The organism is Pseudomonas sp. B3G-3 (assembly GCF_028640915.1).
Taxonomy (GTDB): Bacteria; Pseudomonadota; Gammaproteobacteria; order Pseudomonadales; family Pseudomonadaceae; genus Aquipseudomonas; species Aquipseudomonas chlororaphis_I.
Genome location: NZ_JAQZAB010000065.1, coordinates 113461 through 168409, shown reverse-complemented (window position 1 = coordinate 168409; position 54949 = coordinate 113461). Strand labels below are relative to the sequence as shown.

The 54949-nt window shown below is 57.2% G+C and carries 57 protein-coding genes (2 of these 57 running past the window's edge); 40 read left to right on the top strand and 17 right to left on the bottom strand.

The features are described 5' to 3' along the window. The 7 genes from PVZ80_RS05745 to PVZ80_RS05715 form a co-directional block, all read left to right on the top strand. Window positions 1-638, top strand: the final stretch of a protein-coding gene (locus PVZ80_RS05745; RefSeq protein WP_273863517.1) for a phosphomannomutase. The gene continues 745 nt to the left of window position 1, outside the view; only the last 638 of its 1383 coding nucleotides appear in the window; its start codon lies beyond the left edge, outside the window; its stop codon occupies window positions 636-638. A gap of 145 nt (window positions 639-783) precedes the next feature. Beyond that, complete coding sequence (gene gmd / locus PVZ80_RS05740; protein ID WP_273863516.1) at window positions 784-1896, top strand: GDP-mannose 4,6-dehydratase; 1113 nt, start codon at window positions 784-786, stop codon at window positions 1894-1896. Beyond that, window positions 1847-2836: an NAD-dependent epimerase/dehydratase family protein gene (locus tag PVZ80_RS05735; RefSeq protein WP_273863515.1), complete on the top strand. Its 990-nt coding sequence runs from the start codon at window positions 1847-1849 to the stop codon at window positions 2834-2836. The genes gmd and PVZ80_RS05735 overlap by 50 nt, the downstream gene beginning before the upstream one ends. Next, a complete protein-coding gene (locus tag PVZ80_RS05730) occupies window positions 2833-4050 on the top strand; it encodes a hypothetical protein (protein ID WP_273863514.1) in 1218 nt (405 codons plus the stop codon). The genes PVZ80_RS05735 and PVZ80_RS05730 overlap by 4 nt, the downstream gene beginning before the upstream one ends. Then, a complete protein-coding gene (locus tag PVZ80_RS05725; protein ID WP_273863513.1) occupies window positions 4047-4871 on the top strand; it encodes an ABC transporter permease in 825 nt (274 codons plus the stop codon). The genes PVZ80_RS05730 and PVZ80_RS05725 overlap by 4 nt, the downstream gene beginning before the upstream one ends. Window positions 4872-4873: 2 nt before the next feature. Further along, entirely contained in the window at window positions 4874-5584 is a 711-nt protein-coding gene (locus tag PVZ80_RS05720) for an ABC transporter ATP-binding protein (protein WP_273863512.1), read from the top strand. Window positions 5585-5667: 83 nt separating this feature from the next. Beyond that, a complete protein-coding gene (locus PVZ80_RS05715; RefSeq protein ID WP_273863535.1) occupies window positions 5668-6804 on the top strand; it encodes a glycosyltransferase family 4 protein in 1137 nt (378 codons plus the stop codon). Between the two features lie 77 nt (window positions 6805-6881). Here the strand turns inward: PVZ80_RS05715 and PVZ80_RS05710 are convergent, their stop codons facing one another. After that, entirely contained in the window at window positions 6882-7409 is a 528-nt protein-coding gene (locus tag PVZ80_RS05710; RefSeq protein WP_273863511.1) for a hypothetical protein, read from the bottom strand. 314 nt (window positions 7410-7723) lie between these two features. On the opposite strand from PVZ80_RS05710, the gene PVZ80_RS05705 reads away from it, so the two are divergent. From PVZ80_RS05705 to PVZ80_RS05685, 5 genes are all read left to right on the top strand, one after another. Continuing rightward, window positions 7724-8698 carry a UDP-glucose 4-epimerase family protein gene (locus PVZ80_RS05705; protein ID WP_273863510.1) on the top strand — a complete coding sequence of 325 codons (975 nt, stop codon included), beginning with the start codon at window positions 7724-7726 and terminating at the stop codon, window positions 8696-8698. Further along, the gene (locus PVZ80_RS05700) at window positions 8695-9732 is read left to right on the top strand and encodes an MraY family glycosyltransferase (RefSeq protein ID WP_273863509.1); all 1038 of its coding nucleotides are present in this window, start codon (window positions 8695-8697) and stop codon (window positions 9730-9732) included. The genes PVZ80_RS05705 and PVZ80_RS05700 overlap by 4 nt, the downstream gene beginning before the upstream one ends. An 82-nt stretch (window positions 9733-9814) precedes the next feature. Further along, window positions 9815-11809 (top strand): polysaccharide biosynthesis protein, encoded by a 1995-nt coding sequence (locus PVZ80_RS05695; protein WP_273863508.1) that lies wholly within the window; start codon window positions 9815-9817, stop codon window positions 11807-11809. A gap of 112 nt (window positions 11810-11921) precedes the next feature. After that, on the top strand, window positions 11922-12254 hold the full coding sequence (locus PVZ80_RS05690) for a ComEA family DNA-binding protein (protein WP_028683082.1): 333 nt from the start codon (window positions 11922-11924) through the stop codon (window positions 12252-12254). A 225-nt stretch (window positions 12255-12479) separates the two neighbouring features. After that, window positions 12480-13274 (top strand): SDR family NAD(P)-dependent oxidoreductase, encoded by a 795-nt coding sequence (locus PVZ80_RS05685; RefSeq protein WP_273863534.1) that lies wholly within the window; start codon window positions 12480-12482, stop codon window positions 13272-13274. A 28-nt stretch (window positions 13275-13302) separates the two neighbouring features. On the opposite strand, the gene PVZ80_RS05680 is transcribed toward PVZ80_RS05685, so the two are convergent. Further along, complete coding sequence (locus tag PVZ80_RS05680; protein WP_016704356.1) at window positions 13303-13869, bottom strand: TetR/AcrR family transcriptional regulator; 567 nt, start codon at window positions 13867-13869, stop codon at window positions 13303-13305. Between the two features lie 196 nt (window positions 13870-14065). Here PVZ80_RS05680 and PVZ80_RS05675 point away from each other — a divergent pair, with 196 nt between their 5' ends. Together PVZ80_RS05675 and PVZ80_RS05670 are read left to right on the top strand one after the other, a co-directional pair. Beyond that, window positions 14066-14719 carry a GntR family transcriptional regulator gene (locus PVZ80_RS05675; protein WP_009050157.1) on the top strand — a complete coding sequence of 218 codons (654 nt, stop codon included), beginning with the start codon at window positions 14066-14068 and terminating at the stop codon, window positions 14717-14719. Between the two features lie 15 nt (window positions 14720-14734). Beyond that, window positions 14735-15586 carry an urea carboxylase-associated family protein gene (locus PVZ80_RS05670; protein WP_028683080.1) on the top strand — a complete coding sequence of 284 codons (852 nt, stop codon included), beginning with the start codon at window positions 14735-14737 and terminating at the stop codon, window positions 15584-15586. 67 nt (window positions 15587-15653) lie between these two features. Here PVZ80_RS05670 and PVZ80_RS05665 read toward each other — a convergent pair whose 3' ends face one another. Both PVZ80_RS05665 and eat read right to left on the bottom strand, forming a co-directional pair. After that, window positions 15654-15821 (bottom strand): DUF2897 family protein, encoded by a 168-nt coding sequence (locus PVZ80_RS05665; RefSeq protein ID WP_009050155.1) that lies wholly within the window; start codon window positions 15819-15821, stop codon window positions 15654-15656. A 178-nt stretch (window positions 15822-15999) separates the two neighbouring features. Further along, on the bottom strand, window positions 16000-17364 hold the full coding sequence (gene eat / locus PVZ80_RS05660; RefSeq protein WP_038583509.1) for an ethanolamine permease: 1365 nt from the start codon (window positions 17362-17364) through the stop codon (window positions 16000-16002). 397 nt (window positions 17365-17761) lie between these two features. Between eat and kdpF the strand changes: the two genes are divergently transcribed. The 6 genes from kdpF to PVZ80_RS05630 all read left to right on the top strand — a co-directional run bounded on the left by kdpF (window position 17762) and on the right by PVZ80_RS05630 (window position 25876). Continuing rightward, entirely contained in the window at window positions 17762-17851 is a 90-nt protein-coding gene (gene kdpF, locus PVZ80_RS05655; RefSeq protein ID WP_007899818.1) for a K(+)-transporting ATPase subunit F, read from the top strand. Between the two features lie 8 nt (window positions 17852-17859). After that, window positions 17860-19569: a potassium-transporting ATPase subunit KdpA gene (gene kdpA / locus PVZ80_RS05650; protein WP_009050153.1), complete on the top strand. Its 1710-nt coding sequence runs from the start codon at window positions 17860-17862 to the stop codon at window positions 19567-19569. 55 nt (window positions 19570-19624) lie between these two features. Continuing rightward, a complete protein-coding gene (gene kdpB, locus PVZ80_RS05645; RefSeq protein WP_435307289.1) occupies window positions 19625-21682 on the top strand; it encodes a potassium-transporting ATPase subunit KdpB in 2058 nt (685 codons plus the stop codon). A 129-nt stretch (window positions 21683-21811) separates the two neighbouring features. Next, window positions 21812-22363: a potassium-transporting ATPase subunit KdpC gene (gene kdpC, locus PVZ80_RS05640; protein ID WP_029527096.1), complete on the top strand. Its 552-nt coding sequence runs from the start codon at window positions 21812-21814 to the stop codon at window positions 22361-22363. Between the two features lie 52 nt (window positions 22364-22415). Then, the gene (locus tag PVZ80_RS05635) at window positions 22416-25067 is read left to right on the top strand and encodes a sensor histidine kinase (protein ID WP_016704351.1); all 2652 of its coding nucleotides are present in this window, start codon (window positions 22416-22418) and stop codon (window positions 25065-25067) included. 113 nt (window positions 25068-25180) lie between these two features. Then, a complete protein-coding gene (locus PVZ80_RS05630; RefSeq protein ID WP_009050149.1) occupies window positions 25181-25876 on the top strand; it encodes a response regulator in 696 nt (231 codons plus the stop codon). 19 nt (window positions 25877-25895) lie between these two features. On the opposite strand, the gene PVZ80_RS05625 is transcribed toward PVZ80_RS05630, so the two are convergent. Then, window positions 25896-26936 carry a patatin-like phospholipase family protein gene (locus tag PVZ80_RS05625; protein WP_007931359.1) on the bottom strand — a complete coding sequence of 347 codons (1041 nt, stop codon included), beginning with the start codon at window positions 26934-26936 and terminating at the stop codon, window positions 25896-25898. A 241-nt stretch (window positions 26937-27177) separates the two neighbouring features. Here PVZ80_RS05625 and PVZ80_RS05620 point away from each other — a divergent pair, with 241 nt between their 5' ends. The 3 genes from PVZ80_RS05620 to PVZ80_RS05610 all read left to right on the top strand — a co-directional run bounded on the left by PVZ80_RS05620 (window position 27178) and on the right by PVZ80_RS05610 (window position 29273). After that, on the top strand, window positions 27178-27456 hold the full coding sequence (locus PVZ80_RS05620) for a hypothetical protein (RefSeq protein ID WP_009050148.1): 279 nt from the start codon (window positions 27178-27180) through the stop codon (window positions 27454-27456). A gap of 144 nt (window positions 27457-27600) precedes the next feature. After that, window positions 27601-28368, top strand: coding sequence for a CHAD domain-containing protein (locus tag PVZ80_RS05615; protein WP_053269662.1), 768 nt, complete (start codon window positions 27601-27603; stop codon window positions 28366-28368). 107 nt (window positions 28369-28475) lie between these two features. After that, window positions 28476-29273, top strand: coding sequence for an acyl-CoA thioesterase (locus PVZ80_RS05610; protein ID WP_273863506.1), 798 nt, complete (start codon window positions 28476-28478; stop codon window positions 29271-29273). Window positions 29274-29280: 7 nt separating this feature from the next. Here PVZ80_RS05610 and PVZ80_RS05605 read toward each other — a convergent pair whose 3' ends face one another. The 3 genes from PVZ80_RS05605 to PVZ80_RS05595 form a co-directional block, all read right to left on the bottom strand. Further along, complete coding sequence (locus PVZ80_RS05605; RefSeq protein WP_009050145.1) at window positions 29281-29643, bottom strand: Mpo1-like protein; 363 nt, start codon at window positions 29641-29643, stop codon at window positions 29281-29283. A gap of 150 nt (window positions 29644-29793) precedes the next feature. Further along, window positions 29794-31275 (bottom strand): methyl-accepting chemotaxis protein, encoded by a 1482-nt coding sequence (locus PVZ80_RS05600; RefSeq protein ID WP_273863505.1) that lies wholly within the window; start codon window positions 31273-31275, stop codon window positions 29794-29796. 85 nt (window positions 31276-31360) lie between these two features. Continuing rightward, a complete protein-coding gene (locus PVZ80_RS05595; protein ID WP_273863504.1) occupies window positions 31361-32167 on the bottom strand; it encodes a TatD family hydrolase in 807 nt (268 codons plus the stop codon). 236 nt (window positions 32168-32403) lie between these two features. Between PVZ80_RS05595 and PVZ80_RS05590 the strand changes: the two genes are divergently transcribed. The 3 genes from PVZ80_RS05590 (at window position 32404) to PVZ80_RS05580 (ending at window position 34929) form a co-directional block, all read left to right on the top strand. Continuing rightward, window positions 32404-33825, top strand: coding sequence for a transglycosylase SLT domain-containing protein (locus tag PVZ80_RS05590; protein ID WP_053269659.1), 1422 nt, complete (start codon window positions 32404-32406; stop codon window positions 33823-33825). A gap of 102 nt (window positions 33826-33927) precedes the next feature. After that, the gene (locus tag PVZ80_RS05585; RefSeq protein WP_038577146.1) at window positions 33928-34362 is read left to right on the top strand and encodes a DoxX family protein; all 435 of its coding nucleotides are present in this window, start codon (window positions 33928-33930) and stop codon (window positions 34360-34362) included. Between the two features lie 258 nt (window positions 34363-34620). Then, entirely contained in the window at window positions 34621-34929 is a 309-nt protein-coding gene (locus tag PVZ80_RS05580) for a hypothetical protein (protein WP_009050140.1), read from the top strand. An 87-nt stretch (window positions 34930-35016) separates the two neighbouring features. Here PVZ80_RS05580 and PVZ80_RS05575 read toward each other — a convergent pair whose 3' ends face one another. Next, on the bottom strand, window positions 35017-35646 hold the full coding sequence (locus tag PVZ80_RS05575; RefSeq protein ID WP_007931372.1) for a response regulator transcription factor: 630 nt from the start codon (window positions 35644-35646) through the stop codon (window positions 35017-35019). A gap of 146 nt (window positions 35647-35792) precedes the next feature. On the opposite strand from PVZ80_RS05575, the gene PVZ80_RS05570 reads away from it, so the two are divergent. The 3 genes from PVZ80_RS05570 (at window position 35793) to greB (ending at window position 38888) form a co-directional block, all read left to right on the top strand. Further along, window positions 35793-36083 carry a hypothetical protein gene (locus tag PVZ80_RS05570; RefSeq protein ID WP_016704342.1) on the top strand — a complete coding sequence of 97 codons (291 nt, stop codon included), beginning with the start codon at window positions 35793-35795 and terminating at the stop codon, window positions 36081-36083. 206 nt (window positions 36084-36289) lie between these two features. Continuing rightward, window positions 36290-38035 (top strand): hypothetical protein, encoded by a 1746-nt coding sequence (locus PVZ80_RS05565; protein ID WP_273863533.1) that lies wholly within the window; start codon window positions 36290-36292, stop codon window positions 38033-38035. A gap of 379 nt (window positions 38036-38414) precedes the next feature. Next, window positions 38415-38888 (top strand): transcription elongation factor GreB, encoded by a 474-nt coding sequence (gene greB, locus PVZ80_RS05560; RefSeq protein WP_009044968.1) that lies wholly within the window; start codon window positions 38415-38417, stop codon window positions 38886-38888. Window positions 38889-38904: 16 nt separating this feature from the next. Here the strand turns inward: greB and PVZ80_RS05555 are convergent, their stop codons facing one another. Together PVZ80_RS05555 and PVZ80_RS05550 are read right to left on the bottom strand one after the other, a co-directional pair. Then, on the bottom strand, window positions 38905-41409 hold the full coding sequence (locus PVZ80_RS05555; protein WP_009050137.1) for an ABC transporter permease: 2505 nt from the start codon (window positions 41407-41409) through the stop codon (window positions 38905-38907). Then, on the bottom strand, window positions 41409-42092 hold the full coding sequence (locus PVZ80_RS05550; protein WP_009050136.1) for an ABC transporter ATP-binding protein: 684 nt from the start codon (window positions 42090-42092) through the stop codon (window positions 41409-41411). The genes PVZ80_RS05555 and PVZ80_RS05550 overlap by 1 nt, the downstream gene beginning before the upstream one ends. A 10-nt stretch (window positions 42093-42102) precedes the next feature. On the opposite strand from PVZ80_RS05550, the gene PVZ80_RS05545 reads away from it, so the two are divergent. From PVZ80_RS05545 to PVZ80_RS05535, 3 genes are all read left to right on the top strand, one after another. Further along, window positions 42103-42708, top strand: coding sequence for an arylesterase (locus PVZ80_RS05545; protein ID WP_016704338.1), 606 nt, complete (start codon window positions 42103-42105; stop codon window positions 42706-42708). Window positions 42709-42764: 56 nt separating this feature from the next. Further along, on the top strand, window positions 42765-43058 hold the full coding sequence (locus PVZ80_RS05540; RefSeq protein WP_007931378.1) for a hypothetical protein: 294 nt from the start codon (window positions 42765-42767) through the stop codon (window positions 43056-43058). 116 nt (window positions 43059-43174) lie between these two features. Next, on the top strand, window positions 43175-44143 hold the full coding sequence (locus tag PVZ80_RS05535) for a L,D-transpeptidase family protein (protein ID WP_009044964.1): 969 nt from the start codon (window positions 43175-43177) through the stop codon (window positions 44141-44143). Window positions 44144-44269: 126 nt separating this feature from the next. On the opposite strand, the gene oprI is transcribed toward PVZ80_RS05535, so the two are convergent. Beyond that, window positions 44270-44521 (bottom strand): outer membrane lipoprotei OprI, encoded by a 252-nt coding sequence (oprI, locus tag PVZ80_RS05530; protein ID WP_003448337.1) that lies wholly within the window; start codon window positions 44519-44521, stop codon window positions 44270-44272. A gap of 675 nt (window positions 44522-45196) precedes the next feature. Here oprI and PVZ80_RS05525 point away from each other — a divergent pair. Further along, window positions 45197-45478, top strand: a complete 282-nt coding sequence (locus PVZ80_RS05525) for a GNAT family N-acetyltransferase (protein ID WP_007931380.1) — start codon at window positions 45197-45199, stop codon at window positions 45476-45478. 60 nt (window positions 45479-45538) lie between these two features. On the opposite strand, the gene PVZ80_RS05520 is transcribed toward PVZ80_RS05525, so the two are convergent. Next, on the bottom strand, window positions 45539-46615 hold the full coding sequence (locus PVZ80_RS05520) for a 3-deoxy-7-phosphoheptulonate synthase (protein WP_009044963.1): 1077 nt from the start codon (window positions 46613-46615) through the stop codon (window positions 45539-45541). 131 nt (window positions 46616-46746) lie between these two features. Then, window positions 46747-47190, bottom strand: coding sequence for a PilZ domain-containing protein (locus PVZ80_RS05515; protein WP_009050134.1), 444 nt, complete (start codon window positions 47188-47190; stop codon window positions 46747-46749). On the opposite strand from PVZ80_RS05515, the gene PVZ80_RS05510 reads away from it, so the two are divergent. The 5 genes from PVZ80_RS05510 to cysB all read left to right on the top strand — a co-directional run bounded on the left by PVZ80_RS05510 (window position 47189) and on the right by cysB (window position 51141). After that, window positions 47189-47575, top strand: a complete 387-nt coding sequence (locus tag PVZ80_RS05510; RefSeq protein ID WP_009050133.1) for a thioredoxin family protein — start codon at window positions 47189-47191, stop codon at window positions 47573-47575. The genes PVZ80_RS05515 and PVZ80_RS05510 overlap by 2 nt on opposite strands. Then, the gene (locus PVZ80_RS05505; RefSeq protein WP_273863503.1) at window positions 47575-48531 is read left to right on the top strand and encodes a putative 2-dehydropantoate 2-reductase; all 957 of its coding nucleotides are present in this window, start codon (window positions 47575-47577) and stop codon (window positions 48529-48531) included. The genes PVZ80_RS05510 and PVZ80_RS05505 overlap by 1 nt, the downstream gene beginning before the upstream one ends. Before the next feature lie 23 nt (window positions 48532-48554). Further along, window positions 48555-49460, top strand: coding sequence for a 5'-nucleotidase (locus PVZ80_RS05500; RefSeq protein ID WP_016704334.1), 906 nt, complete (start codon window positions 48555-48557; stop codon window positions 49458-49460). 93 nt (window positions 49461-49553) lie between these two features. Next, window positions 49554-50054: a universal stress protein gene (locus PVZ80_RS05495; RefSeq protein ID WP_009050130.1), complete on the top strand. Its 501-nt coding sequence runs from the start codon at window positions 49554-49556 to the stop codon at window positions 50052-50054. Window positions 50055-50166: 112 nt separating this feature from the next. After that, window positions 50167-51141 (top strand): HTH-type transcriptional regulator CysB, encoded by a 975-nt coding sequence (gene cysB / locus PVZ80_RS05490; RefSeq protein ID WP_007931387.1) that lies wholly within the window; start codon window positions 50167-50169, stop codon window positions 51139-51141. Window positions 51142-51151: 10 nt separating this feature from the next. Here cysB and PVZ80_RS05485 read toward each other — a convergent pair whose 3' ends face one another. Continuing rightward, window positions 51152-51634 (bottom strand): GreA/GreB family elongation factor, encoded by a 483-nt coding sequence (locus tag PVZ80_RS05485; RefSeq protein ID WP_009050129.1) that lies wholly within the window; start codon window positions 51632-51634, stop codon window positions 51152-51154. A gap of 14 nt (window positions 51635-51648) precedes the next feature. After that, complete coding sequence (locus PVZ80_RS05480; protein WP_124301949.1) at window positions 51649-52044, bottom strand: hypothetical protein; 396 nt, start codon at window positions 52042-52044, stop codon at window positions 51649-51651. A 122-nt stretch (window positions 52045-52166) separates the two neighbouring features. Here PVZ80_RS05480 and earP point away from each other — a divergent pair, with 122 nt between their 5' ends. After that, the gene (earP, locus tag PVZ80_RS05475) at window positions 52167-53300 is read left to right on the top strand and encodes an elongation factor P maturation arginine rhamnosyltransferase EarP (RefSeq protein WP_016704331.1); all 1134 of its coding nucleotides are present in this window, start codon (window positions 52167-52169) and stop codon (window positions 53298-53300) included. Between the two features lie 48 nt (window positions 53301-53348). Continuing rightward, on the top strand, window positions 53349-53921 hold the full coding sequence (locus PVZ80_RS05470; RefSeq protein WP_007931398.1) for an elongation factor P: 573 nt from the start codon (window positions 53349-53351) through the stop codon (window positions 53919-53921). Window positions 53922-54000: 79 nt separating this feature from the next. Here the strand turns inward: PVZ80_RS05470 and PVZ80_RS05465 are convergent, their stop codons facing one another. Then, window positions 54001-54949, bottom strand: the 3' portion of a protein-coding gene (locus tag PVZ80_RS05465; protein WP_016704330.1) for an alpha/beta hydrolase. It continues 65 nt past the right edge of the window; 949 of the gene's 1014 nt are visible here — the last part of the coding sequence; the start codon falls outside the window, past its right edge; it ends in the stop codon at window positions 54001-54003.

The following is a 54949-nucleotide window of genomic DNA, read 5'->3' as shown; positions in this document are numbered from 1 at the left end:
TCTTCTTCGACGCCGATGGTCGCTTCATTGAGGGGTACTACCTAGTAGGCTTGCTGGCCGAAATGCTGCTCAAGCAGCACCCGGGTGGTAAAGTCATTCACGATCCGCGGCTGACGTGGAATACCATCGAGCAGGTGGAGTTGGCAGGTGGTGCAGCTGTTCAGAGCAAGACTGGGCATGCGTTCATCAAGGAGCGTATGCGTGAAGAGGATGCGCTATATGGTGGGGAAATGAGTGCTCACCACTATTTTCGAGATTTCTCATACTGTGACAGTGGGATGATCCCTTGGTTGTTGGTGGCAGCATTAATGTCTTCGACAAATAAAATGTTGGCTCATTTGGTCGATGAAAGAATCTCCAAATATCCTTGTAGTGGAGAAATTAACTACAAGGTCGAAAATGCTCAGGAAATCATTCAGCGTATAAAAGAATTCTATTCTGTGCTGGACCCCTCTCTGGATGAGACTGATGGCATTAGTCTTGAGTTTTCTGATTGGAGGTTTAATTTGAGATCATCCAATACAGAGCCTCTTTTGCGTCTCAATGTTGAAACGCGTTCTGATGCTGCTTTGTTGGCTGTACGGGTTGCTGAGCTGGAAGGTCTGATTAGTCCGAAACCGTCATCCTTGGCTTGCTGAGGGGGCGGATGGCTGGGCGTGTATACAGCATACGGTAGTGATCGATACCATTTTTTTGGTGAAGGTCGCTACAGCTGGTATTATTTTGCAGTTGGATGACTGCCTAGGTTCTGAGTTGCTGGTGAAGTAACTAGAAATTATTAGAATGCTGCTGAGGGATTGTATTTTGACTAAGAAAAAAGCGCTGATTACGGGTATTACAGGCCAAGATGGTGCCTATCTTGCGGAGTTTCTGCTGGCTAAAGGCTATGAGGTTCATGGTATCCGTCGTCGGGCCTCGATGTTCAACACTCATCGTATTGATCATCTCTACCATGACCCGCACAGCAAAGGTTATGATCTAACCCTTCATTACGGTGATTTGACCGACTCCTCGAGCCTCATTCGTATCGTTCAGCAAGTTCAACCAGATGAAGTTTATAACTTGGCTGCTCAAAGCCATGTAGCTGTTTCATTTGAGGAGCCTGAGTACACCGCAAACTCTGATGCCTTGGGCACTCTGCGTCTTTTGGAGGCCATCCGTATTGCTGGCCTTGAGAAGAAAACACGCTTTTATCAGGCTTCGACCTCTGAGCTGTACGGGCTGGTCCAAGAAATCCCTCAAAAAGAGACGACACCGTTCTATCCGCGTTCTCCCTACGCGGCGGCAAAGATGTATGCCTACTGGATTACTGTCAACTACCGTGAATCCTATGGTATCTATGCTTGTAACGGTATTTTGTTCAATCATGAATCCCCTATTCGTGGTGAAACATTTGTAACTCGTAAAATTACCCGCGCATTGGCGCGTATTAAGCTAGGTCTTCAAGAGTGCCTGTACTTGGGGAATATGGATGCGCTACGTGACTGGGGTCATGCGCGTGATTATGTAGAGATGCAGTGGCTTATGCTACAGCAGGAAAGTGCTGAAGATTTTGTTATCGCTACTGGTGAGCAGCATTCAGTAAGAGAGTTTGTTGAAATTGCCGCTAATGAAATTGGTATTAAAATTCGTTGGGAAGGCAAAGATGTTGAAGAGAAAGGCTTTGACGATGCGACTGGTAAGTGCATTGTTGCTGTAGATCCGGTTTACTTCCGTCCTGCTGAAGTTGAAACTCTGCTAGGGGACCCAAGCAAGGCCAAGAATAAGTTGGGTTGGTCTCCAACCACTAGTTTCTATGAGCTTGTTCAAGAAATGATTCGCGAAGATCTAAAAGAAGCTCAACGTGATGAGTTGGTTAAACAGCACGGATTTAAATACTTTAATCATCATGAATAAGATCAATCAGAATTCTAAAGTTCTGGTTACTGGTGCAGGGGGCGGCCTTGGAAAGGCCGTCCTTTCCGCTTTGCGGAGTCAAGGGTATCAGCATGTGCTGTCACCAACACGCCAGGAACTTGATTTGTTAGATAGCCGTGCCGTTGAGGATTATTTTTCGCTTCATCGGCCTAGTGCTGTTATTCACTTGGCATCTGTTGTGTTCGGTTTGTTAGGGAATCTTGAGAACCAAATGCGTTCTCTGATGGAAAACTCTCTAATCAATGCAAATATATTCTCTGCGATCTGTAAGTATCCCGTGGATTATATGTTTTTTGCAGGCACCGTTGCAGCATATGCATACCCCTATAAAAATATTCCTTTGATTGAGAAGGACTTTTTTGATGGGCTGCCTCATGGTGGTGAGTTTGGATATGCTATGTCGAAACGACATGCGTATGCATATCTAAAGGTTCTAAAAGATACTCAGGATTTTAGATTCAATTATGGGGTCTTCACAAACCTCTATGGTGAAAATGACCGATTTAATGACAGCTCCGGTCATGTCATTCCCTCGCTTATTATGAAGGCATATAAAGCACATAAGGAAAATTTACCTTTTTCTGTATGGGGTGATGGCACTGCGGAGCGTGATTTTCTTCATTTTGACGATGCTGCAGCTGCGATTCTTCTGTGTATGGAGTGCGAGCAGTCATCAGATATAATCAATATATCCAGTGGTACAGCAACTACGATTCGCCAATTGACCGAGTTGATTTGTAAACAGGTTGGATTGACGAATATTGAGTTCCAGACAGATAAACCTGTAGGTATTCAATCTCGCGTTGTCAATAACACACAGTTGAAGGCTCTCGGTTTTTCACAATCTGTAGATCTTGAACTGGGCATTCAGCGTTTGTATCGCTGGTATTCTGAAAATGTGATAGGGGTTCGTGCGTGACCAGCATGAGAATGGCAATTGTATCTAGTTATTCCGAGAGCTGCGGTAACGCAGCTTTTACTCGTGTTGTTCATGATAGTATTGAACATTTTCATAGTAATATTGAAGTTGAAGTAGTGGAGTTGGATCTGAAACTGCTTCAATCTATAAATAATGCTGTCAGAAACAAGGCAAATGAACATATTCTTGATATATGTTCTCGATTGAAAACCTTCGACCTGGTCAACATCCAAATGGAGGCAGGTTTATACGGCACACTGCCAGGGGACATTGTCAGTCGCTTCAAGAAATTAGTTTCTGCAAATAAGAATACAAGCGTCACTTTACATTCTCCACGTTTGATTGCCGCAGCCCAGTCTGGTACTAGAAGTGCAATTAAGAAGTTTTTGCATTTTGATATTAAAGGTGGTTTTAAGGACTTAATAGGCGATAAATACGCTGAAGTCCATATTAATATAAACAAGAAAATTGTTGCTGCTGCTATAAAAAATAACGCGAGATTGATTGTTCATACTCGTCGCTCGGAAAAGCAAATTCTGGATTTTTTTTCATATGATAATGTTTCCGTACACCCGCTGAAGATGGTGCCTTTTGACTATAAACGTAATAGTGATACGTTTGATAGGATTGTGCATCAGGCGGATTTTATGGAAAAAGACGTTCTCATTGGGATGTTTGGGTATATTAGTGCCTATAAAGGGCATAAAGATGCCTTGAAAGCATTAGAGCTGCTTCCGAATAACTATAAGCTGCTTATTTTTGGGCGGCAGCATCCGCAGACGTTGAAGGCTAATGGAGTTGTTGACTCTTACCTTGATAGTCTCATTAGTATGGTCAACAAGAGCAAGCTGCTTCGGGGGCGTGTTTTCTTTATGGGGGAGCTCGAAGATCAAGCTTTTCTTGATGTTGTAAGTAATGTTGATATTTCGTGGCTGCCTTACTACGAAAATGGTCAAGATGGTTCTGGTATTGCATCAATCTGTCTTGACTTGTCTCCTAGGGTTTTGTGCTCTACATCATTTGCGTTTGATGAATTGTTTCGCTTGGTTAAATATAACAACGTAATGCGATTCGATATAGGTAACACTTTAGAAATGGCAATTAAAACAAAAATGTTTGTTAAGTCTGATAAGGAAGAAGGGCCATTTTGCGATGAGACAGAGTACAGCCTCAAGTCTCAAGCTGCTAGATACGTTGGAGGTGCCTCCATTTGAGTTCTGAAAGTGTATTGGCGTCTACATCGCCGTCTATTTCTCTTAAGGAGGGTGTCCAAGACATCTTCCTTGGGCTGCGACGGATAAAAATGGCATTCTTTTTCGCCTGGGGGGATACTAAAGCGCGCTATAGAAGAAGTGCGCTCGGGCCATGGTGGATGGTATTAAGTACTGCTGTAAGCGTAGCAGGTTTAGGTTTTCTGTGGAGTATGTTGCTCAAGGATGATCCGGTTAAACTTGTCCCATCATTAACGGTTGGTTTGGTTGTTTGGCAGTTCTTATCTGGTTGTATTTTGGAATCACCTTCAACATTTTCTAGAAATGCGCATTTTATACGAAATATCAGAATCCCGTTTTTTATATTTCCTCTTCAACTGTTAATGCGACAGCTTATCAATCTTGGCCACAATGCAGTGGTTTTGGTTGCTGTTGTTGCTTACTTTAATTTTTCATTTGATTTGAATCAACTCTTGGTGATACCTGGTTTGCTTTTGGTTTTGCTTAACTTGGGGTGGATAACTCTCTTACTGGCAATGATGGGGGCTCGTTTTCGAGATCTAGAACAGATAATCGGAGCTATCATGCCGCTTATGTTTTTTCTAAGTCCAGTTATCTATAGGCCGAACCAGTTGGAATTTGGCCAGGGAATCGTATGGGCTAACCCATTTAGTTATTTTATTACGTTGATTCGTGACCCTATTTTAGGTGCGGTTCCACCATTGTTTGTTTATCAAGTTAGTGTTGCAGCTTTAGTGATTGGCGGACTGTTCACCGTCTATCAATTTGGTAAACATCGTCGTCACATTTCCTTTTGGGTTTAATTATGGCTCATTTGATTTTTGATAATGTCACAATTAAGTACCCTGTCTATAACGGCGCGGCTAAATCACTAAAGAAGGCTCTTGTAAGTGCTAGCACTGGTGGGCTTTTGTCTAAAGCTCCCGGAGAGGTTATGACGATTACTGCGTTAGAGCAGGTTAGCTTTGAGCTGAAGGATGGGGACTCTGTCGGTTTAATTGGTCATAACGGAGCTGGTAAAACTACACTTCTTCGTTCCATGGCAGGTATATATACACCAGTTTCTGGTTCAATTACGTCGCAAGGTAAAATTTCGACTATCATTGAGCTGGGTGCGGGCCTTGATTCTGAACTGTCTGGATATGAAAATATCCTTCGACTGGGTTTGCTTTTAGGTATGAGCAAATCAGAGATTCATAGGCTCCTTCCATCCATAGAGGACTTTACGGAGCTTGGTAGTTTCTTGGAGGCCCCTGTACGCACATACTCATCTGGTATGTTAATGCGACTTATGTTCGCTGTTAGTACATCGAATCAACCTGAAATATTACTTGTGGATGAAATGTTTGGTACAGGCGATAAGGGCTTTCAAGAAAAAGCTAAAGCCCGAATGGAGAGTTTGATCTCGGCGGCTAAGATTTTTGTATTTGCGTCTCACTCAGAAGAGTTGATAAAGAAATTCTGCAATAGGATTTTTGAGCTTAGTCATGGTTCAGTCAAGGAAGTAGGTTTTTGACCTGACGCTGCCAGATCTTATGTGCGTATAGGAAGTTATATAGCGACGAGCCGGATCTTTATAGTTAATTGATGGTCTTTATTATGGCGAAGGTGCTTCATTTTTTTAAGACTTATTATCCAGATACTATGGGGGGGATAGAACAGGTTATATTTCAAATATCTGAGGGGGTTCGAAGTTTCGGTATCGAGTCTGAAGTTCTTTATCTAAGTCCACGTGGGGTGGGTGAAAACGAGATATATGCAAGTCATATTACTCATCGTGCCAAGAGGGATTTAAATATAGCATCGACGGGAATGTCAATATCAGCATTTAAGATGTTTAAGAAGCTTTCGGCTCAAGCGGATATTATCCATTACCACTTTCCGTGGCCTTTCATGGATCTAATGCACTTTTTTTCTAATTTAGAAAAACCAACGCTGGTAACATACCATTCGGACATAGTTAAGCAACAAAATCTTTTGAAGCTCTATACTCCACTGATGCATTCGTTTTTGTCTGATGTAGATGTCATTGTGGCTTCTTCTCCAAATTATGCAAAAAGTAGTTTGGTGTTGCAGCGGCATATAAAAAAGGTAAGAGTCATTCCTTTTGGTTTGGACAAAAGTACCTATCCATCCCCAATGCAAAAAAAATTAGACTACTGGAGAGAACGTGTTGGAGAAGGGTTCTTTTTATTTGTAGGAGCACTTCGTTATTATAAGGGGCTTGATTACTTGCTTGATGCATGTTTGAAAGCACCATTTCCAGTTGTTGTTGCAGGTAGTGGCCCTTACGAAGGCTCGCTGAAAAGCAAAGCAAATTCATTGGGCTTACATACTGTAAGGTTTCTTGGCATGGTATCGGATGAAGATAAAGTTGCTCTATTGACTTTGTGTAGAGCTATTGTCTTTCCTTCGCATTTACGATCAGAGGCTTTCGGCATCTCTCTGCTAGAGGGGGCCATGTTTGGGAAGCCCATGATTTCTTGCGAGATTGGGACCGGTACGACGTTTATCAATATTGATGGTGAAACGGGTCTAGTAGTCTCTCCCTGTGACCCTGATGCTCTTGCCGAGGCTATGTTATCTCTCGAGGGAGATGATGAGTTATGTATGAGGCTAGGTGGGGGTGCCAAGCTTCGATCGGAGAGTGTGTTTTCTGTAGATAGTATGATTAATGGCTATGCAAGTCTTTATAAAGAACTACTGGCTCAGCACAATAAAGAGCGGGGAAACTGAGGTAACCTTTAAAGAGTATCTATGGAAGATCTAGGCCCAATCAGGTTGAGTTGGGCTTAGATATTCGTGAGGAAGTTCTAAATATGTAACGTTGATTTAATAAGTTCTAAAAAAGCCAGTTGTGTGAGTGGAGTTGTTTTAGGCGTTTCTTGTGGTTTTTTACTAGTGCTTAATATTTTCCATTCATCAATGTTATCTTTGGTTTTTAGAAGTAATGTAAAGGTTTTATTTCCAATTATCAAATCAGTCCTTACTTTTGAACCGAATATGTTTCTCATGCCAAGCTTGAGGGAAATAGAAAAGCTCTTGTCCGTATTTGTTTCTTTGGGCTCTGGCTTGCTATAAGAGGAGAGGTTGCTGTCCTTTTTTGTTTTTGTTTTTGTTTTTGTTTTTGTTTTTGTTTTTGTTTTTGTTTTTGTTTTTGGCGTTTCGATAAGTGGTGAAAGAATCAAACTGTTATATTTGTATGCGTTTAGCCAGTTCGAAATTTGGCTATGGATATAGGCAGGGGTGGAGTAGTGGGGAGATACTGTTTGTAGTTTCGATTTTGATTCTGAAATCTCTTCTCTCAAAGAGTTTTCTGTGTCATTTTTAATGCTATCCATTTTTGCTCCTCATAGAAAATCTAAGCGCTCATCCATTTGTGGAGGTTCTACTAAAAAAAAAAGATTTTTGCAAGGTCTGGCAGACTCTTTGTTTTTATTTTCTTGTACTGCTGCTTTGAGTGAGGCTGAAGGGGGGGGGCACCCTGTGATGGCTGGGTACAAGGTATTTATTTGTCGTAGGTCCTGCCTTTGTTTGTAGAGCTATTGTATTAGCTAAATAGCTTGTGCTTAGAGCTAGCTTGAATTATACGGAAAGCACTGCTTAGGCAGCCGTATTTTTGTTCACGGGTTTAACCAAAGAGCGGGATTTTCTGATGTGTTCTCGATCGATTCTCCTGACTGGTGCTACAGGTTTCTTGGGCAGAGCGTTATTGCAGCACTTGATCAATACGGGTAATTCTTCAATCGCTATTACAACTCGAAGTGACCAAGACTGTGAATCGTTGGCTGTGCGGAAATATAATATTCCTGCTATTGACGGCTACACAGTATGGGATCAGGTATTTCAATCTCAGATTGATGTTGTTGTCCACGCAGCTGCTCGAGCCCATGTGATGCGTGAGGTTGTTTTAGACCCTCTTTTCGAGTTTCGGCAGATCAATGTAGAAGGTACTTTAAACCTTGCGCGCTGTGCTGCTGCCGCTGGCGTGAAAAGGTTTATTTTCATCAGTTCCATCAAGGTGAATGGTGAGGAAACAACTCTCGGTAAGCGTTACAAGCCTGATGATATTCCAGCTCCACTTGACCCTTATGGTAGATCAAAAATGGAAGCTGAGGCTGGTCTGCGGGCGCTAGCTGTTGAAACTGGTATGGAGGTCGTGATCATTCGTCCCGTCCTTATTTATGGACCTGGAGTTAAAGCGAATTTTTTATCCTTGATGCAGTGGCTAAGTATTGGCATCCCTCTTCCGCTAGGAGCAATTCGCAACTCTAGGAGCTTGGTGTCTACCGATAATCTCATAGATTTTGTTGAGACCTGTATTGTGCATCCTAGAGCAGCGAATGAAATATTTTTGGTCAGTGATGGTGAAGACGTCTCGACTCCTGAACTTTTAAAGCGTCTGGCTACTGCAATGGGGAAACCTCTTCGTTTGTTCCCCGTACCGCTATGGTTGCTGATGGCCGTCGCAAAAATTTCGCGAAAGGAGAAGATGGTTAAGAGAGTGGTAGGTTCACTGGAGGTGGACATCTCTAAAAATTTTGACTTGCTTGGTTGGCGCCCACAGGTTGTGATGAGAGATGCCTTAAGCAAGACGGTGAAGAGCTTCTTGGAGTTACGCAAACGATGAGTTACTGGTGGATACTCTCAATAATAGCGATCGGAGCCTCGTTTTGCTTAACTGCTCTTCTGAGGTATTACTCCTTGTCTCGCAATATTATGGATATACCGAATGAGCGTAGTTCTCACTCCATACCTACCCCGAGGGGGGGAGGGGTATCCATTGTCATGACCTTCCTGGGCTCTTTGGTGGTAATGCGTTGTCTCGGGTGGATTGATCTGCCATTTTTTCTGGCTGTGGCAGGTTCGGGATTATTAGTAGCTATCGTCGGTTTTATGGATGACCATGGCCACGTTGCTGCCCGTTGGCGTTTGTTGGGGCATTTTGGTGGCGCATTATGGGCGTTGTTTTGGTTGGGAGGGATGCCGACAATCGAGATAGGTGGTGTTGGGTTTGACTGGCGCTGGGTTGGTGGCTTTGTTGCATCTGTCTATCTGGTGTGGATTCTCAATCTCTATAATTTTATGGATGGAATTGATGGAATCGCCAGCGTAGAGGCTATTTGTGTCTGTCTTGGGAGCTGTGTTCTGTATCTTGTGAGCGGTAATCAGAGCCTCGTTTGGGCGCCTTTGATGTTGGCTTCTGCGGTGTCCGGTTTCCTGATCTGGAATTTCCCACCTGCCCGGATCTTCATGGGGGATGCAGGCAGCGGCTTCTTAGGTATCGTTTTGGGAGTATTCTCAATACAAGCTGGTCATGTTGAGCCACGACTTTTCTGGGTTTGGATTATTCTTCTTGGTGTGTTCATCGTGGATGCTACGCTCACATTGTTGTGTAGGCTTGCTAGGGGAGATAGGGTCTATAAAGCGCACAGGAGTCATGCTTATCAGTACGCTTCACGTCTTTATGGTCGTCACTTTCCAGTGACGATAGCAGTCGTAGTGATTAATTTGTTCTGGCTCTTTCCCATGGCGCTCAGCGTTGTATATTTTGATGTGGATGGAGCCTTAGCGTTGTTCGTGGCTTATGTACCCCTTGTGTTGATAGCGATTAGATATCGTGCTGGGAGGCCGGAGGTTCGATCTCCTAATATTCAGAGTTGAGGTTGAGTAAGCATTAGTCGATTTTTTTATATAAAAACACTGCGAATGAGAAAAATAGGCAGGGGTCAGTCGGTTGAGGGTTATGGAAAAAATTCGTTCCTTTTTGCTGGGCTTGCCGAGAAGGCAAAAAAGGTTGATTCAGGTTGCCACTGACATTTTTTTGGTGTGGGGAGCTTTGTGGCTTGCCTTTATGGTTCGGCTTGGCATAGAGGATATGTACAACCCCTTCAGGGTCCACTTCTGGCTGTTCATGAGCGCCCCAGCTATAGCTATCCCATTATTTATTCGCTTTGGTATGTACCGGGCGGTGATGCGCTACTTTGGCAATGATGCCTTGGTTGCCATCATTAAGGCCGTGAGCCTTTCCTCTCTGATTCTTGCTCTTGTCGTTTATTGGTATAGCAATCATGAGGCTGTAGTCCCTCGCTCAATTATCTTCAACTATTGGTGGTTGAGCATGGTAATTATTGGCGGGCTTCGGTTGGCAATGAGGCAATACTTCATAGGTGATTGGTTTGGTGCTGTCCAGCATGTGCCGTTTACCAGCCGCGACGACGGGCTGACCAAGGTCGCTATTTATGGTGCTGGCGTTGCAGGCAACCAACTGGTTGCGGCGCTGCGCATGGGGCGGGTAATGCGTCCTGTGGCTTTTGTCGATGATGATCCGAGTATTGCGGATCGCTCCATTTCCGGTTTGCAGGTTTATAAGCCCAAACACATCCAACAGATGATTGAAGTAACCGGTGCCCAGGAGATTCTCTTGGCATTGCCGTCGTCGACTCGTGCGCGGCGCCGGGAAATTCTCAATCTGCTTGAGGGCTTTCCGCTCCATGTGCGCAGTGTTCCGAATTTCACCGACCTGGCCAGCGGGCGTGTGAAGGTCGACGATATTCAGGAAGTCGATATCGCTGACTTGCTCGGCCGCGATGCTGTACCTGCTCAGCCTGACCTGCTGGCTCGCTGCATCAAAGGCAAGACGGTTCTGGTGACCGGCGCAGGTGGTTCGATCGGGGCCGAACTCTGCCGGCAGATTTTTTCGTTGGGGCCGACCACGCTCCTGTTGTTCGATCACAGTGAGTTCAATCTCTACAACATCCTGTCGGAACTCGAGCAGCGTCTCTCCCGCGAGTCGTCGCCTGTTCGGTTGCTGCCCATTCTTGGCTCGATTCGCAATCCGCATAAGCTGCTGGATGTGATGAAGACCTGGAATGTCGATACGGTTTATCACGCGGCGGCTTACAAGCATGTGCCGATGGTCGAGCACAATATCGCCGAAGGCGTGCTGAACAACGTGATGGGAACGCTCAACACTGCTCAGGCCGCATTACAGGCCGGGGTCGCCAATTTCGTGCTGATTTCCACCGACAAGGCGGTGCGCCCAACCAATGTGATGGGGAGCACCAAACGTCTCGCTGAGTTGACCCTGCAGGCTCTAAGTCGTGAAATCGCCCCGGTGTTGTTTGGGGACAAAGCCAACGTATCGCGTGTCAACAAAACCCGTTTCACCATGGTGCGTTTTGGCAATGTGCTGGGGTCTTCAGGCTCGGTAATTCCGTTGTTTCATAGCCAGATCAAATCTGGTGGCCCACTGACCGTTACCCATCCGAAAATCACCCGTTACTTCATGACCATCCCCGAGGCGGCGCAACTGGTGATTCAGGCCGGTTCCATGGGGCAGGGCGGCGATGTGTTTGTGTTGGACATGGGGGAGCCGGTGAGGATTGTCGAGCTGGCCGAGAAGATGATTCACCTCTCCGGGTTGAGTATTCGTTCGGAGAGGAACCCCCAGGGCGACATCGCCATCGAGTTCACGGGCTTGCGCCCGGGCGAAAAGCTTTACGAAGAGTTACTGATTGGCGACAACGTTTCTGCCACTCAGCACCCGATGATCATGAGCGCCAGTGAGGATCATCTGCCTTGGGACTTGCTGAAAGCCAAGCTGGCGGAATTGCTGGCGGCCGTTGAGCAGGATGACTATTCCAGGGTTCGACAACTGCTGCGCGAGACTGTCAGCGGTTACACCCCGGATGGCGATATTGTCGACTGGATTTACCAGCAGCGTCGCCTCGAACCCTGAATTTACATACGTTGTAACCCAGTCACTTTTGACTTGCCCGTGGCACCGCCTAGGTTTGGAGAGCAGCTTTGGAAAAGCTGCTTTTCCTAATCGATGTGATGGAGTGTCACTTATGCGTATCACTTATTTCCCTTCTCTGGTCTTCGCTCTGATGGCCAGTCTTTCTTCCATTACCTACGCAGCACCTGCGGTCCATGCCGAGGCCAAGGCTCCGGCAGTGGCGCAGGTGGCCTCTTCGGAGCAAGCAGGCAAGATCGATCTGAACACTGCCGATGCAGCCGCCTTGCAGCGCGAGCTGCCCGGCGTTGGTGCGGTCAAGGCGCAGGCGATCGTTAAATATCGTGAGAGCAATGGACCTTTTACCTCGGTGGACGAACTGCTCGAGGTCAAGGGAATCGGCAAGGCGATTCTGGAAAGCAACCGGGAAAAATTGAAGGTCAACTGACGCTTCAATTCAGGCACCAGGCCGATCAGTGATCGGCCTGGTGTTTTTCGGGCCCATAGTGCGCAAAGCACCATAAGCAGGATTGCGCCATTCAATGTTGTCTATCGTCTCGATAGAATTATGATCGTAATATTTTATTGGATTATGACTATAATCAAATCGCTTCCCAAGCAGCGTATCAATTCCTTGTCTTTCCCTTCTCAAGCACTTTTCTGGAGAGCCGTTATGAACTCGATTTCCCCCAAGGGGCTGGCACTTGTCACCGGTGCTTCATCTGGCATCGGTGCGGTTTATGCCGAGCGGTTGGCCGCTCGTGGTTACGATCTGTTGCTGGTTGCACGAGATGAGCAGCGCCTGCAAACCGCGGCTACCCGGCTGCGGGCCGAGCACAAAGTGCAGGTTGAAGTGTTGAAAGCCGATCTGACGCTCAAGGCCGATGTGTTGAAGGTCGAGCAGCGTTTGCGTTCCGACTCGAGTATCAGTCTGTTGCTGAATAATGCCGGTGTCGCTGCCGACGGAAGCCTGGCCGTTGCCGATACGGATCGGCTGGAGGCGATGATTCAGCTCAATGTGATCGCGGTCACTCGTTTGGCTGCCGCTGCTGCCGCCAGCTTCTCGGCAGCGGGAAGAGGGGCGATCATCAATATCGCTTCGGTGGTGGCGCTGATTCCCGAGCGTTTTAATGCGACCTACAGTGCGACCAAGGCCTATGTCCTGAGCCTGACTCAGTCGCTTGCTGCGGAACTGGACGGTAAAGGCGTGCAGGTCCAGGCGGTATTGCCCGGGGTGACCCGTACCGAGATCTGGGAGCGTTCGGGCATCGACGCCCAGGGGATTCCAGCCGAAATGGTTATGGACGCCACCGAGATGGTGGATGCGGCTCTGGCCGGTTTTGATCAGGGTGAGTTGATCACCATCCCCTCGCTACCCGACTCGGCTGATTGGGAGGACTTCGTGGCTGCGCGTTTTGCCCTGGGGCCCAACCTGTCGAAAAGCAGCGCGGCTGCTCGCTACAAATAACCGTGTCGAGGTCGGAGGGTGGTGCGGTTCACTCCGCCTGCCCATCCTGCTTTTTCAGATGCTCGCGTGTTACCTCCAGTATCCGTTTGGCCAGGTCGGGGTTCTCGACACTGCGTGACAGCACCAGGGCCCCGACCAGGGTCGACATGATCACCAGGCTCTGGTCGGCGGCATTTTCTCCTTCGAGATTGGCCTCGACCTGCGCGAGTCGGGCATTGAGCACGGCATCAGTGGTGGGACTGGCTTGCCCGCGCAGGCCCAGTTCCGAAGACATGGTGGGCAGCGGGCAGCCTTGACCGGGAGAGGTCTGATGCCACTCGGACAGGTAGCTGTCGATAAAGGCCTGCAGTGGCTGTTCCTGGGCAAACAGTGTGGCGCAGTGGGCATCAAGTTCTGCGGCCGCAGCCTGCAGGGCTTTTTCGACCAGATCATCCTTGGATTTGAAATGCGAGTAGAAACCGCCATGGGTCAGGCCCAGGGCTTTCATCAGTGGTTGCAGGCCTGTCGCACCGATACCGTCGCGCCGAAAGCGCTCGGCGGCTTCCTTGATGATGCGTTGATGGGTTTGGGCTTTATGGTCTTGCGAGTAACGCATCGGGGAAGTCTCCACAGCTAGGGAGTCATCTTACCCAAGGTTGACGGGAGGGGGATTGCACTTTTAACCCCAGAAACCTCATTTTCCCTACTGAATGACTAGAAAGTCATGGTTTGCCGGCGAGCCCAGTATCAGTTGGCATGAATAGTGACTATTGGATATCCATAGATTGTTCAACAATCGCAAGGCGATATTCATGAGCAACGTATTGTCCCTGGCTGACCAGATAACCCTGGAGTTACGTGCCGATATCATCGGCGGTCGCCTGTTGCCGGGCATGGCCCTGGTGGAAGGCGATCTGGTGTCCACCTACAACGCCTCGCGCAACACCATCCGCGAGGCCTTGCATCGTCTGGGGCAGGAAGGCCTGACGCGCTACGCACGCAACAAGGGCGTCACGGTGCGACAGTTGGGGATTGACGAGGTGCGTGACCTGTTCCAGGTGCGTCGTACCCTGGAGTTACAGGCCATTGCCTCCAGCAAACCGTTGCGCGACTACCAGTCCGATCGAATGCTCGAGGCTATCGAGGCCAGCGAACTCGCCCGTGAGCGCGAGGACTGGCGCTCGGTAGGTACCCACAGCCTGGCGTTTCATCAACACATCGTCGGGCTGATGCGTAGCCCCTTGTTCGACGAGTTCTTCACCAACGTCGTGGCGCAGCTGCGCCTGGTGTTCTGTGCCGCCCCTGACGAGCAGCGTTTCCAGTCCCCCTGGTTGGCCCGGGACCGGCAGATCCATGACTTGCTCGCCGATGGCGACAAGCAGGCCGCCGGCGAGACCCTGGCGGTTTACCTGGACGATTCCGAACGGCTGTTGCTCGACATTCTCAGCCACTCTTCCCGCCACTGATCGAGGGTTTCAACCATGTACAAGGACTATCCCGCGGCTTATCAGGTCAGCAAAGGCTCGGCCCTGCAGGTGGACACGGCCTTTTATGAGCGGGTCCGCGACAGCAAGGACCAACGCACCTTGATCGAGCAATTCGAGGTACCGATCCGCACCGGGCGGGCCTGGCATGTGCCGGCCGGACATGTGTTCCGGGTGACCACGCCGGCCGGCCCACAGGTCGGGGACTTCAACGTCTGGAATGCCAACGATCCGCGGGAGCGTTTGTGGGCGGCGCGTACCCGGCAGTTGCAGGGCGCGCATGTCAGTACCCACGATCGGCTGTGGTCGAACCTGCCGTTCCTGCGGCCGCTGGTGACCATTACCGATGACAGCCTGGCCGGTTACGGCATCGACGAGCATGGCGGGCGTTTGCACGACCTGCTCGGCACGCGCTGCGATCCCTACGTGAACCGCATGCTCACCGGGGAGGACTTCCATCACCATTGCCACTCCAACCTCACGCGCGCGGTCCTGCCCCACGGCCTGACCGAGTTCGATGTGCACGACGTGCTGAACATCTTCCAGTGCACCGGGCTCAATCACGACGACATGTATTTCATGAAGGCCTGTCCTGCGCAGAAGGGCGATTACCTGGAGTTCTTTGCCGAAATCGATCTGTTGTGTGCGCTGTCGACCTGCCCGGGCGGCGACCTGTCGTTGCCCATGTGGGGGCCGGAGGCCCAGGACCCGCTCAGTGTCTGTCGGCCGTTGGGCGTGGAAATCTATCGGCTCGACGAAGCATTGCTCGAAGGCTGGAGCCAGCCAGAGCGGGCTGCCTACAAAGGCTTGCATGGCCTGCAGATCACCAAGGCTGCCTGGGAGAAATAATGCCGCTGAGGAAATAAAAAGCCCCGCCATTGTGTTAGTGGCGGGGCTGTTCGATCGGGTTATCCAGTCAGCGGTCCTGCGCGTCCTTGGCGTCCGCTTCCGCGTTGCGCTCAGCAACGCGCTTGCGTTGCTCATCGGTCAGTTCCACCTTGTTGGCGGTGTCACGCAACATCATCAAACCGCCAACGATCGAGCCGATTGCAACGATCAGAATCAACCAGGCATACCAGGGCATAAGGCTCTCCTTGAGGGCATACCGGCGGGCGAGGAGTTTCGCCCGTCAAGCTGCCATACCACTTCGAGTTACAGCGTTTCGCAGTGGTTCCATTGTAGGCCCGATCTGCCCCGGTAACCTCTCTTGCATCAATCTTCCGTGCGGCTACGCAAGCCAATTACAGAGGCATGCTACTCACTCAGAGCCCGGTCAGCATCGCATCCGCTGGCGCATTGGCACGCAGTTGTGCGGTCAGTTGGAAGTAGACGAAACCGGCGGCCATGAAACCGAGGAAGATCAGGCCGATCAGGCTGTTGAACCAGGCCATGGCCACCAGGCAGACCACGGCCAGCGCCAGGGCAATGGCCGGGACCAGCGGGTAGCCTGGGGCGCGGAAGGTGCGTTCCAGGTGCGGCTCGACCCTGCGCAGCTTGAACAGGCTGAGCATGCTCATGATGTACATCACGATGGCGCCGAATACGGCCATGGTGATCATCGCCGCGGTCAGGGTCATGCCTCCCAGGTTGATCAGGCCATCGCTGTAGATGGCGGCGATGCCGATCAGGCCGCCGGCGATGATGGCGCGGTGTGGCGTCTGGAAGCGCGACAACTTGGCCAGCGACGCCGGCAGATAGCCGGCGCGGGCGAGGGCGAAGAACTGCCGCGAGTAGCCAAGAATGATGCCGTGGAAGCTCGCCACCAGGCCGAACAGGCCGATCCACACCAGCATGTGCAGCCAGCCGGAGTTGTCCCCGACCACGGCTTTCATGGCCTGGGGCAGCGGGTCGTTGATGTTCGACAGGGTGCGCCAGTCGCCCACGCCGCCGGCGAAGAACATCACGCCCATGGCCAGCAGCACCAAGGTCAGAATGCCGCTGATGTAGGCCTTGGGGATGGTGCGTTTCGGGTCCTTGGCTTCCTCGGCGGCCATGGCTGCGCCTTCGATGGCGAGGAAGAACCAGATGGCGAATGGAATCGCCGCGAACATCCCGGCAATCGCCGGCGCGCCGAAGGTGTCCGAACCGGCCCAGCCGTTGAGGGCGAAGTTGCTGAAGCTGAAGGCCGGCGCGACTACGCCCATGAACACCAGCAGTTCCGCCACCGCCAGTACGCAGACCACCAGCTCGAAGGTGGCGGCGAGTTTGACCCCGAGAATGTTCAGTCCCATGAACACGATATAGGCACCGACCGCCGCATGCTTCGGGTCCAGGGCGGGGAACTGCACATTCAGGTAGGCACCGATCGCCAGGGCGATGGCCGGTGGCGCGAAGACGAATTCGATCAGGGTCGCCAGTCCGGCGATCAGCCCGCCTTTTTCACCAAAGGCCCGGCGGCTGTAGGCAAAGGGCCCGCCTGCATGGGGAATGGCGGTGGTCAGCTCGGTGAAGCTGAAGATGAAACAGGTGTACATGGCCGCGACCATCAGTGAGGTCAGCAGAAAGCCCAGGGTGCCGGCGACACCCCAGCCATAACTCCAGCCGAAGTACTCCCCGGAGATCACCAGCCCGACCGCGATCCCCCATAAATGCAGCGTGCCCAGCGTTGGTTTGAGTTGTGTGTTCATGCGTGGCTCCCAGAACGGAAAGAAGTGCTCGAGGCTGCTCACTGCACCGCTCATGCCAGAGCGAAAACGGGCGTCGTAAAGCGCCAGAAGCTGTCGTATCGAGGATGTTTCCAGTTGTTTCTGGGCTGAAGGTGTCTGGATTGGTGCACAGCCGTGCAACAGAGAAGGGCGGCGTCCGGGCATGTTCCTTCATGGATTGTGCCTGCCGTTGCAGCAAGACTTCCCGCGATGGCTGCCGTCTCCTCCCCAGGCCACGCCGATTGCCGGTGTAAATCCCGCGTAAAGCCTTTCTTTACGCTTTCTTTATGCGCCGCCCACGCCCTCGATCTCGTTCCTTTACAGCCTCCCTGCGGACAATGCCCCACACGCGGCGATTGCCGTACGACGGAGAGATTCCATGAGCGTTCTGGACGGGGTGTCCCTGCTGCTGGCAGTGGGGCTGTTCATTTATCTGCTGGTTGCGCTGTTGCGCGCGGATCGGAACTAGGAGCGGCTATGCACAGTTATGACTATTGGCTGATCCTCGGCTTCTTTGCCCTGGTGCTGCTGCCCGCGCCTTTCCTGGGGCGGTTCTACTACAAGGTGATGGAGGGCCAGCGCACCTGGCTGACGCCGCTGTTGGGGCCGGTGGAGCGTGCCTGTTACCGGCTCTCGGGCGTCGATGCGCAGAGCGAACAGAGTTGGCAGAAATACACTCTGGCCCTGCTTGCGTTCAACCTGGCCGGCTTTCTGTTGCTGTTCACGATTCTGTTGTTCCAGGACCATTTGCCGCTCAACCCGCAGAACCTGCCGGGGCAGGAGTGGACGCTGGCGTTCAACACCGCGGTCAGCTTCATGACCAACACCAACTGGCAGTCCTACAGCGGTGAAGCCTCGCTGAGCTACCTGAGCCAGATGATCGGCCTGACCGTGCAGAACTTTGTCAGCGCCGCCACCGGCCTGGCCGTGCTGGTTGCCCTGTGCCGCGGCATCGGCCGGCGCTCGGCGCAGACCCTGGGCAACTTCTGGGTCGACATGACCCGCGCCACCCTCTACGGCCTGCTGCCGCTGTGCCTGCTGCTGGCATTGTTCCTGGTCTGGCAGGGCGTACCACAAACCTTCGCCCAGTATGTCCACGCCGTGACCTTGCAAGGCGTCGATCAGGTGATTCCACTGGGCCCGGCCGCCAGCCAGATCGCCATCAAGCAACTGGGCACCAACGGCGGGGGCTTCTTTGGCGTCAACTCGGCGCATCCGTTCGAGAACCCGACGGCCTGGAGCAACCTGTTCGAGGTGGCCTCGATCATCCTGATCCCGGTGGCCCTGGTGTTCACCTTCGGCCACTACGTCAAGGACCTGCGCCAGAGCCGGGCGATCATCGCCTGCATGCTGGCGCTGTTCCTGATCGGCGGCGCGACTTCGCTGTGGGCCGAGTACCAGCCTAACCCGACCCTGAACAATGTCGCGGTCGAACAGACCGCGCCGCTCGAGGGCAAGGAAGCGCGCTTCGGGACCACCGCCACCGTGCTCTGGTCGGTGACCACCACCGCGGCCTCCAACGGTTCGGTCAACGGCATGCATGACAGCCTCAGCCCGCTGAGCGGCATGGTCGCACTGATCAACATGATGGTCGGCGAAGTGATCTTCGGCGGCGTCGGCGCGGGCCTCTACGGCATGTTGCTGAACGTGCTGATCGCGGTGTTCCTCGCCGGCCTGATGATCGGGCGCACCCCGGAATACCTGGGCAAGAAGCTGCAGGCCAAGGAAGTGCAGTTGCTGGTGGTGACGCTGATGGTGATGCCGGTCGGCGTGCTGGTACTGAGTGCTATCGCCGCGAGCCTGCCGGGGCCGGTGGCAGCTGTGAGCAACCCCGGTGCCCATGGTTTCAGCCAGTTGCTGTACGCCTACACCTCGGCCAGCGCCAACAACGGTTCGGCCTTCGCCGGCCTGGGCGCCAATACCCCGTTCCACAACCTGATGCTGGGCCTGGGCATGTTGATCGGCCGCTTCGGCTACATCCTGCCGGTGCTGGCCCTGGCTGGCAGCCTGGCGCTGAAAAAGACCGCGCCGATCGGCCAGAACAGCTTCCCGACCCATGGCCCGCTGTTTGTCACGCTGCTGACCATGACCATTTTGCTGGTGGGCGGGCTGACCTTTTTGCCGACCCTGGCGCTGGGCCCGATTGCCGACCACTTGAGCTTGGCTGCCTTTGGAATGAAGGGTTGAGGACTTAATGATGAATATGCCTGTTCCTGCCTCCAAGAAGGCTGTAACTGAAAAAATGCCCGGCGCTAAAACCGTGGCCTCGAAACACACGACCGACGAGCAACAGAAAACCTCGATCGCAGCCCTGTGGCGTCCGGCGCTGGTACAGGCCTTCGTCAAGCTCGACCCGCGCCAGTTGCAACGTTCGCCAGTGATGCTGGTGGTCGAGCTGACCGCGATCCTGACCACAGTACTGTGCCTTGTGCCGGACACTGCGGTGCCAACCTTCGTCGCCGTGCAGATCGCTCTCTGGCTGTGGTTCACCGTGCTGTTCGCCAACTTCGCCGAAGCGCTGGCCGAAGGGCGTGGCAAGGCCCGCGCCGACAGCCTCAAGGCCGGCAGCGAAGGCCTGAGTGCACGCCTGAAGAAAGCCGATGGCAGCTTCCAGGTGATCCCTGCCGCCAATCTGCGCAAAGGCGACGTGGTGCGTGTAGAGGCCGGGGAAATGATCCCCGGTGACGGTGAAGTCATCGAAGGCATTGCCGCGGTCAACGAAGCGGCGATCACCGGCGAGTCGGCGCCGGTCATTCGCGAGTCCGGCGGCGATCGCTCGGCCGTGACCGGCAATACGTGCCTGGTGTCCGACTGGTTGCTGGTGCGCATTACCAGCAATCCGGGCGAATCGACCCTCGACCGCATGATCGCCCTGGTGGAGGGCGCCAAGCGCCAGAAGACCCCCAACGAAGTGGCCCTGGACATCCTGCTGATCGGCCTGACCCTGATCTTTCTGATTGTGGTCGTGACCCTGCAGCCGTTCGCTCACTTCGCCAATGGCAGCCTGCCGCTGGTGTTCCTGGTGGCGTTGCTGGTGACCCTGATTCCGACCACCATCGGTGGCTTGCTGTCGGCCATCGGGATCGCCGGGATGGACCGCCTGGTACGGCTGAACGTGATCGCCAAATCCGGTCGCGCGGTGGAAGCGGCGGGTGACGTGCATGTGCTGTTGCTGGACAAGACCGGCACCATCACCTTCGGCAACCGTCGTTGCGCGGCCATCCACTCGGCGCCTGGGGTCAACCACCAGGAAATGGCCGAGGCCACCTTGCTGGCCTCGCTGGCGGACGACACGGCGGAAGGCAAGTCCATCGTCGAATACCTGCGCGGGCTTTATCCACAGCCCGAGCCGGGCGCCGATGCGCTGACCGCCGTGCCGTTCAGTGCTGAAACCCGGCTGTCTGGTGTCGACTATCAGGGGCGGGTCTATCGCAAGGGCGCGGTGGATTCGGTACTGGCTTTCGTCGGTCTGCAACGTGGCGACCTGGCTCCGGCGTTGTCCCGGGAAATCGACAAGATCGCCCAGAGTGGCGGCACGCCGTTGCTGGTGTGCGCCGAGGGCAAGCTGCTTGGCGCCATTCACCTCAAGGACGTGGTCAAGCCCGGTATCCGCGAGCGTTTCGCCGAGCTGCGCAAGCTGGGGATCCGCACTGTGATGGTGACCGGCGATAACCCGCTGACCGCCGCCGCCATTGCTGCGGAGGCCGGGGTGGACGACGTGCTGGCCGAAGCCACGCCGGAGAAAAAGCTGGCGCGCATTCGCCACGAACAGAACGACGGCCGCCTGGTCGCCATGTGCGGCGACGGCGCCAACGACGCCCCGGCGCTGGCCCAGGCCGACGTCGGCATGGCGATGAACGATGGCACCCAGGCGGCGCGCGAAGCGGCGAACATGGTCGACCTCGACAGCGATCCGACCAAGCTGCTGGACGTGGTGCAGATCGGTAAGGAACTGCTGGTGACTCGTGGCGCCCTGACCACCTTTTCCATTGCCAACGACATCGCCAAGTACTTTGCGATCCTGCCGGCGCTGTTCGCGGCGATTTATCCACAGCTCGGCGTGCTCAATGTCATGCAACTGAGCAGCCCGCAGAGCGCGATCCTCTCGGCGATCGTGTTCAACGCCCTGATCATCGTCGTGCTGATTCCGCTGGCCCTGCGCGGGGTGCGGGTGCAGGCGGCCAGCGCGGCCCATTTGCTGCGCCGCAACCTGCTGATCTATGGCCTGGGCGGGATCCTGGTGCCGTTCCTGGGCATCAAGCTGATCGACATGCTGCTGACGGCTTTGCACCTGGTGTAACCCCGCGACCCTGTAGGAGCCAGCTTGCTGGCGATAGCGTCAACCCAGTGCGCCAGACGCACCGCATCGCCAGCAAGCGGGCTCCTACGGAGTTCGGGTAAACCTGTTAACCGAATCGAGGATTTGATGATGTCCACTGTATTGCGTCCGGCCCTGAGCCTGATTGTGTTGATGACCCTGATCACGGGCGTGGCCTATCCGCTGGTGGTCACCGGCGTGGCCCAGGTGGCGTTCCCGAAACAGGCCAATGGCAGCCTGGTGCTCGATGGCGTGGGCCAGGTCCGTGGTTCGGCCCTGATCGCCCAGGACTTCAGCGGCGACAGCTGGTTCCACCCGCGTCCATCGGCCGGGGCCTTTGCCACGGTGTCCAGCAGTGCGAGCAACCTGGCGCCGAGCAACCCGGCGCTGGCCACCCGTGTGATCGACGACGCCAACAAGCTGGTGGTACCAGGGCAGGGGCCGGTACCGCTGGCGTTGCTGACGACTTCGGGCAGCGGCCTGGATCCGCACTTGCCACCGGCGGCGATTAACTATCAACTGGCGCGGGTCGCGGCGGCGCGTAACCTGCCGGTCGCCACGCTGCAGCAACTGGTGGACGCTCATGTCGAGCAGCCTCTGGTCGGCCCGCCGGTGGTGAATGTGCTGGCCTTGAACATGGCGCTGGAAAAGCTCGCCCTGTAGCCAGCTGCTACAAGTCTGTATGTCGATGATTTGAGTCCAGAGAGAAAAATGCATGAGTGATTCCGGCCGCGCCGATGCCCTGTTAGCCGATCTGTCCCACGACGGCCGCGGCCGGCTCAAGGTCTTCCTCGGCGCCGCGCCGGGCGTCGGCAAGACCTACGCCATGTTGCAGGCGGCACACACGCAATTGCGCCAGGGAGTGAAGGTTTTGGCCGGGGTGGTTGAAACCCATGGCCGGGCGGAAACCGAAGCCTTGCTCGGCGGTTTGCCGCAACAGCCGCTGGTGCGTTCCGAATACCGCGGGGTGATGCTCGAAGAGATGGACCTCGACGGTTTGCTCAAGGCCAGACCCAAGCTGGTACTGGTGGATGAGCTGGCCCACACCAACGCCCCAGGCAGCCGGCACGCCAAGCGCTGGCAGGATATCCAGGAGTTGCTGGCGGCCGGTATCGACGTCTTCACCACGGTCAACGTGCAGCACCTGGAAAGCCTCAACGATCAGGTTCGCGGCATTACCGGGGTGCAGGTCCGCGAAACCTTGCCCGACTGGGTGCTGCAGGAAGCCTACGAATTGCTGCTGGTGGACTTGCCACCACGAGAACTGCTGGAGCGCCTGCGCGAAGGCAAGGTGTATGTGCCGGAGCAGGCCCGCGCGGCGATCGATGCGTTCTTCACCCAGACCAACCTCACGGCGCTGCGCGAGTTGGCGATGCAGGCCGCGGCGGCGCAGGTCGACGACGACCTGGCCCAGGGTTATCGCAAGCTCGGGCAGGCCGCGCCAGCGGTGCGCGGGCGCTTGCTGGTAGGGGTCGACGGCGATGCCCAGGCCGAGCGCCTGGTGCGCCATGCCAGCCATGTCGCCCGGCGGCGGCATCTGCCCTGGAGCCTGGTGCATGTGGATAACGGCCGAGTTCCCGACGAGCAATCCCGCCAGCGCCTGCAAAGCGCCCAGCAACTGGCCGAGCGCCTCGGTGGCGAGGTGGTCCTGCTGCGGGCCGGCGAGGTGGCGAAAACCCTGATCCAGCATGCCGCGGAGCGGCGCGCCAGCCTGGTGCTGGTGGGGCAGTCACGCAAGCGCCTGCGTCGCCGTTTGTTCGGTGGCGGTCTGGCGGCGCGCCTGCTGCGCAACGCCCAGGGTCTGGAAATCAACGTGCTCGACAGCGAGGATGAACCCGGCCAGCCGCGCCTGCGGGTGGAACGTTCGCTGGTCTGGTTCGACTACGCCCTGGCGGTGTTGGCGACAATCCTGGCGTCGGGGCTGTCGTGGGCAGTGGCGAGTGTGCTGGCGTTGCCGAATATCTCCCTGGTGTTCCTCGCCGCAGTGCTGCTGGTGGCAGTACGCAGCAGTCTCGGGCCGGCGCTGGTGTGTGCGGCCCTGTCATTCCTGACATACGATTTCCTGTTCATTCCACCGACGTTCTCCTTCGCCATCCAGCGCGAGGAAGACGTGCTGACGCTGCTGTTCTTCCTGTTGATGGCGGCCCTGACCGGCAACCTGGCGGCGCGCCAGCGTCGGCAATTGCAGGCATTGCGCGATACCCAGGAAGAAACCAGCGAGCTGCTGGACCTGTCGCGCAAACTCACCGCCGCTACCGACCGGCAGGCGGTGGTCAGTGCCGCGGCGCAGCATCTCAATGGCTGGAAGGAATTGCAGCTGTGCCTGCTCAATCGCGACGGGCAGGGTGGCTGGAAGGTCGAGACGGGCGGGCCCTTGCAGTTTTCCGAGTCCGAGCGGGCTGCCGCCGACTGGGCCTGGCAACACGATCAACCGGCGGGGATGGGCACTGGAACCCTGCCGTTCGGCCGCTGGTGGTGGTGGCCGTTGTCCGTCGATGAAGGTCCGCTGGGTTTGCTCGGGGTCTGCCCGAAGGAGGGCGAGGAACTCAACGCTCAGCGTCGACGCCTGTTGAGCGCCTTGAGCCAGCCCCTGGCCCAGGCCTTGGCCCGGGCACAGTTGGCCGAGGACCTGGAAGCGGCGCGCCTGCACGGCGAAACCGAGCAGTTGCGCAGTGCGCTGCTGGCCTCGGTGTCCCATGACTTGCGCACGCCGCTGACCTCGATGCGCGGCAGCATCGACAGCCTGCTGGCGCTGGGGGAGGCGATCCCCCTGGAAGACCGGCGTGAACTGCTCGAAGGCACGCGTGATGAGGCCGAGCGCCTGGATCGCTACATTCAGAATCTGCTGGACATGACCCGTCTCGGGCATGGGTCATTGAAGCTGGCGCGGGACTGGGTGGCGCCAGCCGATATCGTTGGCAGCGCGCTGAATCGCCTGCGGGTGGTGCTGGCGCCGCTGCGGGTCAGCACCGACCTGCCGGCCGAACTGCCGTTGCTTTTCGTGCATGCGGCGCTGATCGAACAGGCGCTGATCAATGTCCTGGAAAACGCTGCGCGTTTTTCGCCAGCCAACGGCCGCTTGCAACTGAGCGTCGGGACCAGCGACACCGAGTTGCTGTTTGCCGTGAGCGACGAAGGGCCGGGTATTCCGGTGGAGGATCGCCCGCGGATTTTCGACATGTTCTACACCGCCGCACGCGGCGATCGTGGCGGGCAGGGTACCGGCCTGGGGCTGGCGATCTGTCAGGGCATGGTCGGTGCCCATGGTGGGCGCATCACGGTGGGCGAGGGGATCGAGGGGCGTGGCACCTGCATCACCCTGTGCCTGCCGCTGCAGGCGCAACCCGAGCTTGAAGGAGAGGCCTGAGTGCCGGTAAAAAGCGTCAACCCAATGAGGCCAGGAGGGCCGCCCATGTTCTTTACAATCTACAGCGACGCCTGCGCTACTCTTGCGCCACTTATTTGCCTTGAACCGAAACCATGAGCCAGACCGCGACCATCCTGGTCATCGATGACGAACCGCAGATCCGCAAATTCCTGCGCATCAGCCTGGTGTCCCAGGGCTACAAAGTGCTTGAAGCCGGCACCGGCAACGAAGGCCTGGCCCAGGCGGCGTTGAACAAGCCGGACCTGCTGGTACTCGACCTCGGCCTGCCGGACATGGACGGGCAGCAGGTGCTGCGCGAGTTTCGCGAGTGGTCGGGTGTACCGGTGCTGGTGTTGTCGGTGCGGGCCAGCGAAGGGCAGAAGGTCGAAGCGCTGGACGGTGGCGCCAACGACTATGTGACCAAGCCCTTTGGCATCCAGGAGTTCCTGGCGCGTATTCGTGCCTTGTTGCGCCAGGCGCCCGTCGGCGAAGCGCAGGAAGCGGCCTTGAATTTCGGCCCGCTGACCGTGGACCTGGCGTATCGCCGGGTATTGCTCGACGGTGCCGAAGTGGCGCTGACGCGCAAGGAATACGCTGTGTTGGCGCAACTGGCGCGGCACCCGGGCCGGGTGATCACCCAGCAGCAACTGCTCAAGGATATCTGGGGGCCGACGCACACTGAGGACAGTCACTACCTGCGTATCGTGGTCGGCCATCTGCGGCAGAAGCTGGCGGACGATCCGACCCGGCCACGCTTTATCGTGACCGAGGCTGGCGTGGGGTACCGGTTACTGGGGGCGGAGGAGTGAGCGGGCTCGCGGCCCTCTTTCAATTCAGCTCGTTCTCGTAGCGGTCCAGGGTGTCGCTGGCAATCTCCCTCCCCAGTGCGATCAGCTCCGGAGCCTTGTAGAACTCGAAGAAGCGGCACACCCGCTTGGGTACGTTGATCAGGATGTCCGGCGGGTAGCCGGCGATCTTGTACTGCGCCAGCGAGGTCTGCATCACCTCGAAGCTCTGGTTGATCAGGTCCAGCAGGGACGCGGGGCCGACGTTATCGATAATGAACGAGCCGGTGGCCGATTTCGGGGCGCCGTCGGTTTCCGGAGCCGCGGCCGGTTGCTGGGCCTCGGGCTCGGCGGATTCGATCCAGGGGTTGCCGATGTCGGCCGCCTCGCTGCGCAGGGCTTCCTGTTCGAGCAGCAGCAGTTGTTCGGCTTGCTTGCGGCGAAAGGGCAGGTGCGAGCCCAGGGAGTTGATCAGGCTGTCGAAGCGGCTCTTGAAGGCGGCGGGGCGCTGGATCACCGGCAACTGGTAACGACGCTGGTTGGTCGAGTTGAGGTTGACGGCGATGATCAGGTCGCAGTGGCTGGAGACCACCGGGACGATCGGCAGCGGGTTGAGCAGGCCGCCGTCCACTAGCATGCGGTTGCCTTGCATGACCGGGGTGAACAGGCTGGGGATCGCCGCCGAAGCCCGCATGGCCTGGTGCAGGCAGCCTTCCTGGAACCAGATTTCCTGCTGGTTGGTCAGGTCGGTGGCCACAGCGGTGTAAGGGATGCGCAGGTCTTCGATATTGATTTCGCCGACGATCTTGCGGATCTGGCCGAATACTTTCTCTCCGCGTATCGCCCCCAGGCGAAAGCTGACGTCTACCAGCCGCAGCACATCCAGGTAGTCCAGGCTTTCGATCCAGCTGCGGTAGTCGTCCAGTTTGCCGGCGGCGTAGATGCCACCGACCACCGCCCCCATGGAACAACCTGCGACACAGGCAATGTCGTAACCACGTCTTTCGATTTCTTCAATCACCCCGATGTGGGCGTAACCCCGGGCACCACCAGAGCCCAGGACCAGTGCGACACGCTTCTTCATGACTCGATCCTTCGCCAGACAGGTTTCCACAATGCACCCATCGAGGGTTTCGGTTCAATCACTGATGCCTGCCCGGGCCTTGGGCAAAGGGATTTTTCCACTGTCTTGCCGCATGAGGTTATGCTCGCGCGACTATATTTTCCCTTGACGGGCCAAGGCACTTTTAGCGGCGGCGATCGTCTTAGGTTCACGATTGTTTTTTTGTTCAAGACTGTTTTCCCCCTACTTTGAGGTGTCATTGATGAAAGCCTGGATCTGTCTGCCGTTGATTGCATTGGTACTTGGTGGTTGTGCTGGCAAGACCGCCTATCGCGACAGCTGCGGTACGCAACTGGATGCGGCCTGGCATGAACTGGATCTGGCCAAGGCCGAAGGTTTTGCGGGAACGGTCAGTTATTCCAAAGCCCTGTCGCTGCTGACCGGGGCCAAGACCCAGCAGCAATTCGAAGCCTTCGAGGGCTGCACCAGAAAAGCCGAGAAGGCCCGTTTCTATATTCGTGAGTCGCGCGCCGGCCGCTGATCGCAAGGTCGCCGTTTGCCGCTAGACTGAAGAGCGCTCTTCAGTTTCCGTCTCGCAGGCGCCTTGGTTGCGCCTGCCTGTCATGCCAGGGCCCGGCCGCAGTCTTTGTGCTGCGGGCCGGGCCATTCGTTTCGGGAGTCAATGATGTCTGCCTTGGTTGATCAGTTGGTGGCTCAGGTGTTGGGGCTGGAGGTGCGCTTGCTGGCGTGCCAGGCGCGTTTGCAGGCGGTGACCGACCCCGAGGCGCTGCATGATCTGCGTACCACGGTGCGCCGCTTGCGCAGCCTGTTGCGAGCGCTGCGCGGCTTGCCCGGTGTCGAGCAACTGGAAGCGGCCGCCTCGGCGGTCGGGCAATTGACGACACCGTTGCGCGACCGCGAGGTCCTGGCCGCGTACCTGCATCAACATGACTATCATCAGGCCGCGGAGCGCCGCACCACGGGCCTGGCGGACGAGTATCGGACGGTGGCGGCGGGTGCCGAGCTCAAGCAATTGCTGCTGGTGCTGGATGCCTTCCCGCGCTTCCTGCGGGCGGCGCAACATCAGGAACTGTTGCGCGGTTTGCGCAAGCGCATTGAAAAGCGCCTGGCCAAGCAATGGAAAGCACTGGACCAGGCCCTGCATGATCCGGCTCATGACCGGCACCGTTTACGCCTGCTGATCAAACGTGTGCGCTACGCCGCCGAGGCTTACCCCGAACTTACCGAACTGTCGCCCAAGGCGGTCTCGCATTTGAAGGCTGCACAGGGCGCGCTGGGCGACTGGCATGATTGCTGGCAATGGCTGGCCCAGGCCGAACGGCAGGCGGACCTGTTGCCTTGTGTTCCGGTCTGGCACGCCACCATGCACAAGGCCGAAGCCCGTGCCGATCGGGTACTCGACAAGCTGAGCGCTGCCTGCTTCCGGAGCTGAAAGGCGTCTGGCGGCTTATCTGTCAGTCTTTTTGGCGGGAATAAGTGCTTTACCCTTATGCGCTGCTGGTTAAGATCCTCGAATCTTTCCTTTGACCAGAGGTGTTCATGCGCTTTTCCGATTTGCTCGATGCCGTCCGCCAACATCCGTTGGAACTGTCGATTCCAACCGAGTGGGCGCAGGGGCGGGCCAGTTTCGGCGGATTGGTAGCGGCTTTGCAGTATGAAACCATGCGCGCAAAAGTCCCCGCCGAGCGTCCGGTGCGTTCGTTGGCGATCACCTTTGTCGGTCCGGTCACCCCCGATGTGCCGGTCAGCTTTGAAGTCGAGGTGCTGCGCGAGGGCAAGGCCGTCAGCCAGGTGCTGGGGCGTGCGGTGCAGAACGGTCAGGTAGTGACCCTGGTGCAGGGTAGTTTTGGTGCCTCTCGGCCGTCCGAGGTGACGGTCGTCGCCGAGGAAGCGCCTGCCATGAAACATTGGGACGAATGCCCGGAGCTGCCTTACGTCAAGGACGTGACGCCGGAGTTCATGTGTCATCTGGCAATGCGCTGGAGCATCGGTGGCATGCCGTTCACTGGCAACAAGTCGCGAGACATGGGCGGCTGGGTGCGCCTGCGTGGCGACGTGAAGGAAGAACCCCTGACCGAAGCGCATATCCTTGCATTGGTGGACGCCTGGCCGCCGGCCTTGTTGCCGCATCTGACCAGTGTCGTTCCCGGCAGCACCCTGACCTGGACCATTGAATTCGTGCAGCCGCTGCTGGCGCTGAGCACCCTGGACTGGTGCAAGTACCGGGTGCATATCGAGCATGCCCGTGATGGTTATGGCCATGCGGCCGCGGCACTCTGGAGCGCGGAAGGTCAGTTGATTGCGCTCAGCCGGCAGACGGTAACCATCTTCGGCTGACACCCTCTCAATGCCGGTGGCGTTCGCGCCAGGCACGCCACCAGGCGCCGCTGAGAACGAAGCGTGGAAAGGTCACGAATTGTTCCACCAGCAGGCGCTGGACCGCATCCTTACGGTCACTGAACGGTTCGGCGGCTTGCGCCTCCAGGCTGTGGCCGTGGCGCTGCAGGCCCAAGGCTGCAATCAGGCCGACCACGCCGATGGCGACGTTGGTGAAGCTCAGACCGAATACCCCTGAAACCAGCAACAGGAAGCCGACGATGAACAGCGGCACCGCAATCAGGTGCAACACCAGGTTGGTCGGGTTGCGGTGGTTATGCGGGTAGGAGCGCCATTGCCAGGCGGGGAGGTTGGGGTGACGTTTACCCATGACGGTGATCCTTGATTCGTAGAAAGCTATGTATCAAGGATAGGTCTCGCGTGGGGCTTCGGCGAATCAAGGCTGGCTATGGGGACGATAGCTTGGCAAGGGTTTCGCCGCGGCAGGGAGGCTGATCCTGCCGCAACGAAACTCGCGGTTTTAAAGCTTCAACTGACCGATGGCCTTGCTCAACTCTCCGGCCAGGGTCGCCAGTTCGTTGCTGGTGGTCGCCGAGTCGACGGTCTGTTGCACGGTGTTTTCGGTGACGTCGCGAATACTCACCACGGCGCGATTCATTTCTTCCGCCACCTGACTTTGCTGCTCGGCGGCCACTGCAATCTGGGTATTGCTTTCACGCATCTGCGCCACGGCCGCGGTGATTTCCGCCAGCGCTGCGCCGGCTTCCTGTGCCTGCTGCACGCAATCGTCTGCCTTGAACGAGCTTTCCTGCATGAAGTCCACCGCGTCGCGGGTGCCGGCCTGCAGGGCGGAGACCATCCGGGTGATTTCGTCGGTGGAGGTCTGCACCCGTTTGGCGAGGTTGCGTACTTCATCGGCGACCACCGCAAACCCCCGGCCCATTTCACCGGCGCGCGCCGCTTCGATCGCGGCGTTGAGCGCCAGCAGGTTGGTCTGTTCGGCGATGCTGTGGATCACGTTGACCACGCCATTGATCTTCTGACTGTCCTCGGCCAGGCGCTGGATCATCTCGGCGGTCTGTTGCACGCCGGTGGAAAGCCCGGCGATGGACTTCTGCACGCGTCCCACCACTTCCTGGCCACTGCCGGCCAGGGCGTCGGCGGCCTGGGAGCGATCCCGGGTGGCTCCGGCGTGCTGGGCGATGTGATAGACGGTGGCGGACATTTCGTTGATCGCCGTCGCGGCCTGATCGGTTTCGCTTTGCTGGCCCAGCATGCCGTGACGCACGTCGTTCATGCTCGACGCCAGGCGCGCGGCGCCGATATCCAGTTGCCGGGCGGTGTTGGCGACGGTGTTGACCACCCGCTGGTAACCGGCCTGCATCGCGTTGAAGGCATTGGCCATCTGGCCGACCTCGTCAGTGCACGACAACGGCACGCGCGCCGACAGGTCGCCGGTTTTCTCCACATGCAGCATCACATCCTTGAGGGTGTTCAGTTGGCTGAGCAGGAAACGGATCAACAGTTGCGAAGCACCGAGCATCGCCAGCATCAGAATGAACACGGCCACCGCGTATTGGCTGAAGCGTTCGCTGAACACCTGCTGCAGGCTTGGCCCATGAGCAAGCACCGCAACCCGTTGGCTATCGGCCCGGGACAGCACGTACGCGCCGATCAGCGGGTTTTCGCCGAACAGCGGCATTTCATCGAAGGCCACCCACCCATTGGCGTTGCTCAACTCTGGCAGGGAGCGTTGGTCGAGGCTGGGGATCTGGCCGGCAGCGAAGCCCAGCAGGTTTTCAGCATTGGGTAGCGCTTGTCCGGAGGGCCATGCACCGAGCAGGTTGGCCTGGGCCCTGGCGTTTTTTTGTGAGGCCTGGCTACGCGCGTGTTGCTCCAGCTGGACGGCGTACAGGACCAGTAGCAGGGTGGTCACGAAGGCGACTGCATTGACCGCCCAGAACTTGTATTTCAGTGAGATATTGCTGAGCCAGGCACCCATGGAAGGTCTTCTCTGATTAAGCGGAACAGTATTGGCAAGGTGCCATTATTGTGCCGCTATGCAGAGAGTCAAATCTTGATATGCGTCAAGCAATCTCGGGCAAGGCGAAGAAGGCTCGGGCGCTGGCGGTACTGTGGGATGCCAGCTCTTCCTGGCTCTCTCCGCGATGCAGGGCCACCTCGCGCAATACCTCTGTCAGGTAGGCCGGTTCGTTGCGACCGTTCTTCGGTTTGGGGCGCAGGCTGCGCGGCAATAGATAGGGGGCGTCGCTTTCGAGCATCAGGCGGCCGCGGGGAATCTCTCGTACCAGAGGGTGCAAGTGAGTGCCGCGGCGTTCGTCGCAGATCCACCCGGTGATGCCAATGTGCAGATCGAGGTCCAGGTAGTTGAACAGCGCGCGCTGTTCGCCGGTGAAGCAATGCACCACCGCGGCCGGCAAGCGGTCTCGGAAATCGCGGACTATTTCCAGCAGGCGCTGGCTGGCGTCGCGCTCGTGGAGAAAGACCGGCAGTTGCAGTTCAACGGCCAGGGCCAAGTGTTCCTCCAGTACTTTTTCCTGTTGCGGGCGAGGGGAGAAGTCCCGATTGAAGTCCAGGCCACATTCGCCCACGGTTTTGACGCTGCTTTCCTTGAGCAGGCTGCGCAGGCGCTGGGCACTGTCGGCATTCCAGTCGCTGGCGCAATGCGGATGAATACCGGCGGTAGAGAACAGTTGGCGGCCGCTTTCGTCCAGTTGCCGCGACAGCTCGAGCGCCTGTTCGCTGCCTTCGACGCTGGTGCCGGTGAGCACCAATTGGCAGACACCGGCGGCATAGGCTCGGTCCAGTACTGCGCGATGTTTTTCGGCGAAACTCGGGTTGGTCAGGTTGACGCCGATATCGATGAGTTGCATGGTGCTATCTCCGCCTGCGGCCGGAAAGCATATCAGAGCTGTAGATTTATAAGAAAAGCCAAGAACTACAACGAGTTGGAGCTGTCTCTTGATGCCGGGAGAAAGGCCGCGGTTGGTTTGCCCGCCGAGGTTGTGCCAGTCTTTCGCATCTTGTCGGCGCTCTAGGCGCTCTGTTTCTGTCGCCCGATTTTTCGCCAGTGCTCGAAAACTCGGACAGTATTCTTCCCGGAGAGCGGATGACGCGACCCTCGGTTTTGCTAGCGTTGTGCTTGTCGTTGCTGCTGCCCCTGCCGGCGGTCGCGCGCTTGGCCGGCCCTCCGGAAGCCGCCGTAGCGGGCAAGGTCCGCGACCTGGCGGAAATTCGTAGCAGCCGAGTCCTGCGGGTGCTGGTCAACCAGAGTCGCAACAGCTCCGGTGAAGTCCAGGGCCAGGCCATCGGCGTCGAATACCACCGCCTGCGCGCCTTTGAGCAGTACCTCAATGGTCATGCCCGCGACGGGCAGGAAATCAGCCTCAAGATCATCCCCAAAGCCAAGGATCAATTGCTCGGTGCGTTGCAGCGCGGTGAGGGCGACCTGGTCGCTCCGGGAGAGTTGCTGGAGGCGCTGCCGGGGCAAGCGGTAAGCCCCAGTGAGCCGGTCGCCAGCAACGTGCCGTTGCTGCTGGTGGGAATCAAGGGTGAGCGGCGCTACACCCGACTTGAACAACTCTCCGGCAAGACCCTGGCGCTGACCACAGGCAGCGCCGCCGGGGAGGTGGTGAGCCAGATCAATCAGAAGCTGGCGCTGCATAAGCTGGCGCCGATCAAGGTCGAGTGGGTCGATCCGAGCCTGGCAGTCGAAGATGTCCTGGAAATGGTCCAGGGCGGGATCTTTCACCTGACCATCGTCGAGAAACCCATTGCCGAGCGCTGGGGCAAGGTCCTGCCGAAGCTGCGTTTCGATCGGCAACTGGTCATCAGCGAGCCAGGCGAGGAGCACTGGTTCGTGCGGCGCGACGCCTCGATGCTGCGGGCGAGCATCGATCGTTTCCTGAAGGTCTACAAGGCGCCGGCGGATCAGGACGTTGCCTTCTTGCGTATCTATCGGCGCCTGTATCAGGTGCATAACCCTTTGACCCGGGCCGACCGCCAGCGCCTGGAAAAGCTGCGCCCGGTATTACAGAAGCATGCCGATGCGCAGAGCATGGACTGGTTGAACCTGGCGGCCCTGGCCTTCAAGGAGTCGTCGTTGCAACCCACTGCCAGGAGCGGCAGCGGCCCGACCGGCCTGATGCAGATCACCCCGTCAGCCGCCCAGCGGGTAGGGGTCAATAACATTCAGACTCTTGATAACAATGTGTTGGCCGGAGCCAAGTACCTGGCATTGATCCGGCGCAAGTTCTTTTCCAGCCCCAAGCTCAACGAACGCGAGCGCATGGCGTTCGTCTTGGCGGCCTACAACATGGGGCCGGAGCGTGTGCAGGGGATGCGCACCGAAGCCCGGCGGCGCGGGCTGAACCCCAATCAGTGGTTTTTCCAGGTCGAGCGCATTGCCATGGAACAGGTCGGAATGGGCGCCGTCAGCTATGTTAATAGCGTCAACAAATACTATTTGGCGTTTGACCGGGAACGCGAATCGTTGGAGCCGCAAGCGCGTAAGGTCGTCTCACGAAAATAATCGAAAAAATAGATTGTTATCTTGCTATTTTTGCACTTTTAACATGAATTTTTATGATTAATATAGCGACCCAATACCCAACACCACAAAGGACTACACAGCATGAGCACACTGATCAAAACCGTACTGAGCACCCGTGCAGGCTATGGCCTGACGGTCCTGCGAGTTTTTGTCGGCATCATTTTCGCCGCACACGGCGCGCAAAAGCTTTTTGGCCTGTTTGGCGGTTACGGATTGGCAGGGACGGCACAGTGGATGGAGAGCATCGGCCTGGCGCCGGGGCATTTGATGGCGTTGCTGGCGGGCGGTACCGAGTTCTTTGGCGGTCTGGCGCTGATTATCGGTCTGTTGGCACGTCCTGCCGCACTGGGGTTGAGCTTCACCTTGCTGGTGGCGATTTTCTCCGTACACATCAGCAATGGCCTGTTCATGGCGAACAATGGTTATGAGTTCGCCCTGGCTCTGCTCGGCGGCACCATTGCGGTTCTGATCGAAGGCGCGGGCAAGTTGTCACTCGATGCCGCGATTGCCAAGTAACTTCCGGCAAACACTCAAAGGCCCGCTTGTAGCGGGCCTTTTTCGTTGCTGATTTCGTTGTGGGGGATTCTTGACACTACCCGGTCGGCTTCTCTAGGATTGTTGCCCATGCGCCGATTTAAACAGCTACTTGCGGGGCGCCAGGTGATTCGGAATATCACCGATAGAAGCTCTACAGGCTTCGAAATACCGCTAAAGCGCTGGTTCGGTGTTGCCTCTCACCTGCCCGGCAGAAAATTGAGGCAGAGACACGACACGATGAATGCACTCCACCCTCCCGTACGTCTTGCGCCAATCACGGCGAATCTTGTTCAGCGCAATCCAAAAATTCTTCTTGGCGGCACACACCAGCCGACACTGCTGCGTTATCTCGATGGCTGGCCACGTCGCAGCACAGGCCCTTCAGCCTTTCTGATCCAGTTCATTGAAGATGGCGAGTCCCTGGCACGTTTTGCCAACGACAGTTTTGACCTTGCGGTGATACAGGCCCCCAGTGCGGAAAATGCCGCCGAAGTCATCCGACATCTGACCCGCGTGGCTCGACAGGGGCTGATCACCCGCAGGTAAGTAGCGTAGGGGATCAATCCGGCTGTCGAGGTGGGTGTTTCCTGAGGCTTCTGAATCCTGGCTGAAGGCTCCATCGATATCAGGGCTTCAAACGACGGAGTTGCGTTTGGCCAGCTCCGCCAGTGCTACCAGATTGGAAACGTTGAACCGTTTTAGCAGCCTGACCTTGTAGGTACTCACCGTCTTGTGGCTGATCAGCAGCGCATCCGCGATTTTCTGATTATTCAGGCCGCTTGCCAGCAGTTTCAGGACGGTGATTTCCCGGTCGGTCAGTTGGGCAATCAAGACACTTTCCTGGCAGGCGGCGTTTGTATTCTGTTGCAAGGTGCTGATCGTATCTTCGGGGAAGTAGCTATACCCCGATAGGATGGCTTTTACCGCATTAGCCAGTTCGTTCAGGTTATCGTTCTTGCACAGGAAGCCGGCTGCACCGGCCTGCAAACAGCGCAAGGCGAAATTCTTGGAGTTGCTGGAGGTCAGCACCAGCGTCTTTATCGGCAGTCCAGCGGACTTTATGTGGGAAATAACGGAAAACCCGTCGAGGTTGGGTATGTTCAAGTCCAGGATGAGCAGGTCCGGAAGATGCTTGCGTACCAACTGGACAGCGTCCGCGCCATTGTCCGCTTCGGCGACGATGTTGTGTTCATGAGGCTCCAGAACGGTTCTTATTGCGAGTCGAATCAACGGATGGTCGTCGACGATGATGATACTTCCCATGCAAGGCATCTCAATATTTAGGTGGAGGGTGCTTTTCGTATTTTATCCGAGCACTCTGAAAACTAAATCAGACGAATCTGATAGTTGTCATTGAGTGTCTAAGTTATGGTTGAGCACAGTTTTAATCTGGAAAAGACTAGCTCTCCATGCACGTTATTATCTTTAGACCGGCCCAGCTTAAAGGCTCCTGGTTATTTAATCTGCTTTTGCGTCTTGATCGTTTCATTTATTGGTTTGCCCCTTCTCTGGCTATGTTGACGGGGGCAGCTGGCATCGCGTTGTGTTTTCTAGCCTGGCAGCAGCAACTGATATTGACAGGGGTAGGTGGAGCACTCCTGATACTGATGGCAGCAGGAATAACCATGCTCTGGTCGAATTATGAGTGGTGGCTGTTTAAGCTCAGCCCGCAGAAAGGGTTGAATATTCCTCTTAAGTAAAATCTGAGCTGAAATATTGATGCAGTAATTTTATCTGTCATGTTTTTAAGATATTTCAATGTGACTCTCGTCGCTGTGTGATTCGGCGGCTTGTCGACGGTATCGGATAGTTCTACTTGAGGATCGGAAATGTCTGGTTTCCGGGTAGGTGTTGTAAGGTGTATTTTTTGCTCCTTGCGATATATATAACGGAGCCTGAGCCAGTGATGCTGCTACGAACTATTTCCATTAAAAATGCAGAGCAGGAAGTGCTGAACGGTGCGGTGCTCTGTAGCTTTGCAATTCCTATGCTGAGCCATAATTTTCTTGCTTATAGCTTGAATGAGGGGGCTGAAGTTGGAGAGTCGCGAGTTTATCTGGCGATGCTAAATAAGGCGGGGAAGAGTTATTCACTGAGCTCGATTGAGGCCGAGGAAGATTGGCGTCAGGTTATTCAAGTCTTCAAGGATATAGTCACCCATGCGAGCCTGCCTGAGGGGCGACAGCAAGGTGCTGGTAGTAGTACCGATATTCCTTACCATCTGATTGACCTTAAGGATTGTGTGATACCGACAGGAAACCTATCGGATCATCGTTCACTCACCATCAAGAAAAATCTGGTGATGAAGCTTATCTCGTCAGAAGCCTCGGTTGCTTGCCTGCCTGCAATTGACAGCGCTGAACTCGGAGTTCCTGCGCTCGATGCCTATATTTTGATGACTTCTCAATCTACTCCTGCTGCACAGGCTGTCGCGGAGTGTATAGAAGATGAGGTTTCTGATTCGAATGAGCATTGCTCGCCAGGAAGCGTTGAGGATCTTGGAGGCGATGCACTCGATGGTGCTCCATCCGGGTTCGCTTCGATTGGAAATCCAGAAGAGCTCTCTCAAAAAACAGAAGAAGCTGAGACTGAAGTAGAGAAGGTTCTTACTGATGTTTCATTATTTACCGAGAGTTTTCAACACGATATGACTGAAATGCTGACTGCGAATACCGAAAAATATGTCGACTCCTCTGAAAGTGATGCTCCCTTGTCTGGCCATTTGACGCCTGAGGTTGTCGCTGACCACTCTGCCAACTCGGAGGCCGACATTGGACGCCTGTCCCAAGGTATACAGAGCACATTGGCTGGCTTGGCGGAGGTGGTTCGCGATTTGGCCTCGGAGGAAGAGATGAAGTTAATCCAGAGTGATGAGTTCGACCTGTCGATATCTGACAGTGTTCCAACTTTGATGGATAGGCAGGTTCAGGCTACCGCAGATATTGATCAATCCGCTCAAGTTGCTGGGGATGTAACACAGGATGAGGTGGCTGATTGCTCAATTCCCTTAGAGAGCTCATTGGATGAAGCACAGTTTCTGATGGCGACGCTTCCTGAGGCTGAAACTGCGCTTCAGGGGGCGGATACCGATCATCTACTTCTTGATGTGGAAAGCACTTTGTCGAATCTTGCACTTATGGCGCAGGAGTTGACGCAGCAAAAATTGGTTGCGGTGAAACAACAGGAAGCTTTGGAGCTTTTGAAGGAACAGTTGCAAGAGCGAGAGCGTAAACTTCATGAAAAAGATGAGCACCTGCGCCAGCTACAAAGTCAGCTTCAGCAAGAGAAGATCGCGATCGATAAGTCCGCTGAGCATAATTCCCGAGTGATTGCGGAACGCAGTGCTGCGCTTCAACAGCTGGCTGAAAGTGTTGAGTCCAGAGAGCGAAGTGTTGCCCGGCGCTCTGAACTAATGCAGCTTGAGCAGCAACGTCTTGATGAAGTTTCCGCTAAGCAAAGTATCCGCGCAGCCGAACTGGAAAAGAGAGACATCGGAATCCAGCAAAAAAATGCAGAGCTGGTAGAAAGGTTAACGCAGTTGTCCAGCACCCGTAAGAAACTCAGCAATATTGTAAAAGGCTTCAATGAGACGGTGACCTTCAATAATAGCCTGCATAGCATATCCAGTACATTGCTCAGCGATGATGAGTAAAGCGCTTCTGCTGGAATTACAGTTCTCTTTTTTAGTGTGTTGGGTATTTCAATAAAGCCGTATTTGACCTGTGTGAAAAGGCGGATAGTGCAGTCAAACGGCGCAAACTGGAGAGGACTGATGGGGCGTATCCGGGTTTAGATATGTGCATTCTGATGTGGATTCGCACGTGGGTTTGATGCCCTATTGACCAAGCGCGACCGCTTTTTCGTACAACGCCCAAGCGGTAGTGTTATCGGCTTGTTCATTCTGGATAGGGTATCCCCGTGAGGAGGTGTGCTGCAGGTGGGTTTATCTCGCCTAGCATTGGTTCTCAAGGTCTCGATTCAACCATAATGCTGAACTGGCTCATAAGGCTCTGCATGGGGGATTTAACCAATTGAGTACCAAGCTCATTACGCAGGAAGGTTTCGAGGCTCTGAAAAACGAGCTGGATTACCTGTGGCGGGAGAAGCGTCCGGATGTGACGCAGAAAGTCACCTGGGCGGCCTCCCTGGGGGACAGGAGTGAAAATGCGGACTATCAATACAACAAGAAACTCCTGAGGGAAATTGACCGTCGGGTTCGCTACTTGCGCAAGCGACTCGAAGACATGAAGGTCGTGTCTTATTCGCCGGAGCAGGAGGGCCGGGTGTTCTTCGGCGCCTGGGTTGATATCGAGAACGAAGAGGGCGAAACCAAGCGCTTCCGTATCGTCGGTTATGACGAGATATACGGGCAGAAGGATTACATCTCCATCGATTCGCCCATGGCTCGGGCACTCTTGAAGAAAGAAGTCGGCGACGAGGCGATAGTTCAGACGCCCGGCGGAGAAATGTGCTGGTGGATCAATCAGATCGAATACGTGAAATGACCTGCCTGCGAGGGGCTTACCCCTCGCGAAGTACTGTCAGCGGGCTGGCATTCAATGCCCGGCGCGTTCCATAGACACCGGCACCTCCGATCAGCAGAGCTCCGATAATGGGCAGGAGCAGCAGCCAGGGATGTGGATGCCAGGGCAGGTCGAAGGCAAAGCGATAGAGCACCAGGCTCACCAATTCCGATCCCAATGCGGCCAGTAGCCCGCTGACGGCTCCCAGCAGCCCGAACTCGATACGCCGGGCCTTGACCAGTAATTGTCGTTCCGCCCCCAGCGCCCGTAGCAGGGCGCCCTGACGAATACGCTCGTCCAGGGTGGCCTGCAGTCCGGAAAACAGCACGGCCATGCCGGCGGCGAGTACGAACAACAGCACGTATTCCACGGCCAGGGTGACCTGGGCCAGGATGCTGCGCAGTTGTTCGAGCAAGGCCTCCACTTGCAGGATGGTCACTGCCGGGAAGGCCCTGGACAGCTCGACTACCTGCTGGTCGTGGCCCGCAGCCAGATAGAAGCTGGTCAGGTAAGTGGCAGGCAAATCCCGCAGCGTGCCCGGCTGAAAGATCATGAAAAAGTTGGGCTGGAAATTGTCCCAGTTGATTTCCCGCAGGCTGGTCACCCTGGCCTCGCGATTGACTCCGCCGACGCTGAACGTCATCTGGTCGCCAAGTTTGAGTTTCAGGCTTTCGGCCACTTGGGCCTCGACCGAGACGCCAGGCAAATCCCCTTCGGGCTGTTGCGCCCACCACGAGCCGCTGGTGATCTTATTGCCTTCTGGCAGATCCGCGGCCCAGGTCAGGCTCAAGTCCCGCTGTACGGCGCGGTCGCCACTGGAGTCCTTGCTGACGATTTCCCGGACCGGTTCGCCGTTGATGCTGATCAGCCGCCCTGGCACTACCGGATACAGGGGCGCGGAAGGAGCGGAAAGCGCCACCAGCTTGTCGGTGAAGGCCTGCTTGTCCGCGGGCAGGATATTCAGGGCGAAATAGTTCGGCGCGTTTTTGGGCAACTGGTTTTGCCAGGTGTCGAGCAGTTCTCCACGCAACAGCGCAATCAGGGCCATCGATAGCAGGATCAGGCCGAAGGCCAGGGATTGTCCGGCAGCGGCCAAGGGATGCCGCAGTAACTGGCCCAAACCCAGGCGCCATGGCAGCGACGCCTTGGCCAGCAAGCGACGCAGACTTTGCAGGGCCAGCAGCAGTAATCCACCCAGAACCAGGGCGGCAATGACGCCGCCACCGAGCAAGGCGAAGGTCAACAGCAGATCCAGGCTCAGGCGCCACATGATCAGGCCCAGGGCCAGCAAGGCGGCGCCATACACCATCCAGGTGCTTGGGGGGATCGGCAGCAGGTCACGACGCAACACCCGCAAGGGCGGGACACGCCCCAGCGCCGCCAAGGGCGGCAGGGCGAACCCCCCAAGCGCCACCAGGCCGGTACCGATACCGGCGACGGCGGGGAGCAATCCGCCGGGAGGCACATCGGTTGGTAGCAGGTCATGCAGCAGATAAAACAGCCCAAGCTGGGCGAGCCAGCCGAGCAGCGCACCGACGATGCTGGCCAGGATGCCGAGCAGGGCCAGTTGCAAGGTGAACAGCAGCATGGTTTCCCGGCGGGACAAGCCCAGGCAGCGCAGCAGCGCGCTGGCGTCGAAGCGGCGGGAGGCGAAGCGCGCGGCGGACAGGGCAACTGCCACGCCTGCCAGCAGCACCGCCACCAGGCTGGCCATGTTCAAGTAGCGTTCCGCCTTGCCCAGGGCTCCGCCGATCTGGCGGTTGCCATCTCGGGCATCCTGCAGGCGCTGATTGGCCGCCAGGCCAGGCTTGATCAATTGGCGATAGGTTTCCAGGGCGCTTCCCGGGCCGCGCCAGAGTTCCTTGTAACTGACCCGGCTGCCGGGTTGCACCACGCCGGTGGCGTTCAGGTCGCTCAGGTTGATCAGTACCCTGGGTGTCAGGCTATAGAAGTTGCCGGCGCGATCCGGTTCGTAAGTCAGTACCCGGCTCAGGCGCAGGGTTTTCATCCCGACGTCGATGCTGTCGCCGATTTTCAGGTCCAGCGCGGTCAACAATCGGGCTTCGACCCAGGCTTCGCCTGGTTGTGGACCGCCGCCGATTTCTTCCGCCGCGTAAGGGGCCGGGGCACTTTTCAGCTGGCCGCGCAGCGGGTAGGCGTCGTCCGCGGCCTTGATACTGGACAACTGGATGCCATTGTCGGTGGCGATCACACTGGAGAACTCCACCACCTGCGCATGTTGCAGGCCCAGTTCCCGGCCGCTTTGGATCTGTTCGGGCCTTGCCGGAGAGCTGCTTTCCAGCAGCAGGTCCGCGCCGAGAAACTCCGTGGCGCGCAGCAGCATCGCGCCGTTGAGGCGCGCGCCGAAATAGCCGATGGCAGTGCTGGCGGCTACCGCCACTACCAGGGCGAAGAACAATACCCGCAGTTCTCCGGCGCGGGCGTCGCGCAGAAGTTGGCGAACGGCAAGGCTGAACAGGCGCAACAGCGGCAGGCGTGCCATCAAGGCTCCAGGGGGGCGACCAGCAGGCCGGCTTCAAGGCGGATCAGGCGCCGGCAACGATGGGCCAGGCGTTCATCGTGAGTGACCAGGACCAGCGTCGTGCCGCTTTCCTTGTTCAGATCGAACAGCAGGTCGCTGATGCGCTCACCGGTGTGGCTGTCGAGGTTGCCGGTCGGCTCGTCGGCGAACAGCACGTCAGGCTCGGCGGCGAAGGCGCGGGCGATGGCTACCCGCTGTTGTTCGCCACCGGAGAGCTGGCGAGGCGAGTGGCTCAGGCGTTGCCCGAGCCCGACGCGCTGGAGCAGTTCGGTCGCACGCTCGCGGGCATCACGGCGGCCATCCAGCTCCAGGGGCAACATCACGTTCTCCAGGGCATTGAGGCTGTCGAGCAGTTGGAACGACTGGAAGACGAAGCCCACATGCTCGGCGCGGATTCGGGCGCGCTGGTCTTCGTCCAATGTGCCGAGGCTGCGGCCGGCCAGGGTGACCTCACCGCTGCTGGGCAGGTCGAGCCCGGCCAGCAGGCCGAGCAGGGTGGATTTTCCGGAGCCGGAACTGCCGACGATGGCCAGGCTGTCGCCTTTGTTCAGTTCCAGGCTGAGTTCGTGCAGGATGGTCAGTTCACCTTCCGCGCTGGGAACCACTTTGCTAAGGTTCCGCGCAGTGAGAATGCTTGCGCCCATGGAGAATCCGATGCGTGTGTGGTTTTTGAGTGCTGGCCTGGCCTTGATGTGCATGGCCCAGAACGCAGCGGCGGGTACAGTCCTGATCGTTGGCGATAGTATCAGCGCGGCTTTCGGCCTGGATACCCGGCAGGGGTGGGTGGCATTGCTCGAGCAGCGGCTCAAGAGCGAAGGTTTCGACGATAAGGTGGTCAATGCTTCCATCAGCGGCGACACCAGTGCAGGTGGCCAGGCGCGGCTGCCGGCGCTGCTTGCAGAGCACAAGCCGGAGCTGGTGATTCTCGAATTGGGCGGCAACGATGGCCTGCGCGGGCAACTGCCCACGCAATTGCAACAAAATCTTGCTTCGATGATCGACAGCTCCAAGGCCAGTGGTGCCAAGGTGCTGTTGCTTGGCATGCAGCTGCCACCCAATTACGGCGTGCGCTACACCCAGGCGTTTGCCGAGGTGTACAGCAAGCTCGCGAATGAAAAAAACGTGGCGCTGGTGCCGTTTTTTCTGGAAGGGGTCGGCGGTAATCCCGAGCTGATGCAGGCCGATGGCATCCACCCCGCGGTCGCTGCTCAGGGCAAGTTGCTGGAAAATGTCTGGCCGACGCTAAAACCGCTGCTTTGACGCTTTTCTACCGGCAGTGTTTCGGCTAATGTGGCGCCCCCGATTTGGAGCCCCCGATGCCGCGTCCCGCCTGGTCCCTGTTTGCCTACCAACTGATCGAGCCTGACGAACAGCTCGACCTGTTCGCCTGCCAGGAAGTCCGGGTGCATCTGGTGACGCGTCAGCTGGAGTTGGGCGGCTCAGCCGATCGCACGTTGTGCGGCACCTTGCTGCCTGCGCAACCGCGCTGGTCGAGTGTCGACCGGACCATTTTCCAGGACCAGCGCCTGTGTCCGTTGTGCCGGGCAATCCTCGAATCGCAAAAGCGCGGCACGCCGCCGATCTGGCCAGAGTTGCGTTTCGAACTGTAAGGCAGCAAGTTCTCGCCCGGCCCCCTTCTTGCGTTGATGCAGCTGTCGCTCCCGCAGCCACGGGGGCGGGTGTACAATCACTTTTTTACTCGTTGATCATGCGAAGGATTTTCCGGATGTTGCCGCGCTTTCCTGTCGTCACCCGTTGCCTGACGCTTGCCGCCTTCTGTGTGGCTGGCCCCGTTGCCGCATTGGAACTGCCTCTACCTCCACCGGGCGAAGATATCGTCGGTCAGGTACAGGTGATCAAGGCCAAGTACGAAGACACCTTTGCCGACCTGGGCACGACCTACGACCTGGGCTATTACGAGATGGTCGCGGCCAACCCGGGAGTCGATCCCTGGTTGCCGGGCGCAGGCACCGAAGTGGTGTTGCCGACGCGCTTCATCCTGCCGCCGGGACCTCGTGAAGGCATCGTGATCAACCTCGCCGAATATCGCCTCTACTACTACCCGAAAGGGCGGAACGTGGTGTACACCTTCCCCCTGGGTATCGGCCGGGAAGGTTGGGGGTCGCCGATCGCCCATACCAGCATCGTCGCCAAGACTCCGAATCCGACCTGGACGCCGCCTGCCTCGATCAAGGCCGAGCACGCGGCTGACGGTGACCCACTGCCGAACGTGGTGCCGGCGGGGCCGGACAACCCGTTGGGACCATTCAAGTTTACCCTGGGCACGCCGGGCTACCTGATCCACGGTTCGAACAAGAAGTTCGGTATCGGCATGCGAACCAGCCACGGCTGCTTCCGGATGTTCAACAACAACGTCCTGGAAATGGCCAGCATGGTGCCGGTGGGGACATCGGTGCGCATCCTCAACGATCCGTACAAGTTCGGTATCAGCGCTGGCAAAGTTTATCTGGAGGCTCATACGCCGCTCGATGACAAGGGCAATCCGTCGGTCGTGGACAAACACACCGCGGTGATCAACGCCTTGCTCAAGCGTGAAGACCTGGCCAATAACCTGCGGATGAATTGGGATGTAGTGCGCGACGTGGTGGCGGCCGAAGATGGTTTGCCAGTAGAGATCGCCATACCGACCAATGCACCGGTGGTATCGGCGGTGCCTATCGATATGCAGCAGTAACGGCTGGAACAGCAACCCGTCGATGCTTCAGGGTGTCGACGGGTTTTTTATTGCCACAAGAAAATCCGGGCAATAAAAAAGCCGACCCAATAAATGGGTCGGCTCGATAACAATCCCGAGGGATTATTACTTGCGGCTAGCTTTTTCCAGCATACGCAGAGCGCGCTCGTTAGCTTCGTCAGCAGTCTGTTGTGCTTTTTGAGCAGCAGCCAGAGCTTCATCAGCTTTACGGTAGGCTTCGTCTGCACGAGCCTGGGCACGAGCTGCTGCGTCTTCAGTTGCAGTCAGACGAGCTTCGGTTTCTTTGGATACGCTGCTGCAACCGGTAGCCAGAACTGCGGCCAGAGCCAGAGCAGAGAATTTCAGAACGTTGTTCATCGTGTTCCCCTTCAAGGACTTTCTATTAAGTAGCTATCTCATCCGAGTGATGAAATGGCCGGCGTACATACTACCCATTACTTGTAGTAAGTAAACTGACGTAGCGCAAGAAGCAAAAAAAATTCTAGGCGTTGAATCTTTTTCGAGCAACTTTTTATCGATCTGTATAAAAAATACGCAACCTTGTCACCCTGTTGGGAGCTTGCGCTTGTTAAGCGCATCTGCCGCAGAGTCCCTTTGCATGGCGCTCGCGGAGTGTAGGCTAAAGTCTATCTATATCGATTCGTCTACACTTTTGTTCAGAATCTGTGGGGCGCCTCACGCATCTTTGTCCATGTTGAGGTGACTTTAAATGGGTGGGCTCGTCTTAAATCTCAACATCCGGCGATGTTCAGGTTGTTGATCATCAGGTGGTTGGATCGAGTGCTTTGCATGTATCCGGGAACAGGTCCGGGGGAAGCATCGACACTAAACTGGCCTGATGCCGGTAGCTTGAATGCAAGCGTCCCTTGAGCATTGGTGCCAATGGTGCCTACTATTTGAAACGTGCTCGGTCATGCGAGAGCGGCAAGCTCTGCTCGGTGTCCAGACAGGCACGGGGTGGCGTAGTTGTTCCTTCGCCGGAAAAACATCGGTAAGGTAGGGGTCAGAATCCAAGACCCGCGAGGAGTAGTGATGAGCGAGGCGTTGTCCATCCACCATGACCAGGCTGGTCATCAATTCGAGACCAATGTGGACGGTCATCGTGCCTACCTGACCTATATGGACCTGGGTAAGCAGACCCTGGATATTTATCGGACGTTCGTGCCTAACGCGCTGCGCGGCCGTGGTATTGCTGCGGCACTGACCGAGCAGGCGTTGGAATATGCTGATCGCATGGGGTACACGGTGATTCCGTCGTGCTCATATGTGGAGCGCTACATGGAGCGCCATCAGCGCCACGCCGCGAAACTCTGAGCGGGGACACCAAAAAAAACGCCGGGCTTGGCCCGGCGTTTTTGTGTCTGCGATACGGGATCAGGTGCGAACCCGTTTAGGCAGGACGTCCTTGAGCTTGGCGTGCATGCTGCGCAAGGTTTTCTCGGTGCTTTCCCAATCGATGCAGGCATCGGTGATCGACACGCCGTATTGCAGTTCGGCCAGGTCCTTGGGAATGGCCTGGCAGCCCCAGTTCAGATGGCTTTCGACCATCAGACCGATGATCGACTGGTTGCCTTCGAGAATCTGGTTGGCCACGTTCTCCATTACCAGTGGCTGCAAGGCCGGATCCTTGTTGGAGTTGGCGTGGCTGCAGTCGACCATGATGTTCGGCTTGATCTTCGCCTTGTTCAGCGCCTGCTCGCAGAGGGCGACACTGACCGAGTCATAGTTCGGCTTGCCATTGCCACCGCGCAGAACCACGTGACCGTAGGCATTGCCCTTGGTGGTGACGATGGATACGCCACCTTCCTGGTTGATGCCGAGGAAACGGTGAGGGCTGGAAACCGATTGCAGGGCATTGATGGCAACGGTCAGGCCGCCGTCGGTGCCGTTCTTGAAACCTACTGCCGAAGATAGGCCGGAAGCCATCTCGCGGTGGGTCTGGGATTCGGTGGTACGCGCACCGATCGCCGACCAGCTGATCAGGTCCTGCAGGTATTGCGGGGAGATCGGGTCCAGCGCTTCGGTGGCGGTCGGCAGGCCCATCTCGGCCAGGTCCAGCAGCAGCTGGCGACCGATGTGCAGACCGTCCTGGATCTTGAACGAGTCGTCCAGGTACGGGTCGTTGATCAAGCCTTTCCAGCCAACGGTGGTCCGTGGTTTCTCGAAGTACACGCGCATCACCAGGTAAAGGGTGTCGGAGACTTCGGCGGCCAGGACTTTCAGGCGCTCGGCATACTCGTGGGCAGCCTTGATGTCGTGGATCGAGCAAGGGCCGATGACGACGAACAGACGGTGGTCGGTGCCGTCGAGAATATTGCGGATCACTTCGCGACCCTTGGTCACGGTGCGCAGGGCGGCGTCGCTCAGCGGAATGTCGCGCTTGAGCTGGTCGGGAGTGATCAGGGTTTCGTTGGAGGCGACGTTAAGGTCGTTGATCGGTAAATCAGCCATCGTGTTACTCGTCAGGTCACGGGTGCCGGCCGCCAGCGATCCCCGCGCGGCGGTGCACAGCGGATTTAAGCGCGTCGGGGAGCCGAACCTTAGCGCGTTACACCGGGGCTCGACAATGGGCAGAGGCGGGTTTAATCCAGCGCTGGCTGCATAAAAGCCTGATGAACCCGGTCGTGGGAGAACTCGGCGGCGTGCTGTTCGACCCATTGCTGGGCCAGGGTTTCGATCTGTCGCTGCTCTGCCTGGGGCTCATGCAGGTGGCAGTAGTGGGCGATCTGGCACACCTGCTCACTCATTCGGGCACGGAACAGGGTCTGTTCGTCGATGAAGGCGATCCCCACCAGGTAGCCACGCTTGCGTCGCAGGCACCAGGCCACATAGCCGTTGTAGCGGGCGTTTTCACCCAGAGTGGGCATGCAGATTTCCAGTGCAGTGCCGCGGCGCCAGGCGCGGTGATAATTGCAAGCCATGCCGCCGAGGCTGATAGTGTGCAACCGTTGACGCGAAATGCATGCGTGCTTGCGTAAGGTCAACTCAACCGGAACATCGTCAGGATGAGGAATGAAACGTCCCATGAACGCGGACTCCGAGTGTCGGCTATGTGACATTGTTTCCCCCAGTATAGTGGTCGAATTGGAGCTGACTGATTTCGATATCGATCAGCGGCTGTTGGCGATGAGCGGTGTTTCGCTGGTGATATTCACCAGCGTCGGCTGCGCCAGTTGTCGCTGGGCCCGGCAGCAGTTGCCCGGCTTCGATCTGCCGATCGAGCGGTTGTGCTGGATCGATGCGGGAAACAATGGCGGCGCGGTCGAGCGTTATCAGGTGTTTCACTTGCCGGCACTGTTCGTGGTGCGCGACGGTGAGTTTTATGGGGCCTTGCAGTCGCGCCTGACACCTGGCGAGCTCGGCGAGCGACTGGCACAGGCGCTGAATCGAATTCCAGAGGAGTTGCCTTGATGGAAGCAGTCCACACGCCGCGAATCGGCATTATCGGTACCGGAGCGATCGGTGGTTTCTACGGGATGCTGCTGGCGCGAGCCGGCCTGGATGTGCATTTCCTGCTGCGCAGCGAATTCGCCGCGGTCACCGAGCGGGGTTTGCAACTGCATAGCGCGGTGCATGGTGAGCTGACCCTGAACCCGGTCCAGGCCTATGCCAGTGCCGAAGACATGCCGCCCTGCGATTGGCTGCTGGTGGGAGCCAAGACCACCAGCAACGCCGAGTTGGCTCCGGCGATTCTTTGTGCGGCGGCTCCCGGCGCCAAGGTGCTGTTACTGCAGAATGGCCTGGATGTGGAGGACGGCTTGCGCGACCTGCTTCCCGACTCGCTGCATCTGTTGGGCGGCCTGTGTTTTATCTGCGTGCACCGTGCCGGGCCCGGGGTGATCGAGCATCAGGCGCTGGGCGCGGTGAACCTGGGGTATCACAGTGGCCCGGCCGCGCAGGACGAATCGCAGCGCCAGGCAATAGTGGAAGAGGGCGCCGCGCTATTCCGCAAGGCCAGTATTGATTCCCAGGCCATGGCCAACCTGCAGCAGGCGCGCTGGCAGAAACTGGTGTGGAACGTGCCGTACAACGGATTGTCGGTATTGCTCAACGCCAGCACCACGCCGCTGATGGCCGATGCCGACAGCCGCGAGCTGATTCAGGCCTTGATGCGTGAAGTGGTGCAAGGCGCCCTGGCCTGTGGTCACAGCATGCCGGACGGCTATGCTGAGCACTTGTTCAAGGTGACCGAAAGCATGCCGGACTATTGGCCGAGCATGTACCACGACTACCGGCACAAGCGAGCGCTGGAGTTGTCGGCCATCTACGCCGCGCCATTGGCCGCGGCCAGGGCAGCGGGATGCGGACTGCCGAAAATGGAAGCCTTGTATCGGGCGTTGAGTTTTATCGACCGGCATAACGTTTGATCGCAGCATCGGGGGGAAGCGATATGGCAAAGGGCTTGGGCGGTAAACTGGTGGTGGCGATTTCGTCACGGGCCCTGTTCGATCTCAGCGAAAGCCATAAGGTCTATCTGGCCGAGGGGGTCGAGGCCTACCGCAAGTATCAGATCGATCACGAGGAGGAATCCCTCGAACCGGGCGATGCTTTTCCCCTGGTGAAAAAACTCTTGAGCCTCAATGCCAGCCTCGGCCGGGCGCGGGTCGAGGTGGTGCTGGTGTCGCGTAACAGTGCCGACACGGGGCTGCGGGTCTTCAACTCGATCCAGCATTACGGCCTGGATATTTCCCGGGCCGCTTTTGTCGGTGGCCGTAGCCCTTATCCCTATCTCGCGGCTTTCGGCTGCGACCTGTTTCTTTCCACCCACGCCGAAGATGTGCGTAGTGCACTGGACGCCGGGTTCGCCGCGGCGACCATTCTTTCCGGTGGCGCCCGGCGCGCCGCCAGCGCGGAACTGCGGATCGCCTTCGACGGCGACGCCGTGCTGTTTTCCGATGAGTCGGAGCGGGTCTATCAACTCGGTGGCCTGGAAGCCTTCCAGGCCAAGGAGCGCGAGTCCGCCCGCGAGCCGTTGCGCGGGGGGCCGTTCAAAGGCTTCCTCGCCGCGCTCAATCTGCTGCAGCGCGAGTTCCCCGACGATGATTGTCCGATCCGTACCGCCTTGGTGACGGCACGTTCGGCACCGGCCCATGAGCGGGTTATTCGGACCTTGCGCGAATGGGATATTCGCCTGGACGAATCGTTGTTCCTGGGCGGTCTGGAGAAGGCTGCCTTTCTCGAAGCCTTCGCCGCCGATGTGTTCTTCGACGATCAGGCGGGCCATTGCGAACTGGCTCGCGAAGTGGTCGCCACCGGCCATGTACCCCATGGCATCAGCAACGAAACCAAGGTTTAGCTCAATGTTCACGGGCTTGCGCGGGACGTCGTAGTCGCCTTGGCACTGCTAAGCTGAATCAATCTCCGCCATATTGGCAGTCGAGGAGGTCATATGATTCGTTCGATGCTGTATGCCACTGACCTCGGTCTGTATGCGCCCTATGTGATGCAACATGCCCTGGAGCTGGCTCGAACATTCAATGCCGACTTGCACGTGGTTCATGCGGTGGAGCCCATGGGGCTGTTTGCCGAATCGGTGTTGCAGAGTTATCTCGACGAGCAGGCCCTGAATGAGTTTCACAGTCAGGGTCTGAGCACGGTGATGGCGAATATCGAGCAACGGGTACTCGACAGCTTTCGCGAAGAGTTGGGGGAGGGCATGCAGGATCTCGCGCTGATTCAGTCGGTCCGGGTCTTTCAGGGGGACCCCTCGCAAGTCATTCTCGAACAGGCGTCGAAACTCTCTGTGGATTTGTTGATCGTAGGAAGTCACAGCCATGGGGCGGGTGGTGAAACCCCATTGGGCAGGACGGCCGCCAGGGTACTGCAACTGGCCAAGGTTCCGGTTTACCTGGTGCCCTTGGTGCAGCGTCGACGGTTCGGAGATATCTGACGCGGCTATTGGAATTTTCTTAAGAAAAGTTCTAGATTTATTCTTCGAACCATTAATATAGTTATATACCGTCGCTGATGCCCGTGGCGTCTACCTGCTTTGAGGGATTCATATGAAGCTTCAACAATTGCGCTACATCTGGGAAGTGGCGCACCACGACCTCAACGTCTCTGCTACAGCCCAAAGCCTTTATACGTCGCAACCGGGTATCAGCAAGCAGATTCGCCTGCTCGAGGACGAGCTGGGGGTCGAGGTATTCGCTCGTAGCGGCAAGCACCTGACTCGCGTCACCCCGGCTGGCGAACGCATCATCACTACCGCTGGCGAGATCCTGCGCAAGGTCGAAAGCATCAAGCAGATCGCCCAGGAATTCTCCAACGAGAAGAAGGGCACCCTGTCGATCGCCACCACCCACACCCAGGCCCGTTATGCCTTGCCGCCGGTGATCAGCAGCTTCATCAAGCAGTACCCGGATGTGGCGTTGCACATGCATCAGGGTTCGCCGATGCAGATCGCCGAAATGGCCGCCGATGGCACCGTCGACTTCGCCATCGCCACCGAAGCGCTGGAGCTGTTCGGTGACCTGGTGATGATGCCGTGCTACCGCTGGAACCGTTGCGTGGTGGTACCGCAGGGCCACCCGCTGACCAAGTTGCCGAAGCTGACCCTGGAAACCCTCGCCGAATACCCGATCGTGACTTACGTGTTCGGTTTCACCGGCCGTTCCAAGCTCGACGAAGCCTTCAGCCATCGCGGTCTGACGCCGAAGGTGGTGTTCACCGCCGCCGACGCCGACGTGATCAAGACTTACGTACGCCTGGGCCTGGGTGTGGGCATCGTCGCCAAGATGGCGGTCGATACCAAGCTTGATAGTGACCTGGTGGTACTGGATGCCAGCGAGCTGTTCGAGTCGAGCATCACCAAGATCGGTTTCCGCCGTGGCACTTTCCTGCGTGGCTTCATGTGCGACTTCATCGAGAAGTTCGCGCCGCACCTGACGCGCGAAGTGATGGCCAAGGCCATTCAGTGCCACAACAAGCAGGAGCTCGAAGAGCTGTTCGACGGCGTCGAACTGCCTGTCCACTAAGTCGTCGGGCTCACTTGACCTCGGTGACCGCGAACTGTTGCCGAGCGCCCGCGACGACGATCTCCAGCTCATCCCCCTCGAACTTGCCCAGCAGGCCTTTGCCCAGCGGTGAACGAGGGGTGATGACGGTCACCGGTTGCCCCACCACCTCGACCTTCAGCCCCGCCCCATCCGGCGCCAGGAACAGCCATTGTTCGTGGCCGTTTTCGTCTTCGAGGCCCAGCAGCGCGCCGACCTGGATACCAACCTGCTCGTCGTACGGGCGCAGGGTCAGGTTCTGGCAGAGCGCCAGCGCCTGCCGGATTTCCTCGACGCGCCTGGCCTGGCCGGCGGCGAGATAGGACGCCTCCAGCCCCAGGGTGTCGTACTTGTTTTCGGCAATGTTCTCCTCGTGGGTCGCCGCCTCATAGGCGGTCTGCGCCGCACGCTGGGCGATCTCCAGATCGCCGCGGAGCTTGTCGAGAATCAGTTGGTGGACAGTAGGCTTGTGCATGGTCAGGTTCAGGCTCAATCGCAGAATTGCAGGACGTTGGCCCGGCTCTTTTCGCTCGGCGCCGTCTGGTCCTGTTGCAACCAGAACTGGCATTTCGGGTTGGACTGGTTGCGCAGGTTGCTGCGTGCATTATCCAGTGCCTGCTGTTGTTCGTTCTTGCGCAGGTTTTCCTGGTATTGCTCGAACATGCGGTTGGAGGCGGCCGACTCTGTGCTGGGCGGTTTTGTCAGCTGTTGCACGGCCTGGGCGACGGGCGCCAATTGCTGGTCGAACAGAAAACGCCAGGCCAGCCAGCAGGTCAGGGCGATTGCCAGAAAACCCAGCCACAATCCCAGGGCAATACTGCTGCTGAGCTGAAGTGCGTTTACGCTGATACGTAATGATCGACGGGGTGTCGGGCGATAGGGCATGGCAGCCTCCTGGCAGGCGGTGTCGGCAAGCCGTGATTGTCGCACGAAGATTATCGGCATTGGCTCTTCTGTCTGTGGCGATTTATGCGGACAATCGGCGCTTTTGCCAAACGGAGCCCGGAATGAAAGCCTCCTGGGATATTTTCTGCAGCGTCGTCGATAACTACGGCGATATCGGCGTGACCTGGCGGCTGGCCCGGCAACTGGTGGCCGAGCATCAGTGCGCGGTGCGGCTGTGGGTGGATGACCTGCGGGCCTTCGAGCGTTTGTGTCCACCGATCGATGTCGCCTTGCCTCAGCAATGGCAGGAGGGCGTCGATGTGCGTCACTGGCCGGCCGAGTGGTCGCCGGTGGCGGCTGCGGATGTGGTGATCGCAGCCTTTGCCTGCCAGTTGCCACCGGCTTATATGGAGGCGATGGCCGAACGGGAACATACCCCTTTGTGGCTGAACCTCGATTACCTCAGCGCCGAAGCCTGGGTGACCGGCTGCCACGGTCTGCCCTCGGTGAAGTTCAAGGGCGTGCAGAAGTACTTCTTTTTCCCTGGCTTTCAGGCCGGCACCGGTGGCTTGCTGCGCGAGGCGGGGTTGTTGGAGCGACGCAGGGCGTTTCAGCAGGATCCGCGGGCTCGGCAACATTTCCTTGAAGGACTGGGCGTCTTTGCCGCACCCGACGCCCGCCTGATGTCGCTATTCGCCTATGAGAACGCCGGTCTGGCCAGTTGGCTGGACGCGCTGGCTGCCGACTCGCGGGCTACCCATCTGCTGGTTCCCGAAGGTCGGATCCTTGGTGACGTGCAACACTGGCTGGGTGTCGAGGCACTGGCGGCGGGTGCGGTGCAGGTCCGTGGGGCGTTGACGGTGCAGGTGCTGCCATTCGTCCGACAGGAGGAATACGACCAGCTCCTGTGGGCCTGCGATTTCAACGCGGTACGCGGCGAGGACTCGTTCGTGCGCGCACAGTGGGCCGGCCGGCCGATGCTCTGGCACATTTATCAACAGGACGAAGACATCCACCTGGACAAGCTCGATGCCTTTCTCGAGCTTTATACACAGGGGCTGTCGCCAGAGGCCAAGGCGGCGCTGATCGACCTGTGGCGGGCCTGGAATGCCGGGGGCGAGATGGCACAGGCCTGGAAAAAACTGCTGGAACACTGGCCGGAAGTGACCGCTCACGCCGAAAAGTGGTGTCTGGTACAGGGCTCACAGCCCGATCTTGCTGCGGCGCTGGTGCAGTTTTACCTAAATTGGATATGATACGCGGCCTAGATTTTTGTAAATCCCATCCAAATTCGGATATTCGCAATGAAAACTGGTAAAGAACTCAAACCCGGTACCGTGATCCGTATCGACAACGATCCTTGGCTGGTTCAGAAAGCTGAATTCACCAAGTCCGGTCGTAACAGCGCGATCATGAAGACCAAACTGAAGAACCTGCTGACCGGTTACAAGACCGAAACCGTTTACGGTGCGGACGACAAACTGGACGACGTGATCCTGGATCGCAAAGAAGCGACCCTGTCGTTCATCAGCGGTGACACCTACACGTTCATGGACACCACCGACTACACCATGTACGAGCTGAACGCCGAAGACATCGAAGCCGTTCTGCCGTTCATCGAAGAAGGCATGACCGACGTTTGCGAAGCCGTGTTCTTCGAAGACCGTCTGGTTTCCGTTGACCTGCCGACCACCATCGTGCGCCAGGTTGACTACACCGAAGGTTCCGCTCGCGGCGACACTTCGGGCAAGGTGATGAAGCCTGCCAAACTGAAGAACGGTACCGAGCTGTCGGTTGCTGACTTTATCGAAATCGGCGACATGATCGAGATCGATACTCGCGAAGGCGGTTCCTACAAAGGCCGCGCCAAGGTTTAAGCTTCTGCTTGAATTCTCGCGTACGGAAAAGCCCGACCATCGAGTCGGGCTTTTTTGTGGCCGAAGATCAGTGACAGCCTTACTTCAGGTGTTGCTTGAGCTCTTCACTGGCCTGCAGCAGCGCCGAGCGCACTGCGGGTACCTGGCTGACCACGTTGAGCAGGCCATAGTCATGGATCATCCCGTTGTAGCGCACCGAGGTCACGGTCACGCCGGCTTCGTCCAGCTTGCGGGCATAGGCTTCGCCTTCGTCGCGCAGCACATCGGCACCGGCCGTCTGGATCAGCGCGGGCGGCAGGCCCTTGAGCTGGGCGCTGGTGGCGCGCAGCGGCGAGGCGTAGATCTCGTTACGCTGCCGGGCGTCGGTGGTGTAGTTGTCCCAGAACCACTTCATCATGTTTTTGCTGAGGAAGTGCCCCTCGGCATACTGGTTGTACGACGCCGTCTCGAAATTCGCGTCGGTCACCGGCCACAGCAGTAGCTGGAACCGAATCGCCGGCGTGCCCTTGTCCTTGGCCATCAGGCTGACCACGGCCGCCATGTTGCCGCCGACGCTGTTGCCGGCAACCGCCAGGCGCTTGCCGTCGACGTTGATTTCCTGGCCATGCTCGGCCACCCACTTGGTTGCCGCGTAAGCCTGATTGATCGCCACCGGGTAATGAGCTTCCGGAGACGGCGTGTAATTGACGAACACCGCCGCCGCCCCGGAGCCCACCACCAGGTCCCGCACCAGCCGTTCATGGGTCGGGAAGTCGCCCAGCACCCAGCCGCCGCCGTGGAAAAACATAAACACCGGCAACGTGCCTTTCACCCCGGCCGGCCTGACGATGGTCAGGCTGATGTCTTGGCCGTCGACCTTGATGGTCTTCTGGCTGACATCCGCCTTGGGCAGCGTCAGCTTGACCCCGGCCTGGGCACCGACCAGCACGGCCCGGGCCTCTTTTGGCGTCATCTGTTCCATCGGCTTGCCGCTGCCGGCGTTCAAGGCGTCGAGGAACGCCTGGGTGTTGTGTTCGACCCCGCCTTCG

Bases quoted from the DNA above. Each gene is read 5' to 3' on its own strand.
- PVZ80_RS05470 (WP_007931398.1), top strand. From the start codon at position 53,349: ATGAAAACTGGTAAAGAACTCAAACCCGGTACCGTGATCCGTATCGAC.
- PVZ80_RS05555 (WP_009050137.1), bottom strand. From the start codon at position 41,409: ATGGCACGCCTGCCGCTGTTGCGCCTGTTCAGCCTTGCCGTTCGCCAA.
- PVZ80_RS05720 (WP_273863512.1), top strand. From the start codon at position 4,874: ATGGCTCATTTGATTTTTGATAATGTCACAATTAAGTACCCTGTCTAT.
- PVZ80_RS05630 (WP_009050149.1), top strand. From the start codon at position 25,181: ATGAGCCAGACCGCGACCATCCTGGTCATCGATGACGAACCGCAGATC.
- PVZ80_RS05615 (WP_053269662.1), top strand. From the start codon at position 27,601: ATGTCTGCCTTGGTTGATCAGTTGGTGGCTCAGGTGTTGGGGCTGGAG.
- PVZ80_RS05600 (WP_273863505.1), bottom strand. From the start codon at position 31,275: ATGGGTGCCTGGCTCAGCAATATCTCACTGAAATACAAGTTCTGGGCG.
- gmd (WP_273863516.1), top strand. From the start codon at position 784: ATGCTGCTGAGGGATTGTATTTTGACTAAGAAAAAAGCGCTGATTACG.
- PVZ80_RS05565 (WP_273863533.1), top strand. From the start codon at position 36,290: ATGCTGCTACGAACTATTTCCATTAAAAATGCAGAGCAGGAAGTGCTG.
- PVZ80_RS05735 (WP_273863515.1), top strand. From the start codon at position 1,847: ATGAGTTGGTTAAACAGCACGGATTTAAATACTTTAATCATCATGAAT.
- PVZ80_RS05665 (WP_009050155.1), bottom strand. From the start codon at position 15,821: ATGCCCTGGTATGCCTGGTTGATTCTGATCGTTGCAATCGGCTCGATC.
- PVZ80_RS05485 (WP_009050129.1), bottom strand. From the start codon at position 51,634: ATGCACAAGCCTACTGTCCACCAACTGATTCTCGACAAGCTCCGCGGC.
- PVZ80_RS05685 (WP_273863534.1), top strand. From the start codon at position 12,480: ATGAACTCGATTTCCCCCAAGGGGCTGGCACTTGTCACCGGTGCTTCA.
- earP (WP_016704331.1), top strand. From the start codon at position 52,167: ATGAAAGCCTCCTGGGATATTTTCTGCAGCGTCGTCGATAACTACGGC.
- PVZ80_RS05505 (WP_273863503.1), top strand. From the start codon at position 47,575: ATGGAAGCAGTCCACACGCCGCGAATCGGCATTATCGGTACCGGAGCG.
- PVZ80_RS05610 (WP_273863506.1), top strand. From the start codon at position 28,476: ATGCGCTTTTCCGATTTGCTCGATGCCGTCCGCCAACATCCGTTGGAA.
- kdpC (WP_029527096.1), top strand. From the start codon at position 21,812: ATGTCCACTGTATTGCGTCCGGCCCTGAGCCTGATTGTGTTGATGACC.
- PVZ80_RS05550 (WP_009050136.1), bottom strand. From the start codon at position 42,092: ATGGGCGCAAGCATTCTCACTGCGCGGAACCTTAGCAAAGTGGTTCCC.
- PVZ80_RS05525 (WP_007931380.1), top strand. From the start codon at position 45,197: ATGAGCGAGGCGTTGTCCATCCACCATGACCAGGCTGGTCATCAATTC.
- eat (WP_038583509.1), bottom strand. From the start codon at position 17,364: ATGAACACACAACTCAAACCAACGCTGGGCACGCTGCATTTATGGGGG.
- PVZ80_RS05520 (WP_009044963.1), bottom strand. From the start codon at position 46,615: ATGGCTGATTTACCGATCAACGACCTTAACGTCGCCTCCAACGAAACC.
- PVZ80_RS05500 (WP_016704334.1), top strand. From the start codon at position 48,555: ATGGCAAAGGGCTTGGGCGGTAAACTGGTGGTGGCGATTTCGTCACGG.
- PVZ80_RS05605 (WP_009050145.1), bottom strand. From the start codon at position 29,643: ATGGGTAAACGTCACCCCAACCTCCCCGCCTGGCAATGGCGCTCCTAC.
- PVZ80_RS05680 (WP_016704356.1), bottom strand. From the start codon at position 13,869: ATGCGTTACTCGCAAGACCATAAAGCCCAAACCCATCAACGCATCATC.
- PVZ80_RS05545 (WP_016704338.1), top strand. From the start codon at position 42,103: ATGCGTGTGTGGTTTTTGAGTGCTGGCCTGGCCTTGATGTGCATGGCC.
- PVZ80_RS05690 (WP_028683082.1), top strand. From the start codon at position 11,922: ATGCGTATCACTTATTTCCCTTCTCTGGTCTTCGCTCTGATGGCCAGT.
- cysB (WP_007931387.1), top strand. From the start codon at position 50,167: ATGAAGCTTCAACAATTGCGCTACATCTGGGAAGTGGCGCACCACGAC.
- PVZ80_RS05495 (WP_009050130.1), top strand. From the start codon at position 49,554: ATGATTCGTTCGATGCTGTATGCCACTGACCTCGGTCTGTATGCGCCC.
- PVZ80_RS05670 (WP_028683080.1), top strand. From the start codon at position 14,735: ATGTACAAGGACTATCCCGCGGCTTATCAGGTCAGCAAAGGCTCGGCC.
- PVZ80_RS05675 (WP_009050157.1), top strand. From the start codon at position 14,066: ATGAGCAACGTATTGTCCCTGGCTGACCAGATAACCCTGGAGTTACGT.
- PVZ80_RS05535 (WP_009044964.1), top strand. From the start codon at position 43,175: ATGTTGCCGCGCTTTCCTGTCGTCACCCGTTGCCTGACGCTTGCCGCC.
- PVZ80_RS05590 (WP_053269659.1), top strand. From the start codon at position 32,404: ATGACGCGACCCTCGGTTTTGCTAGCGTTGTGCTTGTCGTTGCTGCTG.
- oprI (WP_003448337.1), bottom strand. From the start codon at position 44,521: ATGAACAACGTTCTGAAATTCTCTGCTCTGGCTCTGGCCGCAGTTCTG.
- PVZ80_RS05540 (WP_007931378.1), top strand. From the start codon at position 42,765: ATGCCGCGTCCCGCCTGGTCCCTGTTTGCCTACCAACTGATCGAGCCT.
- PVZ80_RS05480 (WP_124301949.1), bottom strand. From the start codon at position 52,044: ATGCCCTATCGCCCGACACCCCGTCGATCATTACGTATCAGCGTAAAC.
- PVZ80_RS05715 (WP_273863535.1), top strand. From the start codon at position 5,668: ATGGCGAAGGTGCTTCATTTTTTTAAGACTTATTATCCAGATACTATG.
- kdpF (WP_007899818.1), top strand. From the start codon at position 17,762: ATGAGCGTTCTGGACGGGGTGTCCCTGCTGCTGGCAGTGGGGCTGTTC.
- PVZ80_RS05695 (WP_273863508.1), top strand. From the start codon at position 9,815: ATGGAAAAAATTCGTTCCTTTTTGCTGGGCTTGCCGAGAAGGCAAAAA.
- PVZ80_RS05585 (WP_038577146.1), top strand. From the start codon at position 33,928: ATGAGCACACTGATCAAAACCGTACTGAGCACCCGTGCAGGCTATGGC.
- PVZ80_RS05710 (WP_273863511.1), bottom strand. From the start codon at position 7,409: ATGGATAGCATTAAAAATGACACAGAAAACTCTTTGAGAGAAGAGATT.
- PVZ80_RS05625 (WP_007931359.1), bottom strand. From the start codon at position 26,936: ATGAAGAAGCGTGTCGCACTGGTCCTGGGCTCTGGTGGTGCCCGGGGT.
- kdpB (WP_435307289.1), top strand. From the start codon at position 19,625: ATGCCCGGCGCTAAAACCGTGGCCTCGAAACACACGACCGACGAGCAA.
- PVZ80_RS05620 (WP_009050148.1), top strand. From the start codon at position 27,178: ATGAAAGCCTGGATCTGTCTGCCGTTGATTGCATTGGTACTTGGTGGT.
- PVZ80_RS05580 (WP_009050140.1), top strand. From the start codon at position 34,621: ATGAATGCACTCCACCCTCCCGTACGTCTTGCGCCAATCACGGCGAAT.
- PVZ80_RS05595 (WP_273863504.1), bottom strand. From the start codon at position 32,167: ATGCAACTCATCGATATCGGCGTCAACCTGACCAACCCGAGTTTCGCC.
- PVZ80_RS05635 (WP_016704351.1), top strand. From the start codon at position 22,416: ATGAGTGATTCCGGCCGCGCCGATGCCCTGTTAGCCGATCTGTCCCAC.
- PVZ80_RS05700 (WP_273863509.1), top strand. From the start codon at position 8,695: ATGAGTTACTGGTGGATACTCTCAATAATAGCGATCGGAGCCTCGTTT.
- PVZ80_RS05510 (WP_009050133.1), top strand. From the start codon at position 47,189: ATGAACGCGGACTCCGAGTGTCGGCTATGTGACATTGTTTCCCCCAGT.
- PVZ80_RS05575 (WP_007931372.1), bottom strand. From the start codon at position 35,646: ATGGGAAGTATCATCATCGTCGACGACCATCCGTTGATTCGACTCGCA.
- kdpA (WP_009050153.1), top strand. From the start codon at position 17,860: ATGCACAGTTATGACTATTGGCTGATCCTCGGCTTCTTTGCCCTGGTG.
- PVZ80_RS05570 (WP_016704342.1), top strand. From the start codon at position 35,793: ATGCACGTTATTATCTTTAGACCGGCCCAGCTTAAAGGCTCCTGGTTA.
- PVZ80_RS05515 (WP_009050134.1), bottom strand. From the start codon at position 47,190: ATGGGACGTTTCATTCCTCATCCTGACGATGTTCCGGTTGAGTTGACC.
- PVZ80_RS05705 (WP_273863510.1), top strand. From the start codon at position 7,724: ATGTGTTCTCGATCGATTCTCCTGACTGGTGCTACAGGTTTCTTGGGC.